The 57,039-nt window shown below is 60.8% G+C and carries 54 protein-coding genes and 1 pseudogene (1 of these 55 only partly in view); 22 read left to right on the forward strand and 33 right to left on the reverse strand.

Going from position 1 to position 57,039, the window contains the following annotated elements:
• Positions 1–67: 67 nt before the first annotated feature.
• Both P3G66_RS22030 and P3G66_RS22035 read right to left on the reverse strand, forming a co-directional pair.
• Positions 68–730 (reverse strand): 3-oxoacid CoA-transferase subunit B, encoded by a 663-nt coding sequence (locus P3G66_RS22030; protein ID WP_007726396.1) that lies wholly within the window; start codon positions 728–730, stop codon positions 68–70.
• Positions 727–1,494, reverse strand: coding sequence for a CoA transferase subunit A (locus tag P3G66_RS22035; protein ID WP_153211317.1), 768 nt, complete (start codon positions 1,492–1,494; stop codon positions 727–729). The genes P3G66_RS22030 and P3G66_RS22035 overlap by 4 nt, the downstream gene beginning before the upstream one ends.
• Before the next feature lie 167 nt (positions 1,495–1,661).
• Between P3G66_RS22035 and P3G66_RS22040 the strand changes: the two genes are divergently transcribed.
• Entirely contained in the window at positions 1,662–2,441 is a 780-nt protein-coding gene (locus tag P3G66_RS22040; protein ID WP_276117107.1) for an IclR family transcriptional regulator, read from the forward strand.
• Between the two features lie 17 nt (positions 2,442–2,458).
• On the opposite strand, the gene P3G66_RS22045 is transcribed toward P3G66_RS22040, so the two are convergent.
• Positions 2,459–3,040: an XRE family transcriptional regulator gene (locus P3G66_RS22045; RefSeq protein ID WP_042453490.1), complete on the reverse strand. Its 582-nt coding sequence runs from the start codon at positions 3,038–3,040 to the stop codon at positions 2,459–2,461.
• Between the two features lie 112 nt (positions 3,041–3,152).
• Between P3G66_RS22045 and P3G66_RS22050 the strand changes: the two genes are divergently transcribed.
• The 10 genes from P3G66_RS22050 (at position 3,153) to P3G66_RS22095 (ending at position 16,777) form a co-directional block, all read left to right on the forward strand.
• Positions 3,153–4,556 (forward strand): MFS transporter, encoded by a 1,404-nt coding sequence (locus P3G66_RS22050; RefSeq protein WP_276117108.1) that lies wholly within the window; start codon positions 3,153–3,155, stop codon positions 4,554–4,556.
• A gap of 109 nt (positions 4,557–4,665) precedes the next feature.
• Entirely contained in the window at positions 4,666–6,573 is a 1,908-nt protein-coding gene (locus P3G66_RS22055; protein ID WP_276117109.1) for an alkyl sulfatase dimerization domain-containing protein, read from the forward strand.
• A gap of 17 nt (positions 6,574–6,590) precedes the next feature.
• Positions 6,591–7,571, forward strand: a complete 981-nt coding sequence (locus P3G66_RS22060; RefSeq protein WP_042452399.1) for a linear amide C-N hydrolase — start codon at positions 6,591–6,593, stop codon at positions 7,569–7,571.
• 104 nt (positions 7,572–7,675) lie between these two features.
• Positions 7,676–9,007 (forward strand): MFS transporter, encoded by a 1,332-nt coding sequence (locus P3G66_RS22065; RefSeq protein ID WP_261257900.1) that lies wholly within the window; start codon positions 7,676–7,678, stop codon positions 9,005–9,007.
• 46 nt (positions 9,008–9,053) lie between these two features.
• A complete protein-coding gene (locus tag P3G66_RS22070) occupies positions 9,054–10,250 on the forward strand; it encodes an anhydro-N-acetylmuramic acid kinase (RefSeq protein ID WP_261257903.1) in 1,197 nt (398 codons plus the stop codon).
• Positions 10,247–11,122: a MurR/RpiR family transcriptional regulator gene (locus P3G66_RS22075; RefSeq protein ID WP_003941452.1), complete on the forward strand. Its 876-nt coding sequence runs from the start codon at positions 10,247–10,249 to the stop codon at positions 11,120–11,122. Before P3G66_RS22070 ends, P3G66_RS22075 begins: the two co-directional genes overlap by 4 nt.
• 97 nt (positions 11,123–11,219) lie before the next feature.
• Entirely contained in the window at positions 11,220–12,137 is a 918-nt protein-coding gene (gene murQ, locus P3G66_RS22080; protein ID WP_261259592.1) for an N-acetylmuramic acid 6-phosphate etherase, read from the forward strand.
• Positions 12,138–12,917, forward strand: coding sequence for a glucosamine-6-phosphate deaminase (nagB, locus tag P3G66_RS22085; protein ID WP_003941456.1), 780 nt, complete (start codon positions 12,138–12,140; stop codon positions 12,915–12,917).
• Between the two features lie 60 nt (positions 12,918–12,977).
• Positions 12,978–14,393, forward strand: coding sequence for an FAD-dependent oxidoreductase (locus P3G66_RS22090; RefSeq protein ID WP_261257906.1), 1,416 nt, complete (start codon positions 12,978–12,980; stop codon positions 14,391–14,393).
• 86 nt (positions 14,394–14,479) lie between these two features.
• On the forward strand, positions 14,480–16,777 hold the full coding sequence (locus P3G66_RS22095) for a serine/threonine-protein kinase (RefSeq protein WP_218679802.1): 2,298 nt from the start codon (positions 14,480–14,482) through the stop codon (positions 16,775–16,777).
• A gap of 27 nt (positions 16,778–16,804) precedes the next feature.
• Here P3G66_RS22095 and P3G66_RS22100 read toward each other — a convergent pair whose 3' ends face one another.
• Positions 16,805–17,113, reverse strand: a complete 309-nt coding sequence (locus P3G66_RS22100; protein ID WP_037129603.1) for an amphi-Trp domain-containing protein — start codon at positions 17,111–17,113, stop codon at positions 16,805–16,807.
• A gap of 248 nt (positions 17,114–17,361) precedes the next feature.
• Between P3G66_RS22100 and P3G66_RS22105 the strand changes: the two genes are divergently transcribed.
• The 3 genes from P3G66_RS22105 (at position 17,362) to P3G66_RS22115 (ending at position 20,617) form a co-directional block, all read left to right on the forward strand.
• The gene (locus P3G66_RS22105) at positions 17,362–17,805 is read left to right on the forward strand and encodes a Fur family transcriptional regulator (RefSeq protein WP_064443491.1); all 444 of its coding nucleotides are present in this window, start codon (positions 17,362–17,364) and stop codon (positions 17,803–17,805) included.
• A 36-nt stretch (positions 17,806–17,841) separates the two neighbouring features.
• Positions 17,842–20,064: a catalase/peroxidase HPI gene (katG, locus tag P3G66_RS22110; RefSeq protein WP_047269012.1), complete on the forward strand. Its 2,223-nt coding sequence runs from the start codon at positions 17,842–17,844 to the stop codon at positions 20,062–20,064.
• A gap of 79 nt (positions 20,065–20,143) precedes the next feature.
• The gene (locus P3G66_RS22115; RefSeq protein WP_003941446.1) at positions 20,144–20,617 is read left to right on the forward strand and encodes an NUDIX domain-containing protein; all 474 of its coding nucleotides are present in this window, start codon (positions 20,144–20,146) and stop codon (positions 20,615–20,617) included.
• Between the two features lie 17 nt (positions 20,618–20,634).
• Here the strand turns inward: P3G66_RS22115 and P3G66_RS22120 are convergent, their stop codons facing one another.
• Genes P3G66_RS22120 through ctaD form a run of 3 tightly spaced genes read right to left on the reverse strand, consistent with a single transcriptional unit; the run spans position 20,635 to position 23,417 of the window.
• Positions 20,635–21,453, reverse strand: coding sequence for a universal stress protein (locus P3G66_RS22120; RefSeq protein ID WP_214927172.1), 819 nt, complete (start codon positions 21,451–21,453; stop codon positions 20,635–20,637).
• Positions 21,431–21,682, reverse strand: a complete 252-nt coding sequence (locus P3G66_RS22125; protein ID WP_007726433.1) for a hypothetical protein — start codon at positions 21,680–21,682, stop codon at positions 21,431–21,433. The genes P3G66_RS22120 and P3G66_RS22125 overlap by 23 nt, the downstream gene beginning before the upstream one ends.
• Positions 21,675–23,417, reverse strand: a complete 1,743-nt coding sequence (gene ctaD / locus P3G66_RS22130) for a cytochrome c oxidase subunit I (protein ID WP_007726434.1) — start codon at positions 23,415–23,417, stop codon at positions 21,675–21,677. Before ctaD ends, P3G66_RS22125 begins: the two co-directional genes overlap by 8 nt.
• A gap of 199 nt (positions 23,418–23,616) precedes the next feature.
• Between ctaD and P3G66_RS22135 the strand changes: the two genes are divergently transcribed.
• Positions 23,617–23,997 (forward strand): VOC family protein, encoded by a 381-nt coding sequence (locus P3G66_RS22135; protein WP_007726436.1) that lies wholly within the window; start codon positions 23,617–23,619, stop codon positions 23,995–23,997.
• A gap of 3 nt (positions 23,998–24,000) precedes the next feature.
• Here P3G66_RS22135 and P3G66_RS22140 read toward each other — a convergent pair whose 3' ends face one another.
• The 3 genes from P3G66_RS22140 to P3G66_RS22150 all read right to left on the reverse strand — a co-directional run bounded on the left by P3G66_RS22140 (position 24,001) and on the right by P3G66_RS22150 (position 27,001).
• On the reverse strand, positions 24,001–25,701 hold the full coding sequence (locus P3G66_RS22140) for a GAF domain-containing protein (protein ID WP_276117110.1): 1,701 nt from the start codon (positions 25,699–25,701) through the stop codon (positions 24,001–24,003).
• Entirely contained in the window at positions 25,691–26,422 is a 732-nt protein-coding gene (locus tag P3G66_RS22145) for a response regulator transcription factor (RefSeq protein ID WP_039972719.1), read from the reverse strand. The genes P3G66_RS22140 and P3G66_RS22145 overlap by 11 nt, the downstream gene beginning before the upstream one ends.
• 234 nt (positions 26,423–26,656) lie before the next feature.
• The gene (locus P3G66_RS22150) at positions 26,657–27,001 is read right to left on the reverse strand and encodes a nitroreductase/quinone reductase family protein (RefSeq protein ID WP_037129595.1); all 345 of its coding nucleotides are present in this window, start codon (positions 26,999–27,001) and stop codon (positions 26,657–26,659) included.
• Between the two features lie 238 nt (positions 27,002–27,239).
• Between P3G66_RS22150 and P3G66_RS22155 the strand changes: the two genes are divergently transcribed.
• Positions 27,240–27,461: an RGCVC family protein gene (locus P3G66_RS22155; protein WP_042925672.1), complete on the forward strand. Its 222-nt coding sequence runs from the start codon at positions 27,240–27,242 to the stop codon at positions 27,459–27,461.
• A gap of 255 nt (positions 27,462–27,716) precedes the next feature.
• Here the strand turns inward: P3G66_RS22155 and P3G66_RS22160 are convergent, their stop codons facing one another.
• The 11 genes from P3G66_RS22160 to P3G66_RS22210 all read right to left on the reverse strand — a co-directional run bounded on the left by P3G66_RS22160 (position 27,717) and on the right by P3G66_RS22210 (position 40,873).
• Positions 27,717–28,184, reverse strand: coding sequence for a DIP1984 family protein (locus P3G66_RS22160; RefSeq protein ID WP_007726442.1), 468 nt, complete (start codon positions 28,182–28,184; stop codon positions 27,717–27,719).
• A 282-nt stretch (positions 28,185–28,466) separates the two neighbouring features.
• Positions 28,467–29,444: an ABC transporter substrate-binding protein gene (locus P3G66_RS22165; RefSeq protein ID WP_007726443.1), complete on the reverse strand. Its 978-nt coding sequence runs from the start codon at positions 29,442–29,444 to the stop codon at positions 28,467–28,469.
• A 59-nt stretch (positions 29,445–29,503) separates the two neighbouring features.
• The gene (locus P3G66_RS22170; RefSeq protein ID WP_276117111.1) at positions 29,504–31,114 is read right to left on the reverse strand and encodes an ABC transporter substrate-binding protein; all 1,611 of its coding nucleotides are present in this window, start codon (positions 31,112–31,114) and stop codon (positions 29,504–29,506) included.
• A gap of 14 nt (positions 31,115–31,128) precedes the next feature.
• Entirely contained in the window at positions 31,129–32,433 is a 1,305-nt protein-coding gene (locus P3G66_RS22175) for an NtaA/DmoA family FMN-dependent monooxygenase (RefSeq protein WP_209907849.1), read from the reverse strand.
• The gene (locus P3G66_RS22180; RefSeq protein WP_209907851.1) at positions 32,430–33,260 is read right to left on the reverse strand and encodes a rhodanese-like domain-containing protein; all 831 of its coding nucleotides are present in this window, start codon (positions 33,258–33,260) and stop codon (positions 32,430–32,432) included. The genes P3G66_RS22175 and P3G66_RS22180 overlap by 4 nt, the downstream gene beginning before the upstream one ends.
• A gap of 61 nt (positions 33,261–33,321) precedes the next feature.
• Positions 33,322–35,289, reverse strand: a complete 1,968-nt coding sequence (locus tag P3G66_RS22185; RefSeq protein WP_276117112.1) for a biotin carboxylase N-terminal domain-containing protein — start codon at positions 35,287–35,289, stop codon at positions 33,322–33,324.
• 4 nt (positions 35,290–35,293) lie between these two features.
• Entirely contained in the window at positions 35,294–36,895 is a 1,602-nt protein-coding gene (locus tag P3G66_RS22190) for a carboxyl transferase domain-containing protein (protein WP_003943673.1), read from the reverse strand.
• A complete protein-coding gene (locus tag P3G66_RS22195) occupies positions 36,882–38,081 on the reverse strand; it encodes an MFS transporter (RefSeq protein WP_054187583.1) in 1,200 nt (399 codons plus the stop codon). The genes P3G66_RS22190 and P3G66_RS22195 overlap by 14 nt, the downstream gene beginning before the upstream one ends.
• Complete coding sequence (locus tag P3G66_RS22200; RefSeq protein ID WP_076948773.1) at positions 38,078–39,304, reverse strand: aminotransferase class I/II-fold pyridoxal phosphate-dependent enzyme; 1,227 nt, start codon at positions 39,302–39,304, stop codon at positions 38,078–38,080. Before P3G66_RS22200 ends, P3G66_RS22195 begins: the two co-directional genes overlap by 4 nt.
• Positions 39,305–39,797: 493 nt before the next feature.
• Entirely contained in the window at positions 39,798–40,400 is a 603-nt protein-coding gene (locus tag P3G66_RS22205; RefSeq protein WP_209907857.1) for a hypothetical protein, read from the reverse strand.
• Positions 40,401–40,423: 23 nt separating this feature from the next.
• Positions 40,424–40,873: a helix-turn-helix domain-containing protein gene (locus tag P3G66_RS22210; RefSeq protein WP_007726458.1), complete on the reverse strand. Its 450-nt coding sequence runs from the start codon at positions 40,871–40,873 to the stop codon at positions 40,424–40,426.
• Positions 40,874–41,000: 127 nt separating this feature from the next.
• Between P3G66_RS22210 and P3G66_RS22215 the strand changes: the two are divergent.
• A pseudogene (locus P3G66_RS22215) lies at positions 41,001–42,146 on the forward strand (MFS transporter); the annotation flags it as partial.
• 18 nt (positions 42,147–42,164) lie between these two features.
• Here P3G66_RS22215 and P3G66_RS22220 read toward each other — a convergent pair.
• From P3G66_RS22220 to P3G66_RS22235, 4 genes are all read right to left on the reverse strand, one after another.
• Positions 42,165–43,415, reverse strand: coding sequence for an amidohydrolase (locus P3G66_RS22220; protein WP_270008657.1), 1,251 nt, complete (start codon positions 43,413–43,415; stop codon positions 42,165–42,167).
• Between the two features lie 97 nt (positions 43,416–43,512).
• On the reverse strand, positions 43,513–43,935 hold the full coding sequence (locus P3G66_RS22225; protein WP_276117162.1) for a hypothetical protein: 423 nt from the start codon (positions 43,933–43,935) through the stop codon (positions 43,513–43,515).
• Between the two features lie 470 nt (positions 43,936–44,405).
• Positions 44,406–44,954 (reverse strand): hypothetical protein, encoded by a 549-nt coding sequence (locus P3G66_RS22230; RefSeq protein WP_064443219.1) that lies wholly within the window; start codon positions 44,952–44,954, stop codon positions 44,406–44,408.
• 159 nt (positions 44,955–45,113) lie between these two features.
• On the reverse strand, positions 45,114–45,374 hold the full coding sequence (locus tag P3G66_RS22235) for a hypothetical protein (protein ID WP_276117113.1): 261 nt from the start codon (positions 45,372–45,374) through the stop codon (positions 45,114–45,116).
• Between the two features lie 67 nt (positions 45,375–45,441).
• On the opposite strand from P3G66_RS22235, the gene P3G66_RS22240 reads away from it, so the two are divergent.
• From P3G66_RS22240 to P3G66_RS22255, 4 genes are all read left to right on the forward strand, one after another.
• Positions 45,442–47,157 carry a 3-ketosteroid-delta-1-dehydrogenase gene (locus P3G66_RS22240; protein WP_270008659.1) on the forward strand — a complete coding sequence of 572 codons (1,716 nt, stop codon included), beginning with the start codon at positions 45,442–45,444 and terminating at the stop codon, positions 47,155–47,157.
• Between the two features lie 689 nt (positions 47,158–47,846).
• A complete protein-coding gene (locus P3G66_RS22245) occupies positions 47,847–48,647 on the forward strand; it encodes a peptidoglycan DD-metalloendopeptidase family protein (RefSeq protein WP_231914974.1) in 801 nt (266 codons plus the stop codon).
• 244 nt (positions 48,648–48,891) lie between these two features.
• Positions 48,892–49,653 carry a pentapeptide repeat-containing protein gene (locus P3G66_RS22250; protein WP_064443221.1) on the forward strand — a complete coding sequence of 254 codons (762 nt, stop codon included), beginning with the start codon at positions 48,892–48,894 and terminating at the stop codon, positions 49,651–49,653.
• 13 nt (positions 49,654–49,666) lie between these two features.
• Positions 49,667–50,083: a hypothetical protein gene (locus P3G66_RS22255; RefSeq protein ID WP_042452357.1), complete on the forward strand. Its 417-nt coding sequence runs from the start codon at positions 49,667–49,669 to the stop codon at positions 50,081–50,083.
• A gap of 78 nt (positions 50,084–50,161) precedes the next feature.
• Here P3G66_RS22255 and P3G66_RS22260 read toward each other — a convergent pair whose 3' ends face one another.
• From P3G66_RS22260 to P3G66_RS22275, 4 genes are all read right to left on the reverse strand, one after another.
• On the reverse strand, positions 50,162–50,503 hold the full coding sequence (locus P3G66_RS22260) for a hypothetical protein (protein WP_270008661.1): 342 nt from the start codon (positions 50,501–50,503) through the stop codon (positions 50,162–50,164).
• Positions 50,500–51,651: an alkane 1-monooxygenase gene (locus P3G66_RS22265; RefSeq protein ID WP_007726486.1), complete on the reverse strand. Its 1,152-nt coding sequence runs from the start codon at positions 51,649–51,651 to the stop codon at positions 50,500–50,502. Before P3G66_RS22265 ends, P3G66_RS22260 begins: the two co-directional genes overlap by 4 nt.
• A 95-nt stretch (positions 51,652–51,746) precedes the next feature.
• Positions 51,747–52,400: a class F sortase gene (locus P3G66_RS22270; protein WP_007726493.1), complete on the reverse strand. Its 654-nt coding sequence runs from the start codon at positions 52,398–52,400 to the stop codon at positions 51,747–51,749.
• Positions 52,401–53,732, reverse strand: a complete 1,332-nt coding sequence (locus P3G66_RS22275; protein ID WP_276117114.1) for an ice-binding family protein — start codon at positions 53,730–53,732, stop codon at positions 52,401–52,403.
• A 223-nt stretch (positions 53,733–53,955) separates the two neighbouring features.
• Here P3G66_RS22275 and P3G66_RS22280 point away from each other — a divergent pair, with 223 nt between their 5' ends.
• On the forward strand, positions 53,956–54,672 hold the full coding sequence (locus P3G66_RS22280) for a TetR/AcrR family transcriptional regulator C-terminal domain-containing protein (protein WP_064443223.1): 717 nt from the start codon (positions 53,956–53,958) through the stop codon (positions 54,670–54,672).
• A gap of 356 nt (positions 54,673–55,028) precedes the next feature.
• Here P3G66_RS22280 and P3G66_RS22285 read toward each other — a convergent pair whose 3' ends face one another.
• The 4 genes from P3G66_RS22285 to P3G66_RS22300 all read right to left on the reverse strand — a co-directional run.
• On the reverse strand, positions 55,029–55,172 hold the full coding sequence (locus P3G66_RS22285; RefSeq protein WP_165639161.1) for a hypothetical protein: 144 nt from the start codon (positions 55,170–55,172) through the stop codon (positions 55,029–55,031).
• Positions 55,173–55,230: 58 nt separating this feature from the next.
• Positions 55,231–55,692, reverse strand: a complete 462-nt coding sequence (locus P3G66_RS22290; protein ID WP_007726499.1) for an Hsp20/alpha crystallin family protein — start codon at positions 55,690–55,692, stop codon at positions 55,231–55,233.
• 186 nt (positions 55,693–55,878) lie between these two features.
• On the reverse strand, positions 55,879–56,763 hold the full coding sequence (locus P3G66_RS22295) for an MBL fold metallo-hydrolase (RefSeq protein WP_276117115.1): 885 nt from the start codon (positions 56,761–56,763) through the stop codon (positions 55,879–55,881).
• A gap of 137 nt (positions 56,764–56,900) precedes the next feature.
• Positions 56,901–57,039, reverse strand: partial view of a wax ester/triacylglycerol synthase domain-containing protein gene (locus tag P3G66_RS22300; RefSeq protein WP_054187574.1) — the 3' portion only. 1,115 nt of this gene lie beyond the right edge of the window; 139 of the gene's 1,254 nt are visible here — the last part of the coding sequence; its start codon lies beyond the right edge, outside the window; the stop codon is at positions 56,901–56,903.

Below are 57,039 nucleotides of genomic sequence, written 5' to 3' on the forward strand. Positions count from 1 at the left end.
TTCAACGATCCGAGGAGTCGACCCATCGGGGTACGAGCTCCCGCAACAATCACAGTGGTCGTGTCGGTCATGCCAGTTCAACTTTCAGTTCGGTGCCGGTTGCGGCGACTACGTCTTCGACGCTGACATCGGGGGCGAGTTCACGCAGGACGAGTGGACCTTCTTCGCTCACGTCGATGACGGCGAGGTTGGTGATGATCCGATTCACCACGCCCTGGCCGGTCAGGGGCAGGGTGCACGCGTCGACGATCTTGGGGTTGCCGTCGCGGTCGTTGTGCTCCATGACGACGATGACACGCCGGGCACCGTGGACGAGGTCCATTGCGCCGCCCATGCCCTTGACCATCTTGCCGGGGACCATCCAGTTTGCGAGGTCACCCGTCTTCGACACCTGCATACCGCCGAGGACTGCGGTGTCGATGTGGCCGCCGCGGATCATCCCGAACGAGAGGGCCGAATCAAAATATGCCGCACCGGGGTTGACGGTCACGGTCTCTTTGCCGGCGTTGATGAGGTCAGGATCGACGTTGTCCTCGGTGGGATACGGTCCGGTGCCGAGAATTCCGTTCTCCGAGTGCAGGACCACACGAACGTCCGAGCCCAGGTATCCGGGAATCAGTGTGGGAAGGCCGATTCCGAGATTGACGTACTCCCCGTCGATCATCTCTGCAGCCGCCCGCGCTGCCATCTGCTGGCGCGTCCAACCCGTCACTGTCACTGGTGCGGTCATCGTGAGGTTCCTTCCGAAGCGCTGACGGTTCGCTTTTCGATTCGCTTGTTCTGAGGGCCGGTGTGCACAATTCTCTGCACGAAGACTCCGGGCAGGTGCACCGATGCCGGGTCGATTTCACCGGGCTCGACCAGACGTTCCACCTGCGCGATGGTGACCCGTCCCGCCATCGCGGCGAGCGGGTTGAAGTTCATCGCGGTCTTGTCGAACACGAGGTTGCCGTCGGTGTCTCCGAGAACGGCGTGCACGAGTGCGTAGTCGGCGTTGATCGCCTCTTCCATCACGTAACGCTTGGTTCCGAAGACGCGAGTCTCCTTCGGAGGCGATGCAATAGCGATCGAGCCGTCGGCGTCGTAGCGCCATGGCATTCCGCCGTCGGAGATGGGGCTACCCACTCCGGCCGGTGTGAAGAATGCGGGGATTCCGGTTCCGCCGGCGCGCAGACGCTCGGCGAGCGTGCCCTGCGGCGTCAGTTCCACTTCGAGTTCGCCAGCCAGGTACTGCCGGGCGAACTCCTTGTTCTCGCCGACGTACGACGCGGTCACTCGTCGGATACGGCCGGCGCTCAGCAAGATTCCGAGACCGTGATCGTCGACACCGCAGTTGTTGGAGAACACCTCGAGGTCGGTTGCACTCGTAGCTGCGATCGCGTCGATCAACACGTCGGGGATGCCGCACAAGCCGAATCCGCCGACGGCCAGCGTTGCGCCGTCGACGATGTCGGCGACCGCGTCTGCTGCGGACTCGTACACCTTTGCTGTCATGTTCTCTCCCTGCCAAGCGTTCATTGAGTAGACACTCACTCACTTCGATATCCAGTGAACTATCTCCAGTTCACAGGTTCAAGGAATCTCGAACATCAACCGAGAACTGATCGACTACTGATCGTCTGAAGGTATTTCGTTCATTGAATGGACGCTAGGATGGCTGCATGCCAACTCACGGGCAATCGCCGGCCATGGTCGCGCGGGTGGCTGCACTTCTGCGAGCCCTCGGCGCGTCCGAACCAACGGGCACTTCCACCACGGAATTGGGCAAGGTCACCGGCCTCGCTCGGCCCACTGCGCACCGACTGCTCACGTCCCTGGCTGCCGAAGGACTGGTCGACCGTGACGCACGAACCGGTCGGTGGTCTCTCGGCCCGGAGTTGTACCTCCTGGGGGCGGCGGCCGGAAATCGGTACGACATCACCGACCGGGCTCGCGACGTCGTCGACGAACTTGCCCGGGTCACGGGGGAGAGCGCCTTCCTGTCGGCACGCCGAGGTGACGAGACCGTCTGCATCCTGAGCCAGGAAGGCAGTTTTCCACTGCGATCTCACGTGCTGCACGAGGGGAAGCGATTCCCGTTGGGGGTCGCGTCGGCGGGGCTTGCCATCTTGAGCCACCTACCGGCGCGGGACGTCGACGACTATTTCGCCCGGGTGAATCTGGATTCGGAGTGGGGTGAGATCCACAGTGAGGCATCACTCCGTGAGCGAATCGAGTCGACGCGTGTCACCGGGTACGCGGTCAATCCAGCCCTCATCGTCGAGGGAAGCTGGGGGATGGGTGCCGCGGTGTTCGATCGCAACGGTCGCCCGGCCTGGGCGCTGAGCCTGACCGGAGTGGAAACACGCTTCCGGCCCGCGCGTCATGCCGAGTTGGGAACGCTACTCCTCGAGTATGCTCATACGTTGTCGAACCGACTGAAAACACATGCAGTGAACTAGCTTTCGATAAACACGCTTTAGGCAGGAGCGTTCTTTACCTTCGTGCGCACGTGTGCCTTCTCGCCTTGCGGGCCGAACAGGTGCAAGATCTCCACCACCTGTTCATCGGCAGGCCCGAACCAATGGGGCTCGGCAGTGTCGAACTCCGCGACTTCCCCGGGGTGCAGGACAACCTCGTTCGCCCCCAGGATGAGACGCAGATCCCCGGCGAGGACGTAGAGCCATTCGTAGCCGGCGTGGGTGACCAGCTTCGGTGGACGCGGCCCGATCACCTGCTTGAAGACCTGCACTCGGCCGGGATAGCGCGTCAACGGAACGACGGCACTGCCGTTCTTGCGTCGGCTCGGGGTGAGATGGACCCGAGGATCGCCCGTAGCGGGGGCGCCGACGAGTTGGTCCAGCGCGACCCGGTGCGCTCGGGCAAGCGGCAACAGCAGATCGAGGGTGGGACGACGCTTACCCGATTCGAGGCGTGAGAGTGCGCTGACGGAGATGCCGGTGGCTTCGGACAGGCCCTCGAGGGTCAATCCGCGATCGCGTCGGAGCGTGCGCAGTCTCGGTCCGATATCGGTGATCAACTGCTCGAATTCAGCATCCATGCTGTCCATCTTTGCAGTTTCCGCAAAATTTCTACCGGCTTCGGACGCTGGAGAGCAACGATCCTTTCGACAGTCGAGTACGGCAGAGCACTTCGAGAGATGGAGTCCGACCATGAAACCTTCGAGCGGGATCGAACCGCAAGTGATCGGACTCGATGCAGGGCGGCGATGGGGCATCCTGTCGATCTGCTGCACGAGCCTGTTCGTCGTCGGGTTGGACACCACCATCGTCAACGTGGCCCTGCCGACGATCGGTGAGGGATTTCGCGTGGGAACCCGTGGTCTGGAATGGGTCGTCAACGCATACACACTCGTCCTGGCGAGCTTGCTGATCTCGTCCGGAGCAGTGGCCGATCGTTTCGGCAGGAGACGAGTCTTTCAGATCGGTCTGGTGGTTTTCGGGGTGGCGTCGATTGCCTGCGCGCTCGCTCCGTCCGTCGAGATGTTGATCGCGGCGCGGATCGTCCAAGGCGTCGGCGGGTCGATGCTCAGTCCGGTTGCCTTGGCGATCGTCGTCAACGTGATGACCGACCCGAAGGAGCGGGCCAAGGCAATCGGGGTGTGGGCCGCGGTCTTCGGTCTGAGTATGGCGGCAGGTCCGATCGTCGGCGGCGTGCTCATCGAAAGTTTCGGCTGGCGATCGGTTTTCTGGATCAACGCGCCCGTGATCTTGGCCGTGCTCGCCCTGACTGCTGTGTTTGTACCGGAGTCCCGAGCGCAGCAGTCGCGACGACTCGATCTTCCCGGTCAGTTGCTACTGGTGATTCTTGTCGGCGGGGCGGTCGCCCTTCTGATCGAGGGTCCGCGAATCGGATGGTTCTCTGCCGCGGCGACGGCAGGGTACGTCTTTGTTGCTGCAGCGTTGGCCGCATTCATCCGCGTCGAATCACGCAAGCGCGAGCCACTGATGGATCTGGCACTCTTTCGCCGCAGAACGTTCTCGTCGGCTGTGGTCGGCGCTGTCGTGGTGTTTGTGGCGTTGAACGCGACGCTACTGCTCGGCACGTTCTACTTGCAGCACTCCCGCGGTATGAGTCCGGCCCTGGCCGGCGCGATCACCCTCCCGATGGCTGTTGCGGCAACGGTCTGCGCGCCGTTGTCCGGAATACTCGTCGGACGCTTCGGCCCGCGGCGACCGCTGCTGATCGCCGGTAGTTTCACGACGCTCGGTGGACTGTGCCTGGTCTCGCTCGACAACAACACGGCGATTCCGATGCTGTTGGCCGCTTACCTGTTCCTCGGTATCGGATTCGGGTTCTCTAATGCCCCGATCACCAACACCGCCGTCAACGGGTTGCCGAGATCGCAGGCGGGGCTTGCTGGTGGAATAACCTCCAGTGCACGCCAATTCGGTGCTGCTCTCGGTGTTGCGCTGGCCGGTGGCATCATCGGCGGCAGTGCATCGGTGGATGTCGCGCAGGCATCGAGGTCGGGATGGATCCTGGTTGCCGGATGTGGGATCGCGGTCCTGGTGATTGCACTCGCATCTCGGAATTCCGAGGAACTCCCCGGCTGATCACCTCGCGTGTTCGTGGGAGCTTCACCCTGCGCGGGTGATTCCAAGCGCGTGCCCAACCGATACAGATGATGGGGTATCAGATCGTCGTATCCGAGCGGGGAGTGCCATGTGCCAGACACCGAAGGACGCAACACCGGCCACAGTCACGGCGAATCGCGAGGCAGTCGCACGGTATGCCATGGACGACCGGCAGGATTTTGCCGACGCGGATCGAGGGTTGATCGCTCCGTTGCCGGGCAAGGTTGTCGCCGATGACGGGCATACGGTCTTCGATCCTGATGCGATGGCATACCTCGGTGACGATGTTGCCGCGCCGGAGACAGTCAATCCGAGCCTGTGGCGTCAAGGACAACTGATGCGCCGAGGTGGTCTGTATCAGGTGACGGATCGCCTTTACCAGGTACGGAACAACGACCTGGCAAATTTGACGGTTGTCGAAGGTGGCGAGGGACTGATCGTCATCGACTGTATGGCGGGGGTCGAATCGGCGCGCCAGGGTATGAAGATGATTCGTGAGCACGTCAGCGACAAGCCAGTTTCGGCGATCATCTACACGCACACCCACATCGACCACTACGGCGGAGTCAAAGGGATCGTCGATCTGGACGACGTGACGTCCGGGCGAGTTCCGATCATCGCACCGGGCACGATCGCGTCGTTCGACAAGTTCGCGATCGGGGAAAACGTCGTCGCCGGAAATGCCATGGCGAGACGGTCCTTCTACGCCTTCGGTGGATTGCTCGATCTCGATGCCAAAGGGATGGTTACCTGCGGCATCGGCACGATCAGCACGAAAGGTCCACTTGTCTCGTATATTTCCCCCACTGACAGCATCACGGAGACCGGAACGAAGCGTGAGATCGCCGGTCTGGAATTCGAGTTCCTGTATGCGCCGGATACCGAGGCTCCGGAGGAAATGCACATCTGGATCCCCGAACTCGCCGCGCTGACCTGTGCGGAGAACGCCAATCATTCGCTCCACAACATCCAGACCTTAAGAGGCGCGCGCACTCGCGACGCTCGGAACTTCGCTCGGTATCTGGACGAGACTCTCGAACGATGGGGAGACGAAGCGGCTGTTCACTACGGACCGCACACGTGGCCGGTGTGGGGTAACGAGAACCTGGTGCCGTTCATCGAATCGCAAAGGGACACTTACAAGTACATTCACGACCAGGCGCTCCGTCTCGCGAACAAGGGGTACACGCCGCTCGAAGCTGCCGAGGTGATCGAACTGCCGGACGAACTCGGGCGCAAGTGGTACAACCGCGGATATCACGGAACTCTGCACCACGACGTTCGCGCCGTGTACACCAAGGAACTGGGAATGTGGGACGGCGATCCGGTGTCGCTTCATCCGCATCCGCCGGTCGAATCGGCGAAGAGGTTCGTCGATCTCCTTGGCGCGCAGAAGATCCTGGACGAGGGCAAGCGGGCATTCGACGCCGCGGACTACCGATGGGCGGCAGAGATCCTGCACAAGTTGGTGTTCGCGCAACCGGAGAACGCCGAAGCGAGGAACCTGCAAGCCGACGTCTACGAGCAGATGGGCTATCAAGCCGAAGGGCCGCAGTGGCGTGGGATCTATCTCTCGGCCGCGTTGGAACTACGCGAGGGCGCCCAGCCTGCCCCGTACGTCACGGCAAGTCAGGACAGTGTCCTCGCGATGCCCATCGACATCCTCTTCGACTTCGTTGCAATACATCTCATCGGCGACAAGGCCACCGACGCGGAACTGCGGATCGATTTCGTGTTCACCGATCGCGGCGACGAGGCATGGACTGCGTGGGTCAAGCGCGGTGTCCTCAATGCACGTAAGGGTGCGTCACCGAACACACAACTGACGGTCTCGGGCCCGCAGGCGGCGCTCGTGGGAGCGCTTCTTCAACCGGGCGCGGCCGCCGAACTGGCCAAGGCCGGGCAGATTTCGCTCGACGGAGACGAATCAGCGCTCGAGACGCTGGGAGGGTTGCTCGATACCTTCGATCCCAGTTTCAATATCGTCACGCCGTAACGAAGGGATAGCTTTCGATGTGTACACGCTTGGTCTACTTGGGGCCCAACGACACTGTGATCACTGCTCGATCGATGGATTGGAAGGTCGACCTCGGAACAAACCTCTGGGCATTCCCGCGCGGCATGACCAGAGAGGGCTGTGCAGGTCCGAACTCGATACAGTGGACGTCGAAATACGGAAGTGTTGTCGCGACGGCCTACGACATGTGCACGACCGACGGGGTCAACGAGGCTGGGCTGTCTGCCAATCTTTTGTGGTTGGTCGAGTCCGAGTACCCGACGTATGACGGTTCGACCCCGGGATTGTCGATCGCGGCGTGGGCGCAATACGTCCTGGATCGCTTTGCGACAGTTCAGGAAGCGGTCGAAGTACTCGCGTCGGAACCGTTCACGGTAGTGACCGCTGCCGTTCCCGGCGAAGACCGCCTCGCAACGCTGCACATGTCGCTCTCGGACGCCGGGGGAGACAGCGCGATCATCGAGTACGTCGGTGGACGCCCGACGATTCATCACAGCCGTGAGTACCAGGTGATGACCAATTCGCCGATCTTCGATCAGCAACTCGCCGTCAACGAGTACTGGAAGCAGATCAACGGGACCGTCATGCTGCCCGGAACAAACCGTGCCGCTGACAGATTCGCTCGGGCGTCGTTCTATGTCGATGCGATACCGCAGACGGACGATCCGCGGGCGGCGTTGGCATCCACCTTCAGTGTTATTCGGAATGTGTCGGTGCCCCTCGGTATTTCGACTCCCGATGAGCCCAACATTTCATCGACCCGTTGGCGCACCGTCGTCGATCACAAACGCACGCTCTATTTCTTCGAGTCGGCGATGACGCCCAATACCTTCTGGGTGGACGTGGCGTCGATGGATCTCGCGGAAGGGACACCCGTCCGAAGGCTCGGACTCGGACCGAACGAGAGCACCGTCTATTCCGGTGACTCCACTGACCAGTTCGAACGGGCGGAGGCATTCACGTTCGCGGGAGCATAAGGCTTCGGGGCGTAGTAAAAATCCAATCGTGAAACTTCTTGACATTTCTACTCCGTTCAGATGAAACTTTGTTGCATATTCGGGTTTTGTCAACGGAGGACGGCATGGGCATCACAGTGCAGACACGGAACGATGGTGCGCAGCTCAAACGGCGCAGGGCGCTCGTCGCCGGCTCCGTCGGAAATTTCATCGAGTGGTACGAGTTCGGTGTGTACGGGTTCTTCGCGACGATCATCGCGTCGAACTTCTTCAGCGCCGACGGCTCCGGCGACCTCGAAAGCCTGATCAAGACCTACGCGTCGTTTGCGCTGGCCTTCTTCTTCCGCCCAGTGGGGGCCGCGCTGTTCGGTCGACTCGGTGACCGCATCGGCCGACGCCCCACCTTGGTGATCGTTCTTCTGCTGATGTCGGGTGCGACGACCCTGATCGGTGTGCTGCCCACCTACGAGAGCGTCGGAATTCTGGCACCGCTGCTCTTGACGGTCCTTCGAATTCTGCAGGGATTGTCGGCCGGTGGTGAGTTCGGCGGTGCAGTGTCGGTGATGACCGAGTTCGCTCCGCCCGGACGACGTGGGCTGTACGGCTCGTGGCAGTCGTTCACCGTCGCACTCGGACTGCTCGCCGGTGCGGGGATCGCAGCACTCCTCGCCACTGTCCTCGACCCGGGACAGCTCGGTGACTGGGGCTGGCGCATTCCGTTCCTCCTTGCACTTCCGATGGGTCTGGTTGCTCTGTGGCTCAGGCTCCGCCTCGAAGAAACGCCGTCGTTCGAGCGTGCTCGATCAGTCCAGTCCGCACCGACAGCTGATGAAGCGGCGCCTGTAGTGCAGCCGACTGTCGGAGAGACAGCCAAGGCGATTCTGCTCGGAATCGGGCGGTTGATGGGGTGGTCTGCTGCTGGTTACACGTTCCTCGTCGTGATGCCGACTTATCTTCAGAGTTCACTCAACGCGACTTTCCATCAGGCACTTGTTGCTTCCGTGCTCGCCAATGCGGGCTTCGCGGTGACCATTCCGATCGCGGGTGGACTCAGCGATCGCATCGGACGACGCGCGGTCATGCTCACCGGCACCGTGATAATTCTGGTCTTGGCTCTGCCGCTGCTCAACGTCCTGCAGAATGAGCAGACGTCTCTGACAGCCAAGGGATTTGCAGTGTTTGCCGCCGGCGCCGCAGTGGGACTTGTTGCCGGACCAGGACCCGCCATGCTCTCCGAGATGTTCCCCACCTCGGTCCGGTACACCGGATTGGGACTCGCATACTCCCTGTCCAACGCGGTCTTTTCGGGCTGCGCCGGTCTGATCATCACGTGGTTGATCAAGGAAACGTCCAATCTCGATATTCCGGCCTACTTCGTGATGGCAACGTGCGCCGTCAGCGCGATCGCCTTGAGTACCTTGCGAGGGAATGCCCACAAGCGGGCACTCGTCGACTGACCGCAGTTCTTCCGAATGCCGAAACGATGCGAGTAAGGGATATTTCATGAGAGTCATCGGTCTGATGTCCGGTACTTCGTACGACGCTATCGATGCTGCCGCAGCAGACATCCGGATCGACGGGGACACTCTTGTGCTGACCCCACTGGGGATGGTCAGCGAACCATATTCCGGTGAGTTGCGGGCAGCGGTGGCTGCTGCGGTACCGCCGGCGTCCACCACTGTCGGTCAGATCTGCCAACTCGACACCGAGATCGGACAGGCATTCGCGGCCGTGGCTGCGCGGGCGAACGCGGAACTGTGCGGTGGCAGTGCGGAATTGATCTCCTCACATGGTCAGACGATGTTCCACTGGGTCGAAGGAGCGCAAGTAAAAGGCACTCTCCAGCTCGGGCAGCCGGCCTGGATAGCCGAGAAGACCGGATGCACGGTCGTGTCGGACCTGCGCTCTCGCGACGTGGCGACGGGTGGTCAGGGCGCTCCACTTGTCAGCGCATTCGACGTATTGTGGCTCAACGGAAGAACTTCGGGTTCCGTCGCGCTCAATCTCGGTGGCATCGCGAACGTCACTGCTCCGGGTGGCGCCCCGACATCGACGGCAGAAGGTGCCGCAGTGCCGATTGCCTTCGACACCGGCCCCGCAAATGCGCTGATCGACGCTGCGGTAGGCGAATTCACTGCCGGGGAGCAGTGGTTCGATCTCGGTGGGGCTCTGGGCGCAGCGGGCACACCGAACGTCGATCTGCTGGCACAACTACTGAGCGAACCGTATTACGCGCGGCCCGCTCCCAAGAGCACGGGCAAGGAACTGTTCCATCGGGACTACCTGCTCGCCGCACTGCGGGGCTACGAATCCTTGTCTCTGGCCGACATCGTCGCGACACTGACTGCACTGACCGCCCGGACCGTCGCCGATTCCGTCAAAGCGCTGGCGGCTACCGAAGTGGTGGTGTCAGGCGGTGGCACCAAGAACCCGACGTTGATGGCGATGCTCCGTGACGAACTGGGCGACATCGCGCTTGTCTCTTCGGACGAGCTCGGCGTCACTTCCGACATCAAGGAAGCATTGGCTTTCGCGGTTCTCGGCTATCTCACCGCACACGGATTGCCTGGAAGCATCGCTTCGTGCACCGGTGCGCGTCACGCCAGTGTGCTCGGATCTCTGACGCCAGGAAGCCGTGGGCTGCCTAGAATCACATCGGTGCCGTCAGCTCCGAAAACGATGCGAATCGAGGCGTTATGACTTTGGACCGGAGTGCTCCGGCTTCCGTCGACCTGCTTGCTCGTATTCGTGCATCACTGAGTAGCCTCTCGCCTGCCGAGCTGCGGATCGCCGAAATCATCGAAGCCGACCCCAGTCTGGCCTCCACCCTGACGGTCAACGACCTCGCCGAACGAGCGTCGACAAGCACGGCGACAGTGGTCCGCACAGCCAAACGACTCGGTTTCGAGGGTTATCCACAGCTTCGTCTCGCGCTGGCGGCGATCAGCGGGTCCGGTACAGAGAACACGATCCCGCTCGGTGTGGACATCGTTGCTGCCGACTCGGCCGGTGAGGTGATGGCCAAGCTCGCCGAGTTCGAATCCGAACAACTCAAGGGCACGGCGCAATTGACAGATCCTGCTGCGCTCGAAGAAGTTGTGTCCCGGATTCGATCCGCCCGCCGCGTCGAGGTCTACGGCATCGGCGCCTCTGGCATCGTCGCGCAAGACCTCACGTTGAAGCTCTCTCGCATCGACGTCAACTGCCGGGTTCATCTCGACCGAGACGCGGCCATGGTCAGCGCCAGCTTGCTCGGACCGGACGACATCGCAGTGGGGATCTCACATTCGGGTGAGACTTCGGATGTCGTGGAACCACTTGCCCTTGCGCGTCGAACCGGGGCGTCGACGGCTGCGATCACCGGAGGGGCACGATCGACGCTCGCCGTGCAGTCACATCACGTTCTGCTCACTGCCGGTAGAGAATTCGGTTTCCGATCGGCTGCGATGGCAAGCCGCACCGGTCAGCTGTTGGTAGTCGACACAATTTTTGCGATGGTGGCGCACTCGCTGCCCAGCGCACTCTCTGCTCTACAACGAAGCCATGATGCCATTGCTTCGAAGCGGCACTGACGAGGAGTCGTCGCTGTGAGTACTGACGAGGAGTCGTCGCTGTGAGTACTGACGAGGAGTCGTCGTAATGAATATCGATCGAGGAGGACTCGCCACAATGCAATTGGAAATGCTCTCCACCGAGAGACCCAACCCTCTGACCCACGATCTCGATGTCATGTCGGTGTCGGGTCTGCTGACGGTGATGAATCAACAGGACGCAATCGTGGCCGACGCGGTAGCAGCGGTACTACCCGCCATCGAAGCCGCAGTCGACTTGATCGTCGCGGCCCGAGCACAAGGTGGTCGACTGATCTACCTGGGAGCGGGGACAAGTGGGCGTCTGGGAGTTCTCGACGCAGTGGAATGCCCTCCGACGTTCGGGACCGATCCGGGCGAGGTGATCGGCATCATCGCCGGTGGCCCAGGAGCGTTTCTGAACGCCGTCGAGGGGGCAGAGGACGATCCGCGAGCGGCTGGGGTCGATCTCGACGCAATCTCGTTGAACGCCAACGACGTCGTGGTGGGTCTGGCTGCCAGCGGTCGTACCCCCTACGTCATCGGGGGACTCGATCACGCCCGCGAACTCGGCGCTGCAACAGTGGCAGTCTCGTGCAACCGGAACGCGGCAATGAGTTCTCACGCCGGCGTGGCCATCGAAGTGGAGACCGGCCCCGAAATCCTCACCGGATCGACGAGGCTCAAGGCCGGAACTGCGCAGAAGATGTTGTGCAACATGCTCTCCACGGCGAGTATGGTTCGCTCCGGGAAGGCATTCCACAATCTGATGGTCGATCTTCGGCCGACCAATGCCAAGCTTGTCGATCGTGCGAACCGGATCGTCGCGGCAGCCACCGGAGTCGATACCGAGATCGCTGCGGAGACCATCGACGATGCCGATGGTCATGTGAAGGCAGCGGTCGTCATGTTGTTGGCCGAATGCGACTTCGCCGAAGCAACCGAACTGTTGGACCGCGCTTCGGGTTCGGTACGTGAGGCCATCGTCGGAGCCGGCAAGAGCAGTGAGGAAGTCTGAATGGAAATCGTCATAGTTCCCAGTCCGGAGGACGGCGGGCGAATCGCTGCAGATATCGTGTGCGGCGCAATCGAAAACGGAGCGCGGACGCTCGGCCTCGCGACCGGATCGTCACCGCTGCACACGTATCGAGAGCTGATCAAGAGGCATCGAGAATCGGGAGTGTCGTTCGCGGCGATGAGCGCGTATCTTCTCGACGAGTATGTAGGTCTCACGTCCGATCAGCCGCAGTCCTACGCGCACACCATCCGCACGGAACTCGTGGATCACCTCGACATCGACAATGCGCGAGTGTTCAGCCCCGACGGCGGGGCCGCGGATCCCAGTGACGCGGCCCGGCGTTACGACGCTGCCATCGCCGAAAACGGTCCCATCGACGTGCAGATCCTCGGCATCGGCCTGAACGGACACATCGGTTTCAACGAGCCCTCCTCCTCGCTTGCATCGCGCACCCGAGTGAAGACCTTGACCGAGAGGACCCGCGCCGACAATGCACGGTTCTTCGCAGACCCAGCCGACGTACCGCATCATGTGATCACGCAAGGGCTCGGAACCATCAGTGATGCACGGCATCTCGTCCTGATCGCGGACGGCGCCCGCAAAGCGCCCGCCGTCCGGGCCGCGGTCGAAGGTCCGGTCTCGGCATTCTGCCCGGCGTCGGTGCTGCAGCTGCATCCACACGTGACCGTCATAGTCGACGAGGCAGCTGCCGGCGAACTCCAACTAGCGGACTTCTACCGCTACACAACCGAGCACAAGCCTGCAGAGCAAGGTTACTGAAAAGCGGGCTGCTGAAAGCGGACTTGATCTCCAGCGCAGTTGAGGTCCTAGCCTCGGGGGATGATCAACGCCAGAGGTCCAGCGGTATCCCCGCCTGCGGCGCCCCGATTCTTCTCACCACCGCTCAGTGTCGCGATCGTCGGAGCGGGGCCGGCGGGAATCCACGCCGCCGGCGCTCTCGCCGAACTTGCGCCCGGCACCAAGACAGACGTGTTCGAGCGTCTACCGACGCCGTACGGACTGGTGCGCTACGGTCTCGCACCAGGGCACCCCGAATCCGAAAAGTTCGCCCATTCTCTGCACACCACGCTGGTCGCCAGTGACTTCCGGCTGTTCTGCAACGTGGAGGTCGGAAAGGACCTTTCAGTCGGTGACCTACGTTCTTCCTACGATGCCGTGATCATCGCAACCGGTGCGCCGCGGGATGCACCTCTCGACATTCCCGGCGTCGAGCTTCCAGGTTCTTTCGGTGGCGCCGAGTTTGTCGGTTGGTACAACGATCACCCGGACAGCTCGCCGCAGTGGCCGCTGAACGCGGAATCGGTCGCAGTGATCGGAGGTGGCAACGTCGCACTCGACGTCACCCGTATGCTCCTCGCCGAGGCGCAATCGCTGCAGGCCACGGACGTCTCCGACCAAGTTCGGGAAGGGATCGCCGGCAGTCGAGTTCGCGAAGTACACATCTTTGTCCGGCGCGGACCAGCCGACGCTCGCTTCTCCCCGAACGAGTTGCGCGCTCTCGGTGAACTGCCCGGAGTCGATGTTGTCGTCGATTCTGTCGATGTCGTACCGGACCGGCATGTCGAGCGGATGACCAAACAGTTGGCGCACACCCGACTGGCAGTCGAGACACTCCGTGGTTTCGCGGACACTGCGCCTGCCGACCGAACTGCCCAGCGTCGAGTTCACCTGCACTTCTACCGACAGCCCGTGGAGATTCTCGGCAACGGGAAAGTCGAGGCACTCCGCGTCGAGCGGACAGTCCCGGACGGATACGGTCACGTCACCGCTTCGGGTATCTGTACCGACTATCCGGTTCAAGCTGTGTACCGGGCAATCGGATTTCTCGGGACGCCACTTGCCGGGGTGCCTTTCGATCACGGACGCAGCATAGTTTCGCACCGGAGCGGCGCGGTGGTCGACGAGAGCGGTCTACCGATCGCGGGCTTGTTCGTGACGGGCTGGATGAAGCGAGGTGCCGCGGGGCTGATCGGTGCGGCGCGGCCAGACGCTCGCCAAACCGTCGAAACCTTGCTGCGACAGTTGGATTCGGCATACGAGCGTCGAGCCGGCCACGGCCGGATCGCGGAGGTCCTCGGGGCCGGCAGAGTGGTGCCCGTCGATTGGGATGGATGGCTTCGCATCGATGCCGCCGAACGTGCCCTCGGTGTGAAGCATGGGCGTGATCGGATCAAAATCAAAGAGCGCGACGAACTCGTTCGCATCGGCACGGAGTCGGCAGTTCACGCCGAATAGATTCGCTGGGGTCTGGAGTACCACCGGGGTTACGCTGAAGTGAGTCACTCCGATTCATTGTGATCGAGGTGCGGAACAGAAGTGTCATGAATGAACGTGGTGCGCAGGCCAGTGACGCGACAATCGCGGGCGGGCCCCTGACCGAACGGGGCACCGTCACCGAGTTGCGCCCCTCAACGCTGCGGGTGGTGCGTGACGGCCAGAACGGTGCAGACGGTCTCGGTCGCCTTGTGGCGGATTGGGAGGAGGGGCGAACCCCGTCCGACCTGAGCGACTATCTGCCTGATCCAGCCAAGATTCGTCGGGCGGCGCTGATCGAACTGGTCGGAATCGACATGGAGTACCGCTGGCTGAAAAATGATTGCCCGAAACGGCTCACGGATTACTGTGCCGAGTATCCCGAATTACTCGAAGAACCATTACCGGCCGAGCTCCTGTACGAGGAGTTCCGGCTGCGGAAGCAGGGTGGGGAGGACGTCGCAGCAGCCGAGTACCTCAGCGAGTTTCCCTTGCAGGCAGAGAGTTTCGAGCAGATGTTCGACCGTGATTCGATGGCCGGTCGCGAAGACGTGATGATGTTGGGACTGTCGGGTTTCGACGAGTTCGAAATCGGGCAGCACCTGGACGATTTCGAGCTGGTGTTGGAACTCGGGCACGGCGCATTCGCCCGAGTGTTCCTCGCTCGGCAACTCTCGATGCAGCGGTGGGTTGCGTTGAAAATCTCGCGCAACGTCGGAGTCGAGCCTCAGACTCTCGCCCAGCTCGACCATCCCAACATCGTCCGGGTCTTCGATCAACGGTTGCTCGAGGAACGCGCACTGCGAGTCCTGTTCATGGAATACGTGCCGGGTGGGACCCTGCTCGACGTGGTCAAACTTGTCCGCGTGACACCGCAGGCGCAGCGGTCCGGACAACTACTTCTCGACGCCATCGACAAGACCCTGGCGAAGAAGGGAGAGATGAAGCCCAGCGAGACGAGCCTGAGGAGCGAGATCGCTGCGATGTCGTGGCCGGAGACCGTGGCCTGGATGGGGATGCGACTGGCCGATGCCCTCGAGTATGCGCGTGAGCACGGCGTATTACATCGGGACATCAAGCCGGCGAATGTCCTGCTCAGCGTCGAAGGCATCCCCAAGCTCGCCGACTTCAACGTCAGCTCGAGTGAGGAGGTCTCGACCGAGGACGCTGCATGTTTTGTCGGAGGCTCGCTTGCCTACATGTCTCCGGAGCAATTGGAGGCCTGTGCGGTGGGGGCGCCTGGCACACTCGACACCCGTAGCGACATCTATGCACTGGGCGTGATGTTGTGGGAACTCCTCACCGGGAGTAGGCCTTTCACGGACGACGGTACGGGGGAGAGCCCACCGTCGCCCAAGAAGGCGCTCGAGGCCCGCCGGCGCGGGGTGGATCCCGCAGCCGAGGCACGGCTACCGGACGACTGTCCGCCGGCGCTGCGCCGAGTTCTGGTCAAGTCTCTCTCGCCGGAGAGAGACGGAAGGTGGTCTGGCGGCCGAAAGTTGGCTCGTCAGTTCGCACTGTGTCTGGACCGGTCTGCTCGCAATCTGGTGGACCCACCGGAAGGGAGTCCACGTTCGACGTTGTGGAAGTGGGCGCTGCCGATAGTGCTTGCCGCGATCGGAATTCCGAATCTTCTTGCGGCGGGCTACAACTACTACTACAACAAGATGCTGATCATCTCGGGTCTCTCGCCGCAGGCTCAGCAGCATCTCGAGCAGGTTCATCTGGTCATCGGGGTGGCTGCGTTCTCTCTCGGTGCCGCAGCGATCCTGTATTGGTGTCGGCTTGCACTCACCGTGCCTCACGGACTGCGCAACGGTCAGACGTACAGCGCGGAGGTCTTGAACAAAGCGCGTACCGCGACGCTGAATGTCGGACATCGCGCGGTGGTGATCGCATTCGGGCTGTGGGTTCTGGCCGGTATCGCATATCCGGTCGCATTGCAGATTGCCGCCGGCGGAATTCCGCAGCGAGCCTACGTGCACCTGATGTCGTCGCTGGCGGTGTGCGGCGCCGTCGCAGTCGCGTATCCGTTCTTCATCCTGACGTATTACTCGGTTCGATGTCTGTATCCGATCTTGTTGTCGCACGGCGAGTTACGAAGCGACGACGGACGCGATATTCGCTCACTGGGTCGGAGCAGCACACGTTACCTCGCAGTCGCGGCGTCGGTTCCCCTGGTGGGAATCGCGGGGCTCAGTTTTGTCGGTTCGGGTGCCGGTGAGGAACTCAACGCAACAGTCCGTGCGCTGTGTTTGGGCGGGATCGCCGGATTCATCGTTGTGTATCAACTGTTTCGACGGATCGAAAGTGACCTCCGAGCACTGCTGCGCGTCGTGTCTCTCGAGGTGTCGGCGTCTCCGTAAGTGCCGAACAACCGTATTCGAGTCGGCCTATGTGGAAGTGCTCTTGCGTGGTCGGCTGCGACGAACTGCTTTGGTGCGAGGCGGAGACTTCTCTTCCGATTCTTCCTGAGGGTCGTCACGCCAGTGAATCTCGATTTCTATCTCGACTTCGTTGCCGTCGACTTCGATCTCGAGTTCCCACCGAACCTGTTCCGGAACACTGATTTCGATCGAGTCCCCACCCGACCCCAGCTCCACTTCCGATCCACTGGCGAGGGCTTGGCCGAGGGCGATGAGTCGGTCGGCGACTTCCTGCCGTGAGAGTTCTGACTTCCTCTTGATCTCCAGTTTGGGCACGAGCACTCCTGACCTCGGCGGATTCTCCCTTTCACGGTAGTTGGACGAAGGGGAGATTGTCGGAGTTTGTGGAACCACACAGCAGGACGCGTCGACGCGCAACAAACCTGAAGGCGGTGTGGGGACGCCAGAAAGAGCGAGGAATCCGGCTCACTTCCAGCACGGACGAATCGGTCGGGAGGGCCCTGTCAGCGATGATTTTCGCGAAAGTCTGGGTTCAGTCCAGAAGATTGCGCAATAGTGGAAAGGTGCCTTCGACGCCGGATTATGCAGCCCAACTGCGTAACGCTGAGCTTCGCGTGACTCGTCCCAGAGTCACGGTGCTCGAGGTTGTGCATGCACGCCCACACGCAGCCACCGAGACTGTCTTCGATGCTGTGCGGGCTGTTCTGCCGGGGGTGTCGCGGCAGGCGGTCTACGACGTGTTGCACGCTCTCACCGACGCCGGGCTGATCAGGCGGATCCAACCGTCCGGATCGGTGGCGCTGTACGAGTCACGCGTCGGCGACAACCATCATCACGTCGTCTGCCGGTCCTGTGGGGTCGTTTCAGATGTCGACTGCGCAGTCGGAGAGGCACCGTGTTTGACGCCGTCGGCGCACAACGGTTTCGTTCTCGACGAAGCCGAGGTCATTTACTGGGGCCTGTGTCCCGACTGCTCGACAACTCAGAGTTTGCGATCACAAACGTGATCGAAGTCCGTTCTACTCGCTCATGGAGGGATTATCGTGTCCGATAGTTGCCCGGTTGCTCACGACGGAAACACCGAGAGCACCAGCGAAAGTGAAAACCCCGCAATCCCGTCTCCGACGCCTACCGGGAATCGTCCGAGAACAAACAGCGACTGGTGGCCGAATCAGCCGGATCTCTCTGTCTTGCATTCACATTCGTCGAAGTCGAATCCGATGGGTGCCGACTTCGATTACGCCCAGGAATTCGCCAAGCTCGATGTCGAGGCGCTAAAGCGCGACGTCATCGCGTTGATGACGGCGTCGCAGGATTGGTGGCCGGCCGACTACGGGCACTACGGCGGACTCTTCGTGCGTATGAGCTGGCATGCTGCCGGCACCTATCGCATTGCAGACGGCCGCGGCGGTGGCGGCCAAGGTGCTCAGCGTTTCGCCCCGCTCAACAGTTGGCCGGACAACGCCAGCCTCGACAAGGCCCGGCGCCTGCTTTGGCCCGTGAAGCAGAAGTACGGAAAGCAGGTTTCCTGGGCCGACCTGCTGGTGTTCGCGGGCAACTGTGCCCTGGAGTCGATGGGGTTCAAGACCTTCGGCTTCGGATTCGGCCGAGAAGACATCTGGGAGCCCGAGGAGATCTACTGGGGTCCCGAGGACACCTGGCTCGGCGACGAGCGTTACAGCGGAGACCGTGAGCTGTCCGGACCGCTCGGAGCCGTGCAGATGGGCCTGATCTACGTCAATCCCGAAGGACCCAACGGGCAACCGGATCCGGTAGCGGCCGCCCGCGACATCCGAGAAACGTTCGCCCGCATGGCGATGAACGACGTGGAGACAGCTGCGCTGATCGCCGGCGGTCACACCTTCGGCAAGACGCACGGAGCCGGACCGGCCGACCTCGTCGGACCGGAGCCGGAAGGTGCTCCCATCGAGCAGCAGGGACTGGGCTGGAAGAGTGCCTTCGGCACGGGTGTGGGTAAGGACGCGATCACCAGTGGTCTCGAAGTCGTGTGGACTCCCACTCCGACGAAGTGGGACAACACCTTCTTGGAGATTCTGTACGGCTACGACTGGGAGCTGACCAAGAGTCCGGCGGGTGCGTGGCAGTGGATTCCGAAGGACGGCGCGGGGGCGGGCACCATCCCGGATCCGTTCGATTCGTCGGCCGGACGCACCCCGACGATGCTGACGACCGACCTGTCCCTACGCCTGGATCCGACGTACGAGAAGATCACCCGGCGCTGGCTCGATCATCCGGAAGAATTCGCCGAAGAGTTCGCCAAGGCTTGGTACAAGCTCCTTCACCGTGACATGGGACCGGTCACGCGCTACCTGGGACCTTGGGTTCCCGAGCCGCAGCTGTGGCAGGACCCGGTTCCCTCGGCCGATGATCAACTGATCGGGGACGCAGACATCGCGATCCTCAAGAGTCGACTTCTCGACTCCGGGCTGTCCATTTCGCAGTTGGTATCGACGGCGTGGGCGTCTGCCGCGAGCTTCCGCAGCACGGACATGCGCGGCGGCGCCAACGGTGCGCGAATCCGACTGGAGCCGCAGAAGAATTGGGAAGTCAACGAGCCTGCAGCTCTCTCCGCGGTGCTTCAGACTCTCGAGCGTGTTCAGCAGGACTTCAACCAGGCTGGTGGAGCAAAGGTTTCTCTCGCCGACCTGATCGTTCTGGGTGGTACAGCGGCCGTCGAACAGGCTGCGAAGAACGCCGGACAGGACATCACGGTCTCGTTCACGCCGGGCCGAACGGATGCAACGCAGGAGCAGACAGACGTCGACTCGTTCGAGGTACTCGAACCCCGGGCCGACGGATTCCGGAACTACCTCAAGGGAGGCGAGAAGATTCCGGCAGAGATTCTGTTGGTCGACCGCGCGTACATGCTGTCGCTGACCCCGCCCGAGGTGACAGTGCTGGTCGGCGGACTTCGCGCGCTGAACGCGAACTTCGGCAAAACCCGTCACGGCGTGTTCACCGATCGTCCCGAGACGTTGACCAACGATTTCTTCGTCAACCTTCTCGACATGGGTACCGAGTGGAAGCCGTCGAAGACGGACGAAAACGTATACGACGGCGTTGATCGCGTGACGGGCGATCCGAAGTACACGGCAACTGCGGTCGATCTCGTTTTCGGATCGAATTCGCAACTGCGTGCACTCGCCGAGGTGTACGCCAGCGCAGACGCCAAGCAGAAGTTCGCCGAGGACTTCGCCGCAGCCTGGACCAAGGTGATGGACCTCGACCGGTTCGACGTGAACTGATCCAGCAGATCGTCGACGACGCCCCGCGAGCTTGTTCTCGCGGGGCGCCGTCATTTCACGCGCACGATAGCGTGGTCGTGTGGCCGATCAATTTGCGCTGGTACCAGCGGTGTACGTGATGTTCTGTCGAAGCAACCCGGTACAACGGCGCGAGGTGCTGCTGCAATTGCGCGAGGGCACGGGATTCATGGACGGATACTGGGCTCACGCTGCTGCGGGCCACGTCGAACTGGGGGAGTCGGCGATCGACGCTGCCGTTCGGGAGGCTGCGGAAGAACTTGGTGTCGAGTTGCTTTCCTCGGAACTGAAGCCGCTGACCGTGTTGCATCGCCGCCACGCGGACGGGAGCGAACCGGTGGATCATCGAGTGGACTTCTTCTACGAATGCCGCACGTGGTCGGGTGAACCACGCCGGATGGAGCCGTTGAAATCTGCAGATCTGCGGTGGTGGCCGGTTGACGAACTCCCGGAGAAGTTGGTCGACCACGAGCGTTTCGTAATCGAAGCCCATCACTCCGGTCAGCTCGCACCCATCCACAGTTACGGCTTCTGACCGGGTGACGATCTGATTCAGGCTTCGCTGGCAACGATGACCGGGCAGTGTGCTTTTCGAATCATCGCACTGCTCGTGGTGCCGAGAGCGGTGTCGTCGAACGAGCCTCGCCCACGCCGACCCACGACGAGAAGCCGTGCCTCGGTGGAGAGTTGTTCAAGAATGGCAACCGAGGGGCCGTCGAACTCGATCTGACGGATCGCGACGCCAGGGTAGAGCGTGGCCCAACCCGACAGTTGCCACGTCAGCGGCGTCGAGTGCTGGGGCGCGTGCCCGGATGCGAAGTCTCGACGCCGCTCGGCCTCTGGCGGCGCTGCGTGCACGACGACCAGTTCGGTGTTCGCTGCCTCTGCTTCCTTGAATGCGATGGCCAGAGCGCTTTCGCTGTAGGCGCTTCCGTCCAAACCGACGACAACCGGCAAGGCTGCCGCAGCGCTGCTTTCACGCGGTGTTCCGACTCTTGCGAACGAACATGTCGGTCCAGGTGCGGCGGGATCGTCCTGTGGTGCGACGATCAAGGCGGCCTCAGCTGTCAGCGCGGTGAGAATTGCGGTGTTCTCCCCGGAGATCAGATCGGTCCGGATCCGAAGATCTGGCGACACCGACTCGGCGATCTGAATGGCCTCCATGAACAGGCCGGTCGGCGATGCCGAGGTGTTCAGATCGGCGCTCGGAGCTACGAAAACGATTCGCATCCAGAGACCGTGGCGATGTGCGAACTCAGCCGCCCACGTGATCTCGCCGGGGCGCAGCGGGGATCCGTCGATGCACACGACCACCGCTCCGTCCGCGGACCACTCCGAGGTGATGAGATCAGTCGATAGTTCGGGCTTCATCGTGAACTCCTCGAGCTGTGTCTGTTGAATGCGAACTAGCTTGCAGGACAGTGCCGAACAGCAATCCTGCGACGACTATCGAGCACGCGGCAGTCGTCAGGGGCAACCACACGAGCGTCGTGACAGCGAACATGAGCACGAGCAACGGGGCGAGGAGATGGCCGGGTTTCGCTCGGCATTCGTGGTGCTGCTTTTCTGCCCAGGCTCGGTACTTCGTGCCGTCATTCATGTTGTTTCACCTCAGTTCTCACGTCGGAAACCGACTTGTGACCAAGCAGTCCGACATGCGCCTCGTCGCGCATTCTTTCGACCATGTGGGGGTAGTGCAGTTCGAATGCCGGCCGCTCACTGCGGATTCGGGGAAGTTCGGTGAAGTTGTGTCGCGGTGGTGGGCAGGACGTCGCCCATTCGAGCGAGTTTCCGAAGCCCCAAGGATCGTCGACGGTCACAATTCGGCCGTACCGGTAGCTCTTGAAAACGTTCCAGATGAACGGAATCGTCGAGGCTCCGAGCACAAACGCGCCGATGGTCGAGATCGTGTTGAGAAGAGTGAAATTGTCCGATGGCAGGTAGTCCGCGTACCGCCGAGGCATGCCCTGGGCGCCGAGCCAATGCTGGACGAGAAATGTTGCGTGAAAGCCGATCAGGGTCAACCAGAAATGGATCTTGGCGAGCTTCTCGTCCAACATCCGGCCGGTCATTTTCGGGAACCAGAAGTAGATTCCGGCGTATGTCGCGAACGCGATTGTCCCGAAGAGGACGTAATGGAAATGCGCGACAACAAAGTACGAGTCGGTGACATGAAAGTCCAAGGGCGGGCTGGCAAGGATGACGCCGGAGAGTCCGCCGAACAGGAATGTGACCAGGAAGCCGACGGAGAACAGCATGGGCGATTCGAAAGTCAACTGCCCCTTCCACATGGTGCCGATCCAGTTGAAGAACTTGACTCCGGTGGGAACTGCGATCAGGAAGGTCATGAACGAGAAGTAGGGGAGGAGAACGGCGCCGGTTGCGTACATGTGGTGCGCCCACACAGCGATCGACAGTGCAGCAATTCCCAATGTTGCGTAGACCAATCCGGTGTATCCGAAGATCGGCTTGCGGCTGAAGACGGGGAAGATCTCCGAGACTATGCCGAAGAACGGCAGCGCCAGAATGTAGACCTCGGGATGGCCGAAGAACCAGAACAGGTGCTGCCACAACATGACTCCACCGGTGGCGGGGTCGAACAGGTGCGCTCCCAGGTGCCGGTCCACCCACAGTCCGATCAAGGCAGCAGCGAGCAGCGGAAAAACGAGGAGGATCAGCATGCTGGCGACCAGCGCATTCCACGTGAAGATCGGCATGCGGAACATCGTCATACCCGGGGCGCGCAGGCAGACGATCGTCGAAACGATGTTGACTGCGCCGAGGATGGTGCCGACGCCGCCGAGAGCGAGACCGATGATCCACAGGTCGGCGCCCATGCCGGGGGAGTGGAGTTCGCTGGTGAGCGGTACGTAGGCGGTCCAGCCGAAATCTGCCGCACCACCAGGTGTTACGAATCCGGCGGACGCGATCAGGCCGCCGAAGAGATAGAGCCAGTAGCTGAAGGCGTTGAGTCGCGGGAAACACACGTCCGGCGACCCGATCTGCAGTGGCATGAGGTAGTTGGCGAATCCGAAGAACACCGGGGTCGCGTACAGCAGGAGCATGATCGTGCCGTGCATGGTGAACAACTGGTTGTACTGCTCGTTGGACAGGAATTGCATTCCCGGAACGGTCAATTCCATGCGCATGAGTAGTGCCATCAGTCCGCCGATCAAGAAGAAGGCAAACGATGTCACGATGTACATCAGACCGATCATCTTGTGATCGGTGGTCCTGAGGATCTCGACCAGTTTCGAACCCTTCGGAGCGGTTCGGGGAATTGCATCGGCGGGGGAATCGACCTCACCGACCGGCCGGGGCGCGAGATCAACCACGACGGCCGCCTACGCACATCGACGTGACGAAAGACCGAGAATGCCTGGGACTGTGGAACATAACGCAATGATCGTGGCGACCGGGAACTCGGACGAGGGGAAAAGGTCCCTAGGATCGGAACAGAGGCATGGCGTAGATCACGTGGTCCCGTACGGTCGAGAGAGTTGTCTTCACGAGCCGAAAGAAAGCGAGATGGTCATGGCATGTCGTATCAGTGAACTGGTGCTCGGTTGCCGGGAACCCGAGGTGCTGGGCCGGTTCTGGTGCGAGGTCCTGGACTTCGTCGTGCTCGATCGAATGGACGACGGTTCGTTGGAGATCGGCCCACGCGAAGGGTTCGGCGGTCCGCAGCCGACGATCATCCTCAGTCGCAGAGACGAACCGGAGAAGGGTAAGCCCCGCCTGCATATCGACGTCAACGCCACCGATCGCGATCAGGAGGCCGAACTGGAACGCCTGTTGAGTCTTGGTGCGCGGCCGGCCGACATCGGCCAGACAGGGCACGAACAATGGCATGTCCTGGCCGATCCGGAAGGTAACGAGTTCTGCCTGCTCAAGGCCCAACTGGATCCGCTCTGACGCTCAACGATGCTGGATCGGCAACGGACTTCGCCTGGGGCTCAGCGGAACACGCCACACCAGTTCGGTGACACCGTTCTCGCTGGTGATGTTGCTCGAGCCTCCGCACTGACGAGCGCGGGTCGCCAGGTTGTCGAGACCGTGGATTCTGGTTGCCTGGTCGATTCCCACACCGTCGTCGACGATGCTGATGACAAGCTCCTCGGTGGCCCGGATGGTGACGTCGATGGCATCGGCATGTGCATGCCGCAGAGCGTTGCTCAAGCCCTCGCGCACAACGGCTTCGGCATGCGGGGCAAGTCGAGACGGGACGGAACTGTCGATGGTTCCCTCGAAAGTGACGCTGGGAGTGATCGACGAGTGGCCGGACAGACCGTTGACGGCATCGAGTAGTCGCCGCCGCAGGCTTGTGGGAGTAGCCATCTCGCTCGTATGGAGGTCGAAGACTGCGGTGCGGATTTCACGGACTGTTCGATCGAGTTGATCGACAGAGGTGTCCAATACGGTTCGAACGGTGTCCTCGTCGCCTGGACGTTGCAGCACCCCCTGCAAACTCAACCCGGTGGCGAACAGCTGTTGGATGACGTGGTCATGGAGATCCCGCGCGATTCGGTCGCGATCTTCGAGGACGTCGACCAGTCTTTCTTTCCGTTGCTGTTCTGCGAATTCGACAGTGACAGAAGCGATGTCTGCCATCGCCGTCAGTTGCTCGATCTCGTCCACTCCCCACGGGCGGTTGCTGCGGCGTGACGCGAAGAGAACACCGCCGCCGAACGAGGTCCCGGAGAGGGGGAGTGCGACCACTGATTCGTCGCCTGAAACGTTCAGTGCCGGAACGGAACTGCCATGTGGTGCAGAGATCGGCCGCCGGCTCCGCGCAGCGTCGTCGATCACGGTCCCGGACAGATCGACGGCTGATCCGGTCGCGGGGACAGGCTGGGAATCAGCAGCATCGGCGACGTGGACTACCGGCTCTCTGCCGAGGTCGTAGCGAACGACGCACACAAGATTTCCATCCGTGAGGTGCCGCGTCGTCCGAACCAGTTCCGCCAGCGTCTCGTCGCGGGATCCGCCGCTGAGCAGACGTGCATTGACGGCGGCGACGGCCTTGAGCCAGGCTTCTCGCGTCCGGGATTCCTCGAATAGACGCGCATTGTCGATGGCGATGCTCGCAGCATTTGCCAGAATCTGGAGTACAGCCTCGTCGCGGTCGTCGAATGCAGTCCGTTCTGAGCTGTCCGCGAGGTAGATGCTGCCGAACACCTCGCCCCTGACGAAGATCGGAACACCGAGAAACGTGTCCATCGGCGGGTGATTGGTCGGAAACCCTGCCGAGGACGGATGCGAGGAGATTCGGTCGGTTCGAACCGGGCACGGTTCTCGAACGACCAGGCCCAGCAGGCCGTGTCCTTCGGGAAGATGCCCGATTTTGGCAACCTGCCCCTGAGTCAAACCGGAGTGGATGAATCGGGACAAGCGTCCGTCGGGGGATTTCACGCCGAGCGCGCCGTAGTCCGCTTCGAGGAGATGTCGCGCGACGTCGACTATCTGTTGCAGGGTTTCGTCGAGCTGGAGTGTGGACCCGACGGTCAACACGGCACTGAGCAGTTTGGGAATTGCAGTCGGGTTGAGAGCAGTCAGCTCCGCGCTTCCGGCGATGTCGCCGAAAAGGCTGAGCATGAGCGCGTCGCGGCTACCTGGCATGGTGCGTGCCCGTGGTGGCGGAGAAGGGCGAGCCGGACGGCGTCAGCAGGTGAGTGGTCGCCTGGCCGGAAGGATCCGGGTGCGAAGTGCCCGCACGAAGCTTTGTCGCCAGAACTGCGGCCTGCGTTCGACGTTCGAGACCCAGTTTCTCGAGGATGCGTGAGACGTAGTTCTTGACTGTTTTCTCCGAGAGTTCTGCGTGCGAGCTGATCTCTCGATTGCTCAGTCCCTTGCCGATCAACTCGAAGATCAAGAGCTCCTGATCGGTCAACAGGGCTGCCGCAGTACCCGACTCCTGTTCGGACCGGATGCGCCGGACCAAACCGATCACCGCCTGGGTGTTCAACAGCGACTTGCCGGTAGCAACCGTGCGGATCGCCGACACCAGGTCGTGGCCGCGGATGTTCTTGAGGACGAATCCTCGTGCGCCGGCGATCAGGGCGTCGAGCAGTGCGTCGTCGTCGGAGTACGACGTGAGCATCAAAGTGGCGGCGCTCGGGTAGGTCGACGCCAGTTCTCGGCACAGTTCCACACCGTTACCGTCGGGAAGTCTGACGTCCATGACAACCACGTCGGGTCGGCATTCGGGTATTCCGGCCGAGGCTTCGCGAACACACGACGCCTCGCCAACAACGTTGAATCCCGATACCTGATTCAACAGGTCTGCCAATCCACGACGGACGATCTCGTGGTCGTCGACCAGATAGATGCCGATCGTCATGGTGGTCACCTCTTCCAGCTCACGCCTGCCGTCGATGTTACCGGACGGTAATGTCCCGACAGGATCGGGTTGTCCGACCGATGGTCGACAAAAAACCCGCGTCGAAGGGTGCGAGACCGAGTCTCGATTGCACAGAGTCAAAGGTCCCGACCGTCACGAGATCTGAATCACCCAGATCTCGTGAGGCGGTGGGTGTGAGCTGAATGTGATTGCACCGGTGGCTGTTCGATCCGCTCAGTCGACGGGAGCGAGTTCGACGGAGACGTAGACACCCTTGCCTTTTCGGTGTGCGAGTGCCTCGCCGGGGCGATCGATACCGTCCAGTTGGAGAACGATCGGACCTTGTTCCGGGTAGAAATTGCGCCACCAACTCTTCTTGTCCGGCATGGCAACGCCGATCGTCACATGGTCGCCTTTTCGTTTGTAGGACACGGGCGCGCTGAAGGTGCGACCGGACTTGCGTCCGACGTAGGTGATGACGGTCATGGAACGGCCCAGTAGTTTGCCTACGATCGGAGCGCCGATCAGTGGTTGGACCACTACGTTCACGGCGGCGGATACACGTTGGAAAGTGTTCACGAGAAGCCCTTTCACGACGAATGCTGCACGAATTCGAATCCTGCACGGAAATGGTGCGTGCAGTAGTTCTATCCTGCTCGACCGGGATTGTCGCGTGGGCAGAAATTGGTACAAACCGGTGTGCCGAAGCGAGTAGCGTGGGGTACGTCGAGGGTCATTCGAATATGCGCGGTCAAGCCATGTCGTCCTCGACGCCAACCCGGTCTGTGGTCGAACGGCCGAGAACTGGAGCGCCGGTATGGCGTCGAACCCGTCCGATGTGTCGAATGCACGAGGGCAATCCGAGTCGACTGACGAGGATCAGAAAACACCGTCGATCTGCCCGGCGTGTCAGCACAGTATGAAATCCCACGATCCGCTCGGGGTTCGCTTCTGCGCAGTGACTGCCGACCGCGGTCTCGATCGAAAGTGCATCTGCGCTGCAGATCGCGAGGAGATGCAGCACTATTCGCGCTACTGAGGTGCATCCTGCATCCCAATCGGAGACGCACCGACCTGTAGTCGCCGACAGTGCTGGATGCCCCGAACCCGCCCTCGTCTATCGACGATCAGCACGTGGTGGTGAATGTGTGCGTAGTGCACTTTTACCTGTACGACGTGCAGGGCTGCAATGTGTATGTGCGCTGCCCGCCGCGCTCAGAGGTGACCGGATAGACCGCCGGTCGCGGTGTGTGCTCGCTTCGCCGAACGACTACCTGCTCCAACGCTGCCGTGCTTACTCGATCAGATCCACCTCCCAATTCGTTCGTTGAATCTGTGTATCGACCTCGCGAATCTCGCGGGCGAGGTCGTCCGCGATTGCCCGAAGTTCGGTGACGGGGACTGCCGCGACATAGACCAATTCTGATCGGAGTTGACGACCGTAACCTCGCTCTTCGCGCCCCGACGCGGCGTCCGCAGCGGCATTGACTGCAGAGTGTCTCAGACGCAGCACATCTCGATGGGCGAGTGCATCTGTGACAGTGCCGTTTCCGAGGATCGCCTGCGCATTGGTTCGATTGATCGCGCGCATCAACCATTCGAGTTCGCTCAGAGTTGACGTCAGCTCTTCGAGAAGGACGGCGGCGTCTTCGGCGGGAACTTCTCCCTCCTGGTGGCGTGCATTGTCGACGATCCGCTCGCGCAAGTGCGCAACCTTGCGAGTGGTGTCACTGCGTAGCGCCAGTGCCTCTGCCAGTTTCATGGATGAAGCTCCTGCTCTGACCTGAATCGGGAACTCCAAGCTAGCACTCGGTTGACAACCTGGGTCGGATTCCATTGTCTTGCTGCGTTCTTCCCAGTTCAGCATTCGAATCACCTTGGAGACAGCTGGTGCTGCGTGTCCTTCGATGAAGCGATGCAGCCGGTGGAGCACGCTGCGCACGGTCTCGGGTCGACGGGGCGGGCGAGGCATACGATGGTCCGCCGTCGATCTCGCGGTTCAGACTGAAATAGTCGCCCCGCGACGAGTTAGAGTGCGCCTTTCCTATTTGTTCGTCTTCGGGAGGCCAGGGGGATTGACCAGCGACTTGTCGACTGCCTCGTTGGTGATCTTCCATCGCTCGAGAACTTGCTCGTATGTGCCGTTTTCGATGAGATGATCTATCGCCTCGCTGATCGGTTGTACCAAGCCGTTGTCTTTCTTGACCAGTACACCGATCTGGCCCAACGCGGCCTCACCGGCTCCGGAGAACTGACCGATCACTTCGTTCTCGCCAGTCTGTGCAGCGTGAAACTGCGATGACGGGTTGGGGCCGAAGTAAGCGTCGATTCGACCGGAAGACAGCGGCAGGTAGTAGTCAGTGGTCTTCTGGTACACGGTGATTTCAGCGGGAGCACGCCCAGCTGCGAGGTTGTCCTCATTCCACTTCACCAGCAAAGCCTCCTGATTGGTGGCAGCGCCGACTCCGATCTTCAGTCCGGCGATGTCTTCCGGCTTCTCGAGTGAGAGATTCCTGTCCTTTCTGACCTCGAACGCGAGAGTGTCGAGGCGGTACGTCGCGAAGTCGTATTTCTCTTTGCGCTCTTCGGTGACCGTCACGTTGGAGATGAACGCATCTGCGTCTCCCGAATCGATCCGCACCGAATTCTGCGCCCAATCCGCGACCTGAAGGTCGATTTTCAGCCCGAGCACCTCTGCAATCAAATACGCGAAGTCGGTCTCGGAACCGATGACAGTCTTGTCGTCGTCGGCATAGAAGCGCAACGGTGGAGCGGTTCCAGCGTTGCCGGTGATTCGGATCGTGCCCCGGTCGCGGAACTCCTGAGGGACCTTCGCTGCGATCGAATCAACCTTGTCGGTGCTGATGCGGTTCTGCTCGGCCGACAAGTTGATACTGGATGTTGTTGCACCGGAGTGTTGCCCGGTCGATTCTTCATCTGGGCTTCCGCAAGCGGTACCCAGGAGAGTAACTGTGGCCAGGGTAGAGATCAGAAGCGTTGCGGTGCGAGGACGGGTGAACATCGGGTTCCTTCCGGGAAGAGGGTTTGTCGAAGCAGGTTGTCGAGATCACGAAGTGTGGGCTAGCTCTTCCACGCATCCACGAAGTCCACCGAGTAGAGATCGGCTTGGATGCGCAGGTCGTGAACCGCGGAAGTCGTCGCGTAGATCAGCGAAGAGGCGTGCAACGGGATCGCCAGTGCCTGATCGGCAATCAGTTCCTGAATCTCCTTCAACACTCCGTTTCTCGCATCGACGTCTACGGTCTGAGATTGTTTGACCAGCAATGCATTCAGCTCCGGAGTCGAGGCGATGCCTTTGGTCGAGCCGAGAGTGGGACTGAACACCAGCAGTACGTCACCGTCGGCGCGCAAGCTCTGGAAGTAGATCGATTCCCATGTGCCGTCGGTTCTCGCGGCGTTGTCCTCGGCAGTCGAGCGAGGTTGCAAGTTCACTGCAACTCCGATGTCGCGCAGCTGAGATTGGATCAGTTCGAACTGCGATTGGGGGAGGTGGTTGCGGTAGGCCAATTCGACGGTCAGTTTCTCACCGTCCTTGGTTCGGAATCCGTCACCGCCGACTGTCCATCCACTGGCGTCCAGCAGTGACTTCGCACCCGACGGGTCATAGGTGTACTCGGACGACAGATCGGTGTAGCCGGGCGCTTTCACCGACAAGATGCTTCGCGCTTTCTCGTCACTCGGTGTGTAGGTGGTGTCGATGATCTGCTGGGTATCGATGCCCTTCACCAAAGCACGCCGCACGTTCAGGTCCGCAAGTACCGGCGCGAACGTGGGGTTGAGCAAGAGCGAGTCGTTGATGCCGGCAGCAAGGGACGGGATGACAGTGAGTCCGGCGCCTTCTGCCCGGTCGACGTCTGTGCTCGGAATGTCGATAACGGCGTCCAGTTGTCCTGACGTCAAACCGCCGATTCGCACCGAGGATTCGGGGACCACCAAAAAGGTGATCGAATCCAGATAGGCCTCTCCCTTGTTCTTGTTGAGTGAGGATCCCCAGTGGTACCCGTCCCGACGAGCGAGTACGACCTTCGCGTTGGTCTCCAGTTCTTTCTGTACGAACGGGCCGGAAGCGATAACGCCCTGGGCGCAGCGTTCTTCGGGCGTCTTCTTCAACGATTCCGGTGCGATGATGGCGAGCGTGTCGGAGCGGGCGGCTTGAAGGAAGCCCGCTGACGGTTCCGAGAAATTGAGTGCGACAGTGGAAGCGTCGAGTACCTCCGCTCCAGTGAAGTTTGCGAGATGTGACTTCGCAGTGGTCGCGAAGCCACTGTCTCCCAGTCTCTTCTGGCTTTCGAAGTTGTCCGCGACAACCTGCGCATCCAGACGCTCGCCGTTGCTGAAGGTCACGCCGTCCCGCAGAGCGAAGACGAATCGTCGACCGTCGTTCTGGACCTCCCAGGACGTCGCCAACCAAGGCACGATCTCCCCGGTCTCGAGGTTCTGGTCGACGAGTTTGTCGTAGAGTGGATGGAATGCCGTAGCAGTTTGACCGTTCAGGGTCTTGTCGATGCACGGTGGAAACGTATTGATCGCAAAGGTCAGATCGCCCCCTGACACGGGCTCGGAGTCGGCGCTCGCAGCTGGCGTTGCAGTGCTGCAGCCGGCTGCAACTGCAAGCGTCGACGCCAGGATGGCGACTCGGATCGGTATGGATGAAAGCCGCGACGTCGTCATGGGCTGAGTTCCGTTCATCGTGGGGAAGTGCGAGTGGTGTCGAAGATGTGGGACCGCAGGGTCGTTCCGGTGTATTCGCGCCGGAACACGCCCCGATCTTGCAGAAGTGGCACGACGGAACTCGCGAAGTCGTCGAGCCCCCTGGGGAAGTGGGTAGCGGTCAGGATGAAACCGTCAGCTGCTCCCGATTCGAAGAGGTGCGTCAACTCGTCCGCCACTTCTTGCGGCGAGCCGACAATCTCGGGAGTGAGATCATTGCGCGCGAACAACTCTGCGGTTTCGGCGATGGTGAGATTTCGGGATTCGATCAGGCGTGTCAATCGACGCGAGGGGCCACCACCGCGGTTGAGAACTTCGGCGATCGGAGTGGACGGATCGAACTGCGACAAGTCTAGTCCTGCGGAGTGGGAGACCCACTCGATTGCCGCATCCGGATGGATCAAGGATCGCAGGTACTCCTGCCGTTCCTTCGCGATGCTCGTCGTCTCGCCGACTATCGGTTGCACAGCGGCGACGAGGCGCACCGAATCAGGGTCGCGTCCGGCCTCTTCCGCGTAGCCGCGAATTGCCTTGCGCTTCGCTCGAAGATCTTCCTCCAACGGGTCGATCGCAAAGACCAGATCTGCCCACCGCCCACCGAATTCGCGCCCTCTCACAGATTCACCTGCCTGGATGAAGACCGGGCGGCCCTGAGGTGATTGTGGCAAGGTGAGTGGACCCTGCACCGACAAGTATTTGCCCTTGTAGTCGGCCGCGTGAATCTTGCTTGTGTCTGCGTAGATTCCGCTGTCGCGATCGGCAGATACGGCGTCGCCGTCCCACGACGACCAGAGTGCGGTGGTTGCTTCGAGAACTTCGTCGCCGCGCTCGTACAGTTCTTCTCTCGGAAGCCGATCGACTTCGGGAAAGTTGTCGTTAGCCGGACCGGGTGCCGTCATCACGATGTTCCAGGCCGCGCGCCCACCGCTGAGTATGTCGAGGCTGCCCAGAGTTCTCGCCAGGTTGTACGGGCTGTTGAAGCTTGCCGAAAGGGTTACGCCGAGACCGATACGATTTGTTGCGCCGGCCACCACTGCAGCCAACTGCGTCGGATCATGTTGAAAGCCGGTCAGCAGACCGTATTTGGTGTGGCCGTCGACGTAGTGCACACGCTCAGGTATCAGTATCAGGTCGAATTTTGCTCGTTCCGCTGCTTGCGCGTATCGCTCGTAGAGCGCTCTGTCCTCGAAGGCATTCTCCGAGTACGAATGCCGCCACATTCCGGCACTGTGCATACTCGGAAAGACCATGTAGGCGCCGAGGATCATCTGTCGTGTCATCGCTGGTCCGGATTCCTTGGTGTGTGATGGATGTCAGTGGAGACGGGTCGTTCGGGGTCGGCGCTCCACCCCGACCACGACGCGACGTAGACCGCGGAGCTGATGCCGACCGCTGCAAGCGCCAGTGCGTTGTGCGACGCGGCAACTCCGCCGCCGCAATAGGACACGACGGTGGCACCACGCTCTATTCCGAACTGGTGGAAGTATTCTCGTAACTCGCGGTCGGGAAGTAGGAATCCGTTGTCGTCGAGTAGGTCAGTTGCCGGCGCTGAGATAGATCCGGGGATGTGGCCGGCGCGGAAACTGCTCGATCCTCGGGCGTCGAGCAATCTGCCGGCCGATGCCGCGCGCAGGGCGTCTTCTGCGTCGGCGAGTGTCGTGCTAGTGGTGGAAGGTGGTACGGGAATCGAATCGTTTGTCGATGTGCGTTTCCGGGCTGTAACCCATCCGGACGATCCGCCGTCCAAGTACCGCACTGAACGTCCTGCCCAGCGAAGCGTGAACCACGCGCGGGCCGCAAGCAGGGGGCTGTCCGAACTGTAGACCACGATGTGAGCATCGGCGGATACTTTCAGATCGTTCAGTGTTCTTCCGAATGCGGCGAGGTCTGGCAGCGGTCGATTCCCGTCAGTCCCGCCTCCACTGCTTTGAAAGTCGTTGATCGACAATGTGATGGACTGCGGCGCAGTAATGATTCCGGCTCCGCCCTCGCTGTTGTCTCGCACCACGTTGACGACGACGAGCGTCCGATCGGAACGAATGAGTTCGCGGAGTTCGGTTGCGGAAACAATGACTGCGCGACGCTCGATTCCCCCTGCTTCTGACATGAAAGATATTGTGTAACAATTGCTTCAGTCAAGAAAGAGATAAGATCGTGGCAATCTTTACTCATGGCGCCACGGCTGCCAGCACTTGTCCGGCATCGATGACATCTCCCACCGTTACTGTCACCGCCGAGACGATTCCGGGTGAGGAAGCACGAAGGGCAGTCTCCATCTTCATTGCTTCTACGACCGCGACGACATCACCTTCCGACACCCGCGTTCCAGTCTGCAGCACTGCCAGCACGGTTCCCGGCATCTTCGATGTGATCTCTCCGTCGCTGAGATCGGAATCCTTTGCTGTATAGACTTTCTCGTCCACCTTCACGGTCCAGCCACCAACGCACACCCATATACCGGTGCCGACTCCGAGGCGCCCAGCGGTGGTTGTCAAACCATCGGCGACCAGACTGAGTGTCACCTCGTCGGTTCCACCCCTGACGACCACCGAAATGTTCCGGCCGTCGGCGGCGACAATCCAGTGGTTGCTTCGTTGTGAGATGACGGTTGTCGGCACGACGCGGCCGTCGGCAATGAGTTCGCGTCCGATCGGGTCGGATCCCAACTTGCGCAATGTCTCTCGATGTAGTCCGTGGGGGCCGGTCCACGACGACCCGGTGACCGGCGATTGTTCCTCGACGGAAGTCCACACCATCGCAACAGCAGCGGCGGTGGCCTGGAGCTCTGCAGAATCCGGGATCAACCGAGTGAGGTGCTCGTCGACGAAGGAAGTGTGAATGTCATCCGCGCGCACAGCCGGTGTCGCCAAGAGAAGTCGGAGGAAACCGATATTCGAGGTTCCACCGAAGTAACTCGAGTCGGCCAAAGCTCGGTCCAATGATTCCAGTGCGGTTGACCGCGTCGGACCGCTTGCTATGACCTTTGCGATCATCGGATCGTAGAACGGCGGAATGCTGCCGACACCCTCGAAAGCACTGTCGATGCGAACCCCCGACGGCCAGGCTATGTCCACGGAATGTGAAGGTGCGGGCCGAAACCCGTTCGACGGATCCTCGGCGTAGATTCTGGCTTGCACCGCGAAACCCCGCAGCGCGATATGGCGCTGCTGTAACGGCAAACGGGCGCCGAGGGCGATGTCGAGTTGCAGTTCGACGAGATCGACGCCGGTCACTTCCTCGGTGACCGTGTGTTCGACTTGTAGGCGCGTGTTGACTTCGAGAAAGTAGTAGCGGTTTTCGGCGTCAACCAGAAATTCGACGGTTGCCGCATTCACGTAGCCGACGCCTCCGAGTAGTCGCAGAGCGTCGTGCTGCATGGCTCCCAGGACCGATTCGGGGACAGAACTTGCCGGTGCCTGCTCGATGATCTTCTGGTTCCGACGCTGTAGGGAGCATTCACGGGTGAAGAAGTGAACTCCTGTACCGAAGGAATCGAAGAGGACCTGAACTTCGATGTGACGCGGACGCTCCACCAGCGTTTCGATCATCAGGTCGCCGCGGCCGAAGTTCCTTTCGTTCAAACCGATTGCAGAGGTGATGACCTCTCGTGCGTCATCACCCGGATGTAGTCGAACCATCCCCTTGCCGCCGCCCCCGAACACCGGTTTCAGCAGCACCGGCACGTCGAGAGATCGAACGTGACCGAGGACGGTATCGGGATCGGCGCTTGCCTCGCCCCACGCGGTGAGAGTCGGGATGCCGGCGTCAGCGGCGGCCTTCTTCGCTCTTGCCTTGTCTCCGAGTAGAGCGATGGATTCAGCGGCCGGACCGACGAATGTCAGACCTGCAGCGACGACGGCTTCAGCGAAATCGGAGTCTTCGGAGAGGAATCCGTAACCCGGGTGCACGGCATCGCAATCCGCGGCCAGCGCGGCCGCAATGATTTGATCCGAATTGGTGTAGGACTCCGAGGGGATGTCTCCGTCCAGAAGCACGGTGTGATCGGCGAGGCGATGCCACTGTGCGTGTGAATCGACGGGGGAGGAGATCGTCAATACCGACATGCCGAGACGACGGGCCGTGCGCGCGATGCGCGTGACGATTTCACCCCGATTGGCGATGAGAAGTCGAGTCATGTTCTCACATCCTGAAGACGCCGAAGCGCGTTGTTCCGTGATTGCGGGGAAGCATGGACAGCGCGAGTGAAACCCAGGATCGCGTGTCGACCGGGTCGACGATCGCGTCAACCCAAAGCCTGGATGCGACGTACACCGACTCGCCCTGCCGGTCGTAACCTTCGCGTATCGGCCGTTTGATTTCCTCGATTTCCTCTTCCGTGAGCGGAGTTCCGCGTGTGCGCGCAGATTCGATCTTCATCAATGCCATCACCGACGCTGCTTGCTCGGAACCGACCACGGTGGTCTTCGCGTTCGGCCACACGGCCATGAAGTCAGGACCTATCGAGCGTCCGCACATCGCGAGATTTCCCGCCCCGTAGCTTCCGCCGATGACGATGCTGAGCTTGGGAACCCTGGCGCAGGCAACGGCATTGACCAGTTTCGCGCCGTGTTTGGCGATACCTTCCGCCTCGTACTGCTTCCCGACCATGAATCCGTTGACGTTGTGCAGGAACAACAATGGGATGTCTCGTTGTGAGCACAGTTCGACGAAGTTCGCGGCCTTGAGGGAGTCCTCCGAAAAGAGCACACCGTCGTTCATGATGACCCCGACGGTGTACCCCTCGATGTGGCCGGTCCCGCAGACGATGGTTCGGCCGTAATTCGCTCGGTACTCGACTAATTCGCTGGCATCGAGCAGGTGGGCCAGAACGTCGCGCGCGACGATCGGGGTTTTCGAGGAAGCCGGGATCACCGTGTCGAGCTGCTCGGGGGAGTGAAGAGGTGGTCGCGGAGATCGTGACGGCGCCCGTACCTCCCGTCGATCACCGCGGGCGACGATGTCGGCGATCATGCTCAGAGCCTCGATGTCGTCGTTGGCGATGTGATCGACGACGCCGCTGATCACCCCGTGCACGTCGGCGCCGCCGAGCTCTTGCGGTTCGACGTCGACACCGGTTGCAGCCTTGACCAACTGAGGGCCGCCCAGATAGACGGTGCCGGTACCGCGGACGATGACGGTCTCGTCGCACATCGCTGGGATGTATGCACCTCCAGCCGTGCAGGAACCCATGACTGCTGCGATCTGAACGATGCCGTCTGCCGACATTTCGGCGATGTTCTTGAACATCTCGCCGAAATGGTGCTCGTCGGGGAAGATCTCGTCCTGCATCGGAAGGAAAACACCTCCGGAATCGACGAGATAGACACACGGCAACCTCAGCCGACGAGCGACGGATTGCAATCGCAGTTGCTTCTTGACGGTCAGCGGGTAGTAGGTGCCGCCCTTGACGGTGGCGTCGTTCGCGAAGATGGCGCAGAGTGAGCCGCGGATGAGCCCTACGCCCGTGACCAGACCAGCCGACGGGAGTTGCTCGTCGTACACCTCGAATCCGGCCAGTTGTCCGATCTCGAAGAACGGGGACTGCACGTCGAGAAGAGCATCGATGCGTTCGCGAGCGGGCAATTTGCCGCGAGCCCGGTGCTTGGCGACCGACCGCTCGGGTGCCCCGTGAACGGACAAGTGTTGCGCGTCCGCAACTCGCTCGCGAATTTCCTTGTATGCCAGTAAGTTTTGCTCGCGGGTACCGGGGTCGAGTTGTGCGGTGCGTTCAATGACGGGCATGGGACGTACCTACTGTCGGTTCGGAGGAAGCTGTGCGGAGGGAGAATACGAGCGCAGTCGCTGCTGCAGTGATCAGTGCGACGATTGCCGACCACACGCGTTCATCGGATGCGAGAGGTCCGACTACAGAGGCGATGCCGGCAATTCCCTGCTGTACGAGTCCGCAGTACGCGACGGCGATGGCTCCGCCTTCAGCAAAATGCGTCACTGCTGATGCTGCCGAGTTCGGGAAGAGAAGCGATTGCCCAAATGTCAGTGCGATGTATCCGAGCAGGAAGACCGCGAGCAACGGCGTGGAACCGAGTGGGGGATACCAGCAGAGCATGAGGACGAGGCCGGCAAGCAGCATGCACAGCGCACCTCGACGCATCAACTTCTCTGAACCGACGGTTGTGGCCCTTCGATTGACGTAAAGCGCGCCGCTGAAGTAGGCGGTTCCGTAGAGGATTCCGAAGGCTCCGAATGCCCACGGTTGCAAGTCGAATCGATCGCTGAACAGGAAGGGGCTCGATTGCTGCACAAGGACTATCGCGCCGAAACCCAGGCCCCCCGCAATGGCTGGTTTGTAGAACTGGGGTGTCAGGACTATGGCATTCCACCGAACAACGCGTTCGTTGTTGTCGCGGACTGTGGTGTTCTCGGTCCTCAGTGCCACCGCAGCGAGTGCTGCTCCGAGTACTCCGAGCACGCCGAAGCCGGTTCGCCACGAGGTGAACGACGCAAGAGCGCCGCCGATCAGTTGGCCACCGCCCAGTGCCACCACAAATGCCATCGACAACAGCGACAAGCGGCTAGCCAACTCCGAACCGGTGAACTTGTCCTTCACCATCATTCGCACGATGATGGCCGCACCTCCTGCTCCGATGCCTTGAACGATCCGGCCGATCAGTAGTACGGCGGCGCTCTGGACCAAAGCCAATGCAATGCAGGCGATCACGAACAATACCAAGCTGGACAACAGTGCCGTCCTGCGTCCGAGTCGATCTGCCAACCGCCCCCACACGACCACCGGAAGTGCGGCACTGATCACGAAGAGTGTCACCGACCACTTCACCACGGAATCTTCGATGCCCAGATCCGTCGCGATCTTCGGCAGTGAAGGGAGGTAGATGGTCGTGGCCATTTGTGCTGTCAACACGACGGCACAAGCCAGCGGTGTCACTGCGACAGTGCGGTCGTCGCTCATTCCGTGACACTTCGTAGGACGTCGGCGAAGCGCTCGATCGTTGCATGTGGAAGGTCCGCCCGAAGCATCAGTCTCAGCCCGGCTTTGCCCCGGCCGATGACAGGGAAGAAGACCGCCGATGTGTAGAAACCGCTAGCCAGCAGTTTCTGTGCTGCGGTGATGGTTTGTTCTTCCTCGTGGAGCGTGACGAAGCGGATCGGGAGTCCATCGCCCGATGCCGGCGTGTCGACGAGCGAATCGAACAGTTCGACAACCGTGCGGAGTTGCCGCTGCCGCTTGTCGACCTCTCCGCTGCGGTGGAGCTCCACGGACGCCGCAATAGCACCCAGCCCGGCTACGTTCACACGCTGCGACCACGTCAACGGGCCGCCGTAGCGAAGTGCGAGATCACGATTTCGACTGCCCCCGTTCCGGCCGAGTGCGATCGCACCGCCGGAAGCACCGAATCCCTTGTTCAGTGATGTCAGCAAGAATGTTCGATCATTGAGGCTGCCGATGAGATCCAGGACCGCGCCACGCCCGTTGTGTCCGATGACCGAGGTGCTGTGCGCCTCGTCGAGAACGAGAATCAGTCCGTATTTGGCCTGTAATGCAAACAGTTCGTTCAGGGGCGCCTTCCCGCCTGTGCTGTAGACGGTGTCCGCCACGTATGCCACCTGAGAATTTGTTCGGCAAAGACTTTCGAGTTCATCGACGTCGTCGTGCCGAATGGTCACGATCGTCGTTTCGTCGGCGACGCTCGCCTTCATGGCATTGAGGCAGAAGTGTGCGTTCTTGTCGAACACCATGAGGGGAGGTTCACCGCCGGTGAGCAACCCGGACGCGACGAGGGGGAGCAAGCTCCACGCAGCGTTTGCGGCGGATCCGAGGGTGAGCACATGTGCGTCAAGCAGTTCGCTCAACGCGGCCTCTGTGTCGTCGAGAAGGCTGGAGTGGACTCTCATCCGCGAGATGGAACTGTTCAACGTTCGTTCGCGCTCGAGAGCGGCGATCGCACCCGAACGAATTCGGTCGTCGGTGTCGAGCCCCAGATACGAGTACGTGGAGAAGTTCTCGAATTCGTATCCTTGGATCGTCCGGTGTTCGAAACCTGCGACGCGATCGGCAGTGAGATCGGCCAGACCCTCACTGACTGCGCGATCCCAGAATGGGTCGCTCAAATCAGCAGCACGCCTGAGGTTGGAGTACAGATTCCTATCTTTCAAGCTCTCGGCAACCGTCATTTCGCGGCTGTTCCCTTCACTGGATTCGATAGCGGAATTACTGCGTTGATGCACTGAGGGGCATCGCCGTCAGTTGACATTGCTCATTGAGAACGAAAGACAATTCGATGTCAAGCATTACGGAATCGAGACGCCGAGAAAAAGGAAGAAACCCTATGGTTTGAAACTAGTTGAATCTGTAACTTAAGACGTTGTTGCAGTTCAGGGACGGTGATGATTTATCACGATTTCCCGTGATAAATCGGATAATGCCGTGAGTCACAGACTTGTGTGCACTTCCACGTGATGTTCGAAGAATATTATGATCCGCATGCGTCAAAGGGTTGGCACGGAAGCGATAAGGCTTCTGTCTCATATTTTTCGAGGATCTCGTGGAGGTTCGGCAATCAGGCGATCCTGTATCTGGAATCGATTTTCTTCTTAATGAATTTCAAAACGTGTTAGGTCCGCCTATCGAATTCTTTACTCGGAGTATGGATGATCCGGCAATGAATCATCCTCGTTGCGACCACTTGCTGCGCAGAAGCATCAGTGCGGTAAGGGTGAGGCCCCATCCGATTGTGGACAGTGCGACGCCCACGCCTGCCTGTCCGGTGACATCGGCACTGGCGTCGATGCTGAATGCTGTGGTGAATCCTGCAGCAGTGCCGGCAGCGGCCGTCATACCGCCGGCCTTCATCCATCGCGAGCAATGGGCGGAACCGAAACACGCCAGAATCACTGTCAGTCCACAGGCGACGACCTGCCAGGTGGGGAACTGTGTCGGAGCAGGCAGGCCGGGGCCGCGGAATCCGCCTTTGTAGTCGGCTGACCAGCTGAGCCAGCCCACGCAAGACAGAAAGCCCAGTGCAAAGGCCAACAGGCCGGTGCGCCACAGTCCGAGTGAGCCCGATCCCGTGTGCCCGCCGCCGAGGGCGGTCGTGGAGTGCTCCAGGCCAGTTCGTTCCGAACGCCAGATTGTCCAGATGATGCTCGCGCCGATAGTTGCGGGCACGCCGACGAAGATGAATGCAATCCAGAGAAACTGCGGCCAGGAGAACTCGAGATCGACAGTCATGGTCGGAGTATGCGCGTACTTCGAATCATGTGCGCCCATCTGTCAATCTGGCGAGTTGCGGGTCAACCTTCCTCGACCTTCTCCACATGTGTACTTGTAGGGTCCAGGTCGATATTCCGTGTGTTGATCAGTCGAAGCCTGGGAACCGGATCGCCCGTGGTGTCGTCGATCAAGATCGAGTGTGGCTCACCGTCATCGAAGGCGTGGCGCTCTCCCCACTGTCGCAGGCTAATGATCACGATGAACAGATCCATACCGCGTTCGGTCAGGATGTACTCGTTGCGGGTACCTTGCGCGTTCGGTTGGACTTCGAAGATTCCCTGCTCGACAAGGACTTTGAGCCTGTCCGTGAGAATGTTCTTTGCGATGCCCAGGTTTCGTTGAAACTGACTGAATCTCGATGACCCGTCGAAGGCGTCACGCACGATCAGCAGCGACCATCTGTCGCCGATGATGTCGGCCGCTCGGGCCGTCGGGCAGTGCGGGTCTGTCCATTGTGCGCGATCCGGCATCGAGTTCCTCATTGGTTGCGTTTTGAAACTGTATTGACGTAACCTCCAAATGGTATCAAAACGCAACCAAGTTGAGGTGGAAGTGCCTGTACGTCATGCTGTCGAGAACTCGCGGGGCAAGTTGAAAATGTCTCGCGGACTTCGCCTGTTGCTCGCAGTGCTCTGCGGGGTCTCGGTAGCCAACATCTACTACGCACAGCCGCTCCTCGGGCAAATAGGCTCGGATCTTTCCATTCCTCCGGCCGGCCTCGGTTTCGTAGTCGCACTCGCCCAACTCGGTTATGTGGTGGGGTTGATCGTGTTGGTGCCATTGAGCGATCTCGTGAATCGAAAGAAATTGATCGCAATCCAGATCGTCGCTGCTGCAACGGGAACGATGCTTGTTGCTCTGGCCACCACGAATCTGCAGCTGTTGATCGGGATGGCGGTCGCAGGCACGTTCTCGGTAGTTGTTCAAGTCATAGTTGCCTATGCTGCGGCAATCAGTGACCCGGACGAGCGGGGCGCAAACATCGGTGTCATCACCAGCGGCGTTGTCGTCGGCATCATCCTCGCTCGGACTGTCGCCGGCGCAGTTGCGGATCTGGCAGGCTGGCGGGCGGTCTACGCGGGATCCACTTTCATTTCGGTACTGGTCGCGGCCGTCGCGCTGACGATGCTGCCGAAAGATCCTCGTTTGCAACACGATAGGCGTTCGTACGTGCGTGCAATGGGGTCTGTCGTGACGTTGACGCTTACGAACCGACTGTTTCGCACCCGGGCCCTGATCGCCTTGTTCCTTTTCGCGTCCTTTGGTGCTTTGTGGAGCGGAATGGCCCTGCCGTTGAGTGAGGAACCATGGCGGTTGTCGACCACACAGATCGGGCTCTTCGGAATCGCAGGATTGGTTGGAGCATTGGGCGCGGTCGGTGCCGGTCGGTGGGCCGATCAAGGCAAAGCGCAACGCGTCACCGGGGCGTCTTTGGTCGTTCTCTTGCTGTCGTGGGTATTCAACGCGCAGGCGACGCACTCGCTGGTGTTACTCGTAGTCGGTGTTGTTGCGTTGGACTTCGCCGTACAGGCTGTTCATGTCACGAGCCAGAATCTGATCGTCGCGAACACACCGGAATCGTCGGGGCAGATCATCGGTAGTTACATGGTGTTCTATTCGTTGGGCAGCGCGGCTGGGGCGGTTTCCACCACTATGGTTTTCGACGCGGCAGGGTGGGGCGCTGCAAGTATTCTCGGCGGCGCCTACGCGTTTGCAGCCTTGATCGCATGGACGATCGATCGATTGCGGACCCGCAACACTCTAGGGAGTTGGGAGCCACGTCCTGGCCGCGACGACCAAGGCGTTCACACCGATGGTCAGGGTCGGCTCGATCACGGGAGCGTAGTGCGGAGAGTGGTTCGACGGCACGGTTCGCAAAGCCGGATCAGTCATGTCACCTGTCGTGAACAGTGAAGGGTCGGTACCGCCCAACAGCCAGTACGACAGTGGCGCACCGGCACTGGTCGCGAGAATGCCGACATCTTCACTACCTGCTCCCGCACCGGGATCGAGAATCTTGTTCGTCCCCAACCATTCGGCAAACGCATCGAGTGTCTTGTCCAGCGCTGCCGGATCATTGACGACGATCGGAAAGTGCTCCGTCTCTGTGATGGTCGGTGAGGTGGGTGCACCGGCGGTGGCCGCTTCGCCCCGGACGATGCGGTCGACGCTGTCCAGGATGCGCTGACGCACACCTGCGTCGTAGCTGCGGATGTTGAGTTGCAGTTCTGCTTCGCCGGGAATGACGTTGGCGGCATCTCCAGCATGGATGGAGCCGACGGTGAGGACAGCTGTGGCAGTACTCGGGACCTCGCGTGAGATGACAGTTTGCAAACGCAACACGGTTTCGGCTGCCATGACCACGGGATCGACCGAGTTCTCCGGCATAGATCCGTGGGCGCCCTTTCCGACCAGTCTCACACGAAGTGAGTCCGATCCCGCATACGAGGGGCCGGCGTGCCCGGCGATCGTGCCTGCCGGTAGCGGCGATACATGTTGTCCGAGAACGATGTCGGGCCTCGGGAATCGCTCGAACAGTCCGTCGTCGACCATGGCTTGCGCACCCGCGCCAAGTTCCTCAGCCGGTTGGAAGACGAGGACAAGAGTGCCAGACCAGGTCGTCGTATCCTGAGAGAGGATCCGGGCCGCACCGAGTAAGCAGGTCGTATGCAGGTCATGGCCGCACGCGTGGCTGACCGAGACGGTCTTTCCCTGATCGTCGGTCGTTGTCACGGTACTGGCGTAGTCCAATCCGGTTTCTTCCCGAACCTGGAGGGCGTCCATATCCGCACGCAGCAGCGCTGTGGGGCCCGCTCCGTTCTTCAGGACTCCGACGACTCCGGTAGTCCCGACACCGGTGGTGGTGTCGAATCCAAGTGCTGTTAAATGTCTTTCCACCAGACTGGATGTTCGTTGCTCGTGAAACCCCAGTTCCGGATGGCTGTGGAGGTCCTTGTACAGGTCGATCAAATCCAGATCCACGGCGATCGTTTCGTGCACTGACGAGGTCATGAGTGTCCTCTCGGTAGCGTCTTTTCAGGCTAACCGGGATGACGGGTCGGTAAACAGGACCTTAGGTCCCACGGTGCCGGTGATGCGGAGTCTGGTGCTACGGCACGTAGAACGATGTGACACCTGGGGTGATGATGGATCCGGCCACGGACAGCACGGCAACAGCGACTGGACCGGTCCCGGTCTGCACGATCGCCTCTGCTGGGACTCCGTTGAGACCGTCCGAGAGCCGAGCGGAGCCGGAGGCCCCGGTCGAAAGGTTCAGCCAGCGCACTTCGGACGAGAGCAGGCATCCCCACCGGCCTTCCTTGCCTCCGGTGATCGTCACCGTGCCGGGTTGTTCACCGACGACAGCTACGCAGCGGACGGCCGGCGCGTCGAAGCTGCCGTTCGGGTTGCCGTACGGCGCAGGGTTGACCTGGAATGGAATGGTCACCGCGGCGGATGCGAGCGCTACCGACGTCAGAGTAGAAGCGATCACGACGGATGTGCAGACGCTCAGTCGGCGAACGAGATTCATCACGGAGGCCTCCAGCCATGTCCAGGTGATTTGCTTGTCTTCCCCGACGTAACGTTTTGGTCGTAGCTTCCCTTCTTGCATCGCCGCATTGAAGACGACAGCCTCACCATATCCGGTTGCACAGGAGAATTCAGGTACTCGTCGCTATTCGCTACATGTGGCGGCCTCAGATGCCGTCCGTCGAACCGCCTCTGCCGTCGTCGAAGCACGTACTACGGCAACCGGTGTTCCGGCTGCGGGATCGAAACTCCAGTCCTGCCGATAGGACTGGAGTAGATCTGGATCTGTGATCATCGCACCTGGCGACAATCGCTGGGCGAGCGTGTTCAAAGCGTCGACATTGACCATGATCTGGTTTCAGTCTTCCGCTCCGAGATGTGAAACTCATTGTGTCCAAGGCATGTCCGTGGACCCGAGAGTTGAAAGTCAGTATCTCGAGTGCGGTTGAGATCCACCGAATATGGCGTACGTCATATGTTGCTGAGGTCGGTCAGTACCTGATCGAAGGCGCCGGTACGTCCAGGTGTCACTACCTTCTGAAACAGTGTCAGGACACATTCGTCAAGGGCGTCCGTTGCCGTGAGGGTTCTTCTGGCGACGGTACTTCTAGCGGACCATCGGCCACGTTCCATGTGTGCCAATGCGATTCCGTCACGCCGGGCTGTTGCCTTTCGGCCCGATGAATGAACGAAGAGGTATGTTCTGCCCGCGATATCGACTTCGCACAGCTTGTTCTTGCGGCGCATGGCCTTGGGCTTCTGGTCGATCAGGGTCCCGATCGTTCCGTCGGACAATCGAAGTGATGCAGGTCGGCCTTTGCGGAATGTGAGCCTGGATCGATCCTGCTCGGCTGTTGACGATTTCCTCTTCCGCCCGCCGGCAACGCTCTCCGATCCGTCGTCGGATGCGGGAATCAGTTCGCCTTGAACGTTCCCCGACGGATCGAATATCGATACGGCCGAACCACCTTCGGCGAGGTTGACGAACCAGCCGGTCTCTGTAGGGGTGTTCCATTTCATGTAGATGATTATTCTTCATCAGTGCCGAGGAACATCAGCCGACAGCCCGAGACGAGGATCGCGGTCAGGATTCGACAGTCACCTCGACGACGCCATCGTCGCCGTTGAAGCGAACTGCCGGCCAGTACCCGTCCATGAAATGCAAACCGCACGAGTCTGTCAGACGTTGACAATCGCTTCGACGGCCAGACGGTGAAGAGCCTGGTGATGCTCGAAGGCGTGGCGTAGGCGGGGAAGCATGCCGCGTACAAGGGCGCCGAGCGTTTCGTCGACGATGCCGAAGCTGGGATTTGTCCTCACCTGAGCAGCGTAGACATCGAAGAAGGCAAGCCGCGATTCTGCTGGGGCGGGCACAACGCCCGACCCGTGGCAGGAGCCGTTCTTCGCCAATCCACTCGCAATGTCCCGCTGACTGGGCATCCGGAACCTTCTGCGCCGCGACTGCCTTAGCGTTCTACGTCGATAACCACGTGAAGGGATTTGTTCAATGGCGAAGAATCAGGCACCCCCCGCGACACAAGCCAAGGACATCGTTGTCGATCTACTGGTGATCGGGTCCGGTACCGGCATGGCTGCCGCCCTCACCGCGAACGAGCTCGGCTTGTCCACGCTGATCGTGGAGAAGACGCAGTACGTTGGCGGTTCGACGGCGCGGTCCGGTGGAGCGTTCTGGATGCCTGCCAACCCGATCTTGGCGAAAGCCGGTGCGGGCGACACCGTCGAGCGCGCGAAGACATACGTGCGTTCGGTGGTCGGTGATACTGCCCCTGCCCAACGTGGGGAGGCATTCGTCGACAACGGTGCGGCCACCGTCGACATGCTTTACCGCACGACGCCCATGAAGTTCTTCTGGGCCAAGGAATACTCCGATTACCACCCCGAACTGCCGGGAGGTAGCGCCGCCGGACGTACCTGCGAGTGCCTGCCGTTCGACGCGTCGGTACTCGGCGCGGAACGCGGTCGCCTGCGGCCCGGTTTGATGGAAGCCGGACTGCCGATGCCGGTGACAGGTGCGGACTACAAGTGGATGAACCTGATGGTGAAGAAGCCGAGCAAGGCTTTCCCTCGCATCATCCGCCGCCTGGCGCAGGGCGTTTACGGCAAGTACGTACTCAAGCGTGAATACATCGCAGGCGGTCAGGCGCTCGCCGCCGGCCTGTTCGCAGGTGTGGTCCAGGCCGGTATCCCGGTGTGGACGGAAACGTCGTTGGTTCGGCTCATCACCGAAGATGGCCGCGTAACGGGTGCAGTTGTGGTGCAAGACGGACGTGAAGTGACGGTGACCGCTCGGCGTGGTGTCGTTCTGGCAGCCGGCGGGTTCGACCACAACATGGAGTGGCGCCACAAGTACCAGTCGGAGAGCCTCGGTGAGCACGAGAGCCTGGGCGCAGAGGGCAACACCGGCGAAGCGATCGAGGCAGCACAAGAGCTCGGCGCAGGTATCGGATCGATGGATCAGTCGTGGTGGTTCCCCGCGGTGGCAAGCATCAAGGGCCGCCCGCCGATGGTGATGCTCGCAGAGCGTGCGCTGCCAGGCTCGTTCATCGTCGACCAGACCGGTCGTCGATTCGTGAACGAGGCGACGGACTACATGTCGTTCGGCCAGCGCGTGCTCGAACGGGAAAAGGCCGGAGATCCGGCCGAGTCGATGTGGTTTGTTTTCGACCAGGAGTACCGCAACAGCTACGTGTTCGCAGGCGGTATCTTCCCTCGTCAGCCGCTTCCGCAGGCATTCTTCGACTCCGGCATCGCGCACAAGGCGAGCAGTCCGGTCGAACTTGCCCGCAAGATCGGTCTTCCCGAGGAGGCTTTTGCCGAGTCCTTCGAGAAGTTCAACGAGGCCGCTGCTGCCGGTAGCGATGCGGAATTTGGTCGCGGCGGAAGTGCATACGATCGGTACTACGGCGACCCGACAGTGTCCCCGAACCCGAACCTGAGGAAGCTCGACACGAGTGCCCTCTACGCGGTGAAGATGACGCTCAGCGACCTCGGCACCTGCGGCGGTGTGCAGGCAGACGAGCATGCACGCGTGCTTCGTGAGGACGGCAGCGTGATCGACGGCCTGTATGCGATCGGCAATACTGCGGCCAACGCATTCGGTCACACCTACCCGGGCGCCGGTGCAACGATCGGCCAGGGGCTGGTTTACGGATACATTGCCGCTCACCACGCAGCCGAGAAAGTAGCTTCGACTCAGCAGTAGATCCACTAGGCAACAGATCGCCGAACGGGAGATCAGCACGCGTTTCCGATGCCGGGAACGTGCACTGGTCTCCCGTTCGGCTTGTAGGAGCAATGCCGCCTGTATGTCCCATCTCGGTAACGCTGACGCGCCAGGTGACCAAGACGCGGTATCGTCTCCAGAAGTGACATGGGGCACTGGCGATTGTTCGAACAGATGCCATCAACCGAAGGCGCGCCTGATATCGACCGGTCGGGTCGAATGCGCAAAAACAGGTATGTACCCAGGTAATTCAACCGTGGTGTGGAGCGTCGTGAAGCGACAGCGTATGAGGTGATTCCTCATCCGCAACGCAAGGATCTCCATGTTCCACCCCCTTTCCGACCATCCGGGTAGACACCCACCCTGTCGATCTTCGAATGAGAAGCCTTCGGTTTGTTCCGGCATTCGTAGTCCTCGATCAACGATCGATTCAGGCACTGCCTCGATGTAGAACCCGTATCTCCTGTGCTGTCACCAGGAGATGCAGACCTGCGGGTCTATGCGCGCGCTCGCGTTCGAGAGCGGTCACCGTACCTCTCTCCATGGCGCGATCCGAACATCTCACTCCAACGGAGTCTTGGTGCGATACACCGAGTAGCTCAGCACGTATTGAGTGCTGTCTGCGGGTAGAGCCTGCACCTGCTCCGAGCACATCAGTCAAGGAAAACATGAGTAAGCACAGAAAACACAAGCCTTCCAGCACAAAACGATTCATCGCCGTAACTGCGGGACTGGGCGCCCTTGTGGGGGCCGGAGCAGTAGCCAATGCAGGTACCGCCGGTGCGCAGGGCTGGTCGGCGAGTTGCAATTGGGAGTGGCCGGTAAGCGGATCACTTTCGCAGGGTTACCACGCGGGACATGACGGAGTCGACTTCGCTGTCAACGTCGGCACCGCGCTCCACGCGCCCACATCGGGCACGATTTCTGTTGCCGGACCCAATGATCCGGGTGGATATGGAACGTACATCCAGTTGGAAGCGGACAGTGGCGAGCAGATTCAGATGGGCCACCTCTCCGAAACATGGGTCGGTGTGGGGCAACACGTCGAGGTAGGCGACGAGATCGGGGCAACGGGTAACACCGGTAGCTCCACCGGCCCACATCTGCATCTCCGCATTCACAGTGGAGGCGCCGTCGATCCCATGTCCTTCCTGAGTTCGATCGGGGCGTGCGATACCGGGTCGAGTATTGTTCCCGCGCCCGCGCCGGCACAGGACGTAGCACCCGAATTTGCACCGGAACCGGCGCCTGCTCCCGTTGTCTACTCTGAGACATCCGAATCTGCACCGGTAGAAAGCATTCCGGAGTCGGAGACTCCAGCGCCCGGCTCAGAGGTAGTCGTTGCAGCCGGTGATACATTGTTCGACCTCGCGACAGAACGAGGTCTCACCTGGCAGCAGGTGTGGGACATGAATCCGCAGATCGTCAATCCCGATCAGATCCTTGTGGGCGACGTGATCAACTTGTGAGAGTTGATAATTCGATACTGATCCGGGGATGAGTCAACGGCTCGTACACGACCGGTTTCAGTACCCCAGTTGACTCCGAGTTCCACTTCGTGCGCGTGAGCGCTGCAGCCGGGCCGTGCATTTCACGGTCCGGCTGTTTTGCGCGCTCCGAGAAGTGATTCCTACCGAAGTACTGATGTGTGGTGGTTCGCTTCTTGGGCAGCCACGGCCAATCGCTGGGCATCTTGCCGATACTATTGAGCCCGTGAACCGGTCCGCGATCACCTCCCTACGTCGACGTTGGTCAGATGAGGGCGTCGATAATTTACGGGCGCAGCTGCTCGATCAGTCGCGGATCGTCAAGCCGCCCCACACTCTCGTCTCCCCATGGGCGGAGACCGATGACGGGCTGATCGATGTGCGTGGCCTGACAGCGGGTAGCGCTGGATTGGACATCCGGTATCTCACGTTGGAACGGATTGATCTGAGTTTCGCTCGGGGTCCGATCTCCGTCTTCGAATCCGAATTATTCGACTGCCGTTTCGATTTCGTGGCACTGACCGGACAGCCCCGTTTCAATCGCCGATTCGAACGGTGCAGTTTCCGGGGTGCGACGCTCTCTCGTCTGGCGCTCGGACCGAGGGTCGTCGATTGCGATTTCACTGGAGCCAAAGCACGCGGGCTCCGCTCCGTGCCCAATACTGTGTTCGAACGATGCGCATTCGACGACACAGACCTGACTGGTGCGCAGTTCGCCGATACCTCATTCGTGGAGTGCACTTTCGGCGGCGCACGATTCTCGGCGGCCACGAGTTTTGTGCGGTGTTCCTTCACCCGGACCGCTGTCGAGTTCTCCGAGGCGCAAGTGTCGCGAACAACGTGTGACGGCACCGCGATTCCGGATCAATGGGAAGGTGAGGCCGATTCAGCAGTCGCACTGGAGCGGTATGCCGGTCGATATGCCCGAGCACTTGGCGTGGGGGACACAGAGGGTATGGCCCTCGATCCTGAAATGGATGATTCGTAAAGGGGGCAGATCGATGACTCGCGGGGTCACGTTCAGGACAGTATTCGGTGGACCGTCGGTGCCGCTTGACTTCATCGAGGAGTTGACTCGGCTCAGACACCGGCTGAGGGGCATCGCGATGCAGTACGACTTCGATCTGTTTGTTGTCGTTGGTGGCGACATCTCCGTGGTGACCGATCCGACCGGGATCCGGCTTCCGCGTGTATTTCTGGGCAGGCGTACCGCTACGGCGCAGGTACAGATGAACACTGACGACGTGATGGGGGTGCCCGACCCGCGTGCATTTCTGTACACGACGATCCATGCGGCACTGACGGAACTGATCACGCGTGTCTCAGACCGCGACAACGACTTCGATGCGGACGGGGAGCGAGCGAAGATCGAGTTCTTGATCCTCGATGACATTGGCGAGCGCGAATCAAAGCTGTGATGGCAAATGACAAATGCTGCGCTCCCGAATTCGTCAGGCTGTTGTCACTCTCTGGCATCAAACACTGCGGTGACCACTTCACAGAAAATCGCCGGGTGCCGGCAATGGACGAACCTCACTATGAGTTCTGCGGTGCGCGGTAGCGGTGACAAGTAGGTAGCGTTCAGCTGCGGCGTAGTCGGTGATCGATGTTCCGTCGGGCCCGGGGGTTTGAGTGATCAGGTCGAGGTATCGGCGGCGATAGAGGTATGCGTCGGGCTGGGTCAACAGGTACTCCGCGGCAGCGACGACGTCCAGGCTCGGTGCGGCTCGTCTGAGCTGGGTGCGCGCCGGCTGGTACGCAGCTCTGGCGTGTTTGGTCGGCCCGGTGGCCGTGTAGTGCCCGTCGCTGTGGTCGTCGTCTCGGGCATTGTCATTCATATCGTCGCCTTGGTGTGAATGAGCTCGACGTTGCCGTTGTAGTAGCCGAGGACACGGTGATCCATCATCCGCCGCCACAGTGGTGGTACGGCAGCGCAGACGATCATCACCGCGTATCCGGCAGGGAGTTGCGGAGCGGTTGGAGCGCTGCGCAGAGATTGGTAGCGCAGACGCGGATTCGCGTGATGGTCACTGTGTCGTTGTAATTGGTACAGGAACAAATTGGACAAGAGATGATCACTGTTCCAACTGTCTTCGGGCCGGGCTTTGACAAAGCTGCCGTCTTGTCTTCGCGCACGGAGCAATCCGTAGTGTTCGAGGTAGTTTGCGGCCTCGAGGAACGTGATCCCGGCCAAGGCTTGCAGGAGCAGCCAGGGCAGTATCTGCCACCCGAATAAGGTGATCAACGTCCCGAACAGTGCGGCGCTCAGCGACCATGCCTGCACGATGTTGTTTCGAGGCGACAGTGCGGGTGAACCCTGCCGGCGCAGGCGTGCTGATTCGATCCGCCAGCCCGATTTCAGACCTCCGAATACGCTGCGGGGCAGGAATATCCAGAACGATTCCCCGAAACGAGCACTGGCGGGATCGCGCGGCGTCGCAACGTTGACGTGGTGACCGTGATTGTGCTCGATGTAGAAGTGCCCGTAGAACGATTGAGCGAGCACAATTTTCGCCAACCGCCGCTCGAGGCGGCTGCTCTTGTGGCCTAGTTCGTGTGCGGCATTGATACCGACGCCCGCAACGACGCCGACGGTCATCGCCAGTGCGATCTTCTCTCCGGTTGCCATCGGGGCGTGCGCCCAACACCATGCGGCGAAGACGAGGCCAGCGTATTGAAGTGGCACGAACAGGTAGGTACACCAGCGGTAGTAGCGGTCGTCCTGCAATGCCGCGATCACGTTGTCGGGTGGGCTGCGGCCATCTGCGCCGACTGCGACGTCGACGATCGGGATGACGAGAATCAGGATCCAGGCACCGGTCGCCCAGAACAGGCCGAGGTGCAAATATTCGACCAGCAGCCAGGACAGGAAGGGACTCAGCGGGATCAGCAATCCCAACGGCCACCAGTAACGCTTCCGATCCCGCCATGCAGGAGCGTCGACACCTGCTTCGGCGCTCGCTCGAATGTCGTCGGTGTCTGTCATCGAAACTTCTCGAGCACGGGAAAGTGGAATACGGTCATTGCTCTCCAACGGTTCGTGCGGACTTTCGAAGTGGTGTGCTGCGGCGTCTCAGGCGGTTAGGCCAGGTCGGCGAATGCGATGATGTTGTCGTTGTAACTGCGTGCGGTTTCGTCGAAGGATCCACCGCACGTGATGATCCGGAGTCCGGGGTGGTCGATGTCGCCGTATACAACGTCGGTGGGAAAGTCCTCTTTGGGGAAGTGTTCGACACTGGTAGCGGTGAACACTGCGCGACTTCCGTCTTCGCGGGTGACGATGATGTCGGCTCCTGTTTCGAGATTCCGCAGATCGAAGAAGACCCCGTCGGTGCCTTGCCAGTCGACGTGGCCGGCGATGATTGCCGGTCCGACCTCACCGGGGGCGGGAGCGCCGGTGTACCACCCTGCGTCCTTCCCATCCGGTGGGACCTCGAGTGCTCCATCGGTATCGAGTCCGAGATCGATGATGTCGGTGTCGACGCCGATGGACGGGATTTCGAGGCGCGCGGGGCGGTGGTCAGCAGTTACCGGCGCCCTTTCGGGCAGTGCAGAGTCAGTGGCGCGCGGCGCGGATGTGGTGTCTTGTCGAGGCGACGAGATTGGTTGTGAATTTCCGCTGTCGGATTGTCCACCGGCGCATCCGACCACCGTTACGAGTACTGAAACAGTAAGGGCGAGAGCCGTGATGGCTCGGCGAGTTCGCGGAGCCATCACGGAGTTTTCGTCTTTCATCTATCGACTTGTCCGACGGATGACGAGGGCCGACATAGCCACGACGCTGAAGAAGCCGACGAGCAGGGCGATCCACCCTCCACTGGACTGTCCGCCGCGTTGGGATTGTGTGCTTCCGTCACCGGTGTCGACCGACCCTCGTGGTACCTGCTGCACCTGAGGGGCTCGAACATTCGGGGATTCCGGGCCTACCGGTTGAGTGGTCGGGGTACCCGTTCGAGAAGCTGACGTCGTCGGCACCCGAGACGGGACGGTTACCGTCCCGGGAACGGTGGGAGGTATTCCCGGCAGTGGTGGGAGACCGGGAATCTCGGGTATGGACGGAATGTTTCGGCTGGTCGTGATGATCGGCGGTACGTCCACAGTGGTTGTAGTCGTGCCGTTCGGCCCTGGTGTGGTGGTCGTCGCTTCCACCGGTGTACCAGTCGTGGTTGTAGTCACCTCCGGCGGGACGACCGTCGTGGTTGTAGTCACCTCCGGCGGGACGACCGTCGTGGTTGTAGTCACCTCCGGCGGGACGACCGTCGTGGTTGTAGTTGTCGCGGTGTCAGGCGGGACCGTAGTCGTCGTAGTGGTCGGAGTCGTGGTCGTGACAGGAGGCGCACAGGTCGGGATCGTAACGGTGTTCGTATCCAGAGTGACCGCGCCATTGATCGCCAACAGTCGACCCTCGACGGTTGCCTCGGTTGTGGCAGTAATGTCTGTCAGCGCCAAGAGGTTTCCTCGGAAGACGGAGTTGGCGCCGAGGGTGGCGGAACTTCCAACCTGCCAGAAAACATTGCACGCCTGCGTTCCGTTGATCAGTGCAACGGTGCTGGACGACGATGTGATCAGCGTTGATCCCGCTTGGAAGACGAAGACTGCATCGGGGTCACCTTGCGCGTCGAGGGTGACGGTTCCCGACAGTGCGATCGACGAACCGGAGTTGTAGACACCCGAAACCAGTGTCCGACCGGTCAAGTCGGCTCCCGTCGGTTGTGTGGGTCCCTGACCGGCAAGAGTGTTGTAGGCAGTCAACACGTCGGGTTTCGCTCCCTGCGATACCGCGTCGCCACCATGATTGGTGCCGGTAATCGTCAGGTCCGATACACCGGTGATGGTTGGAGTCGGATACGTGCCGATATCGCCGCCGAGGGTTGTCGGTCCGGTGTTGGTGATTCCTGCTCCGGCAAGGACTGCAAAGGGCTCAGCGGTGCCGAGTCCGACAGCAGTCGCTTCCGCGCCGGCAGTGCCGGCCGGCAAGACGAGAATGCCGACGGAGAAAACGGAAATCGTTGCAATACCCGAGAATTGAAAGAACCGCGAGCGTCGTGTTGCGGTGGGTGCTGTCATGTTCTGTTCATCTTCGATCCTTTGAAGAAGGGACTCATGCGACGAAAGTGAGTCCGTACGTCCGCGCCGACTCCGGCGCCGGGACGTATCGATGAGCGCCCACGTAAATCCGGACATTCCGGGTATACGATGTGTGTATACGTTGTATGCATAGGGCGTATCCGAACAGTAAACCAGCCGTACTGTTCTGTCAACGCGTAGGCATACGATGTATGTTTTGTGAATGACCGGACACTCGCCAGATCGCACTAAGGGTTTGATTCCCGTCGCGGACCGCGAGGAGCCCCTCACCAGGGCGCTCGTACTCTCGACGGCGTTGGCGATCATCGACGAGGAAGGTGCCGACGGCCTCTCCATGCGCCGACTGGGCAAAGCGCTCGACAGAAATCCGATGACTCTCTACAGGTACGCGGCCAACAAGGCGGCCCTGCTGGACGGGGTCGTCGAGACCGTGCTCGAACAACTGGTCGTCGACCCGTCCGATCGCGACTGGAGGGGGCAGCTGCACGCAGTTGCGTACGGGTATCGCCGCCTCGCGCTCGCGCACCCCAACGTGGTTCCTTTGCTGGTCACTCGGCCGCTGTCCACCCCGCTCGGATTGCGTCCTCCCGGGACGTTGCGCTACGTCGAAGCGATTCTCGAACTGCTGATACGGGCCGGTTTCACTCCTGAAGACGCATTACACATCTACCGAGCAGTGTTCGGCTTCCTCAACGGGCACATTCTCAACGAGCTTCAGGAAATAGTCGAAAATCCCGAGGAGACGGACGATCTCTTGCGGCTCGGTCTGCATCGGCTTGCGCTTGCCGAGTTTCCGAGACTGCGGTCGATGGCTACGATCATGGCTCACTACGACGGGCAGGACGAACTCGAGCGCGGTCTGGCAATCCTTCTGGAGGGTCTGGCGACGGCATCTCCTCCGACGAGGGTTGAGGGCTGACCACTTTCAGTTTGGGTATCGACATGAGACGACCTCGACGGCCACACAATTCAGGGGACCGACGAGGTCGGTAAGCGTCAGCGCAGTCACTGACGTCTACATTTCAACCGTACGAGTCACGGTTGGCAGGTGGCGGCGAGCTTCGTCCTTGTTGTGTGAGTGTTTCGTCCTGCTTCGCCCATTTCGGGCGGTTCCTGACCTGCTGCAGGTGATGGCTCTTCGGTTCGGCCGGAATGCGTCATCGAGCTGAACGTGTGTAGAGCGCCTGTAAATGTCTTCCGTCCGCCTCGGTGGACGGACGGAAGGCATCAATTCATTTGTGGGTGACCGTATTCGGCGAACACGGTCTGGTTTTGTCAGGGTTGAAATTCTTCGTTGGTGGGGTTCTCGGGCGGGGTGGCCGCGAGGATGCGCTTCCACCAGCCTTGCCGCTGCGGGTCTTCGTTCCAGACGACCGGTTCAGCCAGAGCTGCGGCGGGGGCCATGATTGGCGCGGGCATAGTGGACCTCCTGGATGAAAGGCTCTCGTACAGTCGATTTCGTGCCAAGCCGTTCAGGTCAGGCTTCGATCTGTCCTTGGGTTTTCACCTCGGAGTTTGCGGTGCGGGACGGCGGTCCCGACGAGATTTCGATCCGCCGCGGTTTCGCCTTCTCTGCGATCGGCAAGGTCACGGTCAACACGCCGTTGTCGTATGAGGCGACGATCCGTTCGGAATCGATGTCCTCACTGATGGACAGCTGCCTTCTGTATGTTCCTGTGAAACGCTCACCGGCCAGCCACGTCACTCCCTCTTCGGAAATGGCGCTGCGGTGCGCGGTCAGGGTGAGGGTCGAGCCGTCTACCTGTACGTCCACTGATCCTGGGTCGACGCCGGGAAGATCGGCGTGAAGGACGTAGTGGTCATCGATCTTGTAGAGGTCCATCGGCATGAAGCGTGGACTTCGGCTGCTGCCGGTTCCGGTGGCAAGCAGGGACTTGGTGATCGCGTCGATGTCGGTGAAAGGATCGAAACGAAGCACAGCAACACACCTCCCGTATCGTCTAAGAAAGGTCACCGTCACCTCGACGGCGACCGAACTTACTGTGCGAGAACATGATAACCAGCCAAACTGGCACTCTGCAACCTTGAGTGCCAGATTTTTTCGGTGAACTTCGGTCCGATTTTCGGAAGTATCCGAAATGGCGCGATCAGTTCGCCAGGGATGTCAGAGGGTCCGGCGAAACACCTTGTCTTCGTCGACTGTGACGGCACCGGATGCGATGAGTCGTTCGAGGTGTAGCTGAGCTGTCCGTCGTTCGACGGCGTCGACGTACGGTGCCGATACGTGGGGGCGGTAGACGAGTCGATGAGCGACTATGTCTTCCAAGGGTTTTGGTTCGCCGAGGAATTGGATGAGACGGTCTTCGCGGCTCAGTAATTTGTCGCGGTATGCGGACAACCGGCGACGGAACTCGTCGCTGCCCTCGACCACGCCCTTCTGATGGAATGTTCCGTACCAGCGTGCGTCGATCGTTGCGACGTGGTCGATGGAGTCGAGGAAGTCGTTGACGCTGCTACCCAGGTCGCCGTACATCGGGCCGAAGGAGGTGAGGTCGATGTCGGCGACGTAGAAGAAGCCGTCGGGTTCAACGAGGACCCCGCAGTGTCCGCGGGTGTGCCCTGGCAAATGAATGACTGTCGCAGTGCGGTCGCCGAGGTCGAAGACGTGGCCGCCCGCGATCCCCGACACGTTCTCGTGGGTCGGGGGTATGCCGTATTGCGTAGCAATCGACTGCTGGACCTCGACTCGTTCGTTCGGAGGAAGGCCGTAATTGGTGAGCATCGTGTCGAGGGATGCGACTGCGGGTGCGTCGAGATGGTGCGCATAGGCCGGGGTGTCGAAATGGCGTAGTCCGGCGATGTGGTCCTCGTGCCCGTGGCTGACGAATACGAGGTCTGCGCCGACGGGGTCGCGGTCGAGGGAGAGCGAAGGGTCGATGACGAGCGTGCTTTCAGATCCGTGCACTACCACGGTGTTCCCGTAGGGGACGGCACCACCGTTCTCAGGAACCAGTACCGAGACCTTGCCGAATTCTGCAGGTGTGAACATCTTTCGCCTTCCTCGTGACGATCGTGTCGTGACGACACCGGCTTGCAGGCTCGAATCAGTGGAGATGTTGTCGAGACGTCTCGACAGTATCCGTTGCCCAAGCGGCGAGGTGCATCGGATAGTGGCAGTAGATCCAGTCAGTGTGCAGTGCCGGCTATTTCGTCGAGAGTCCGTTCGACGGCTCGGGCGATCTTGCTTGCAGGTGGGAGATGCTCGGCATCGGCCTGGATTCCGATCCAGAATGTGTCGTTGTAGGACGCTGCGGTGAAGCCGACG

Origin of the sequence: Rhodococcus sp. C3V (assembly GCF_029269915.1) — a bacterium.
In the GTDB taxonomy this organism is placed as follows: domain Bacteria; phylum Actinomycetota; class Actinomycetes; order Mycobacteriales; family Mycobacteriaceae; genus Rhodococcus_F; species Rhodococcus_F qingshengii.

What these genes read in the sequence shown, in the direction of transcription:
- P3G66_RS22030 (WP_007726396.1), bottom strand. Translation starts at nt 730, where the DNA reads ATGACCGCACCAGTGACAGTGACGGGTTGGACGCGCCAGCAGATGGCA.
- P3G66_RS22035 (WP_153211317.1), bottom strand. Translation starts at nt 1,494, where the DNA reads ATGACAGCAAAGGTGTACGAGTCCGCAGCAGACGCGGTCGCCGACATC.
- P3G66_RS22040 (WP_276117107.1), top strand. Translation starts at nt 1,662, where the DNA reads ATGCCAACTCACGGGCAATCGCCGGCCATGGTCGCGCGGGTGGCTGCA.
- P3G66_RS22045 (WP_042453490.1), bottom strand. Translation starts at nt 3,040, where the DNA reads ATGGATGCTGAATTCGAGCAGTTGATCACCGATATCGGACCGAGACTG.
- P3G66_RS22050 (WP_276117108.1), top strand. Translation starts at nt 3,153, where the DNA reads ATGAAACCTTCGAGCGGGATCGAACCGCAAGTGATCGGACTCGATGCA.
- P3G66_RS22055 (WP_276117109.1), top strand. Translation starts at nt 4,666, where the DNA reads ATGTGCCAGACACCGAAGGACGCAACACCGGCCACAGTCACGGCGAAT.
- P3G66_RS22060 (WP_042452399.1), top strand. Translation starts at nt 6,591, where the DNA reads ATGTGTACACGCTTGGTCTACTTGGGGCCCAACGACACTGTGATCACT.
- P3G66_RS22065 (WP_261257900.1), top strand. Translation starts at nt 7,676, where the DNA reads ATGGGCATCACAGTGCAGACACGGAACGATGGTGCGCAGCTCAAACGG.
- P3G66_RS22070 (WP_261257903.1), top strand. Translation starts at nt 9,054, where the DNA reads ATGAGAGTCATCGGTCTGATGTCCGGTACTTCGTACGACGCTATCGAT.
- P3G66_RS22075 (WP_003941452.1), top strand. Translation starts at nt 10,247, where the DNA reads ATGACTTTGGACCGGAGTGCTCCGGCTTCCGTCGACCTGCTTGCTCGT.
- murQ (WP_261259592.1), top strand. Translation starts at nt 11,220, where the DNA reads ATGCAATTGGAAATGCTCTCCACCGAGAGACCCAACCCTCTGACCCAC.
- nagB (WP_003941456.1), top strand. Translation starts at nt 12,138, where the DNA reads ATGGAAATCGTCATAGTTCCCAGTCCGGAGGACGGCGGGCGAATCGCT.
- P3G66_RS22090 (WP_261257906.1), top strand. Translation starts at nt 12,978, where the DNA reads ATGATCAACGCCAGAGGTCCAGCGGTATCCCCGCCTGCGGCGCCCCGA.
- P3G66_RS22095 (WP_218679802.1), top strand. Translation starts at nt 14,480, where the DNA reads ATGAATGAACGTGGTGCGCAGGCCAGTGACGCGACAATCGCGGGCGGG.
- P3G66_RS22120 (WP_214927172.1), bottom strand. Translation starts at nt 21,453, where the DNA reads ATGAAGCCCGAACTATCGACTGATCTCATCACCTCGGAGTGGTCCGCG.
- P3G66_RS22125 (WP_007726433.1), bottom strand. Translation starts at nt 21,682, where the DNA reads ATGAATGACGGCACGAAGTACCGAGCCTGGGCAGAAAAGCAGCACCAC.
- P3G66_RS22135 (WP_007726436.1), top strand. Translation starts at nt 23,617, where the DNA reads ATGGCATGTCGTATCAGTGAACTGGTGCTCGGTTGCCGGGAACCCGAG.
- P3G66_RS22140 (WP_276117110.1), bottom strand. Translation starts at nt 25,701, where the DNA reads ATGCCAGGTAGCCGCGACGCGCTCATGCTCAGCCTTTTCGGCGACATC.
- P3G66_RS22145 (WP_039972719.1), bottom strand. Translation starts at nt 26,422, where the DNA reads ATGACGATCGGCATCTATCTGGTCGACGACCACGAGATCGTCCGTCGT.
- P3G66_RS22155 (WP_042925672.1), top strand. Translation starts at nt 27,240, where the DNA reads ATGGCGTCGAACCCGTCCGATGTGTCGAATGCACGAGGGCAATCCGAG.
- P3G66_RS22160 (WP_007726442.1), bottom strand. Translation starts at nt 28,184, where the DNA reads ATGAAACTGGCAGAGGCACTGGCGCTACGCAGTGACACCACTCGCAAG.
- P3G66_RS22165 (WP_007726443.1), bottom strand. Translation starts at nt 29,444, where the DNA reads ATGTTCACCCGTCCTCGCACCGCAACGCTTCTGATCTCTACCCTGGCC.
- P3G66_RS22170 (WP_276117111.1), bottom strand. Translation starts at nt 31,114, where the DNA reads ATGACGACGTCGCGGCTTTCATCCATACCGATCCGAGTCGCCATCCTG.
- P3G66_RS22175 (WP_209907849.1), bottom strand. Translation starts at nt 32,433, where the DNA reads ATGACACGACAGATGATCCTCGGCGCCTACATGGTCTTTCCGAGTATG.
- P3G66_RS22180 (WP_209907851.1), bottom strand. Translation starts at nt 33,260, where the DNA reads ATGTCAGAAGCAGGGGGAATCGAGCGTCGCGCAGTCATTGTTTCCGCA.
- P3G66_RS22185 (WP_276117112.1), bottom strand. Translation starts at nt 35,289, where the DNA reads ATGACTCGACTTCTCATCGCCAATCGGGGTGAAATCGTCACGCGCATC.
- P3G66_RS22190 (WP_003943673.1), bottom strand. Translation starts at nt 36,895, where the DNA reads ATGCCCGTCATTGAACGCACCGCACAACTCGACCCCGGTACCCGCGAG.
- P3G66_RS22195 (WP_054187583.1), bottom strand. Translation starts at nt 38,081, where the DNA reads ATGAGCGACGACCGCACTGTCGCAGTGACACCGCTGGCTTGTGCCGTC.
- P3G66_RS22200 (WP_076948773.1), bottom strand. Translation starts at nt 39,304, where the DNA reads ATGACGGTTGCCGAGAGCTTGAAAGATAGGAATCTGTACTCCAACCTC.
- P3G66_RS22205 (WP_209907857.1), bottom strand. Translation starts at nt 40,400, where the DNA reads ATGGGCGCACATGATTCGAAGTACGCGCATACTCCGACCATGACTGTC.
- P3G66_RS22210 (WP_007726458.1), bottom strand. Translation starts at nt 40,873, where the DNA reads ATGCCGGATCGCGCACAATGGACAGACCCGCACTGCCCGACGGCCCGA.
- P3G66_RS22220 (WP_270008657.1), bottom strand. Translation starts at nt 43,415, where the DNA reads ATGACCTCGTCAGTGCACGAAACGATCGCCGTGGATCTGGATTTGATC.
- P3G66_RS22225 (WP_276117162.1), bottom strand. Translation starts at nt 43,935, where the DNA reads ATGAATCTCGTTCGCCGACTGAGCGTCTGCACATCCGTCGTGATCGCT.
- P3G66_RS22230 (WP_064443219.1), bottom strand. Translation starts at nt 44,954, where the DNA reads ATGAAATGGAACACCCCTACAGAGACCGGCTGGTTCGTCAACCTCGCC.
- P3G66_RS22235 (WP_276117113.1), bottom strand. Translation starts at nt 45,374, where the DNA reads ATGCCCAGTCAGCGGGACATTGCGAGTGGATTGGCGAAGAACGGCTCC.
- P3G66_RS22240 (WP_270008659.1), top strand. Translation starts at nt 45,442, where the DNA reads ATGGCGAAGAATCAGGCACCCCCCGCGACACAAGCCAAGGACATCGTT.
- P3G66_RS22245 (WP_231914974.1), top strand. Translation starts at nt 47,847, where the DNA reads ATGAGTAAGCACAGAAAACACAAGCCTTCCAGCACAAAACGATTCATC.
- P3G66_RS22255 (WP_042452357.1), top strand. Translation starts at nt 49,667, where the DNA reads ATGACTCGCGGGGTCACGTTCAGGACAGTATTCGGTGGACCGTCGGTG.
- P3G66_RS22260 (WP_270008661.1), bottom strand. Translation starts at nt 50,503, where the DNA reads ATGAATGACAATGCCCGAGACGACGACCACAGCGACGGGCACTACACG.
- P3G66_RS22265 (WP_007726486.1), bottom strand. Translation starts at nt 51,651, where the DNA reads ATGACAGACACCGACGACATTCGAGCGAGCGCCGAAGCAGGTGTCGAC.
- P3G66_RS22270 (WP_007726493.1), bottom strand. Translation starts at nt 52,400, where the DNA reads ATGAAAGACGAAAACTCCGTGATGGCTCCGCGAACTCGCCGAGCCATC.
- P3G66_RS22275 (WP_276117114.1), bottom strand. Translation starts at nt 53,732, where the DNA reads ATGACAGCACCCACCGCAACACGACGCTCGCGGTTCTTTCAATTCTCG.
- P3G66_RS22280 (WP_064443223.1), top strand. Translation starts at nt 53,956, where the DNA reads ATGACCGGACACTCGCCAGATCGCACTAAGGGTTTGATTCCCGTCGCG.
- P3G66_RS22285 (WP_165639161.1), bottom strand. Translation starts at nt 55,172, where the DNA reads ATGCCCGCGCCAATCATGGCCCCCGCCGCAGCTCTGGCTGAACCGGTC.
- P3G66_RS22295 (WP_276117115.1), bottom strand. Translation starts at nt 56,763, where the DNA reads ATGTTCACACCTGCAGAATTCGGCAAGGTCTCGGTACTGGTTCCTGAG.